The following is a 55181-nucleotide window of genomic DNA, read 5'->3' on the forward strand; positions in this document are numbered from 1 at the left end:
GAGGAGTGCGGCTCTCGTGCATGCGGTCGGAGGCTCAGCCGAAGCGGCCCGAGACGTAGTCCTCGGTCGCCTGGACGGACGGCCGCGAGAAGATCGTGGCGGTGTCGTCGTACTCGATGAGCTTGCCGGGCTTGCCGGTGCCCGCGATGTTGAAGAACGCGGTGCGGTCCGAGACGCGCGAGGCCTGCTGCATGTTGTGGGTCACGATGACGATCGTGTAGTCGTTCTTGAGCTCCTCGATCAGGTCCTCGATCGCGAGGGTCGAGATCGGGTCGAGGGCCGAGCACGGCTCGTCCATCAGCAGCACGTCCGGGGAGACGGCGATGGCGCGGGCGATGCAGAGCCGCTGCTGCTGACCGCCGGAGAGGCCGGAGCCGGGCTTCTCGAGCCGGTCCTTGACCTCGTTCCAGAGGTTCGCGCCCTGCAGCGACTTCTCGACGAGGTCGTCCGCGTCGGACTTCGAGATGCGGCGGTTGTTGAGCTTCACGCCGGCCAGCACGTTGTCGCGGATGGACATCGTCGGGAACGGGTTGGGGCGCTGGAAGACCATGCCCACCTGGCGGCGCACGAGCACCGGGTCGACGCCCGGGCCGTAGAGGTTGTTGCCGTCGATCAGCACCTCGCCGTCGACGTAGGCGCCGGGGATGACCTCGTGCATGCGGTTGAGCGTGCGGAGGAAGGTCGACTTGCCGCAGCCGGAGGGGCCGATGAACGCCGTGACGGTGCGGGGCTCGATGGTGAGACCGACTCCCTCGACCGCGAGGAACTTGCTGTAGTAGACGTTGAGGTCGTTGACTTCGATGCGCTTGGACAACGGAGATCCTTAGGGTTAGCGGCCGAGCTTGGGGGCGAAGATGCGCGCGACCAGGCGAGCGAGCAGGTTGAGCAGCATGACGATCAGGATGAGGACCAGCGCGCCGGTCCAGGCCCGATCGATGTAGGCGGCGGCGTCGGCCCCCTGGTCGGCGTACTGGCGGAACACGTAGACCGGGAGGGTCATCATCCGGTCGTCGAACGGGTTGTAGTTCATCGACTGGGTGAACCCGGCGACGATGAGCAGCGGGGCGGTCTCGCCGATGACGCGGGCGATCGAGAGCATGACGCCCGTGACGATGCCGGCGATCGAGGTCGGCAGGACGATCTTGACGACGGTCAGCCACTTCGGCACGCCGAGGGCGAAGGACGCCTCGCGCAGCTCGTTCGGGACCAGGCGCAGCATCTCCTCGGTGGAGCGCACGACGACCGGGATCATCAGCACCGACAGTGCGATCGCGCCGCCGAAGCCCATCCGGATGCCGTCGCCGAAGAGGAGCACCAGGAGGGCGTAGGCGAAGAGGCCGGCGACGATCGAGGGGATGCCGGTCATCACGTCGACGAAGAAGGTGATTCCGCGGGCGAGCGCGCCCCGGCCGTACTCGACGAGGTAGATGGCCGTCATCAGGCCGATCGGGATCGAGATGACCGCGGCCAGCGCCGTGATGATCAGCGTGCCCATGATCGCGTGCAGCGCTCCGCCGCCCTCGCCGACGACGTTGCGCATCGAGGAGGTGAAGAAGAGGAGGTCGAAGCGCGCGGCGCCCGCGGTGACCGCCGTGTACATCAGCGAGATCAGCGGGATCAGCGCGACGACGAACGCGGCGGTGACGAGGGTGGTGACGACCCGGTCGGTGGCGCGGCGGGGGCCCTCCACCAGGCGGGCGAGGACGAAGACGGCGACCGTGTAGAGCACGGCGCCGAAGAAGACGGTGCCGACGACGTCGAAGCCCTGGGTGGTGCCGGTGACGGCGAGGAGGGCGTAGACGAGCGCCATCACGGCGATGCTGCCGACCAGGAGGGCGACGGGCGCCCACTTGGGCAGCTGGCCGCTGGTGAGCGTGTTGACCGGCGCAGGGACCGCGTCCTCGACGCGGCGCTGGCGGGGCGGAGTCATCGTGACCATCAGTTCGCTCCCGAGAAGGCCTTGCGGCGGTTGATGATGTAGCGGGCGAGCATGTTGACGAGCAGCGTGATGACGAAGAGCATCAGGCCGGAGGCGACGAGCTCGTTGACCTTCAGGCCGTAGGCCTCGGGGAAGCTCAGCGCGATGTTCGCGGCGACGGTGTTCGAGTTCGTCGACTGCAGCAGCGCGAAGTTCACGACGAAGGACGGCGAGAGCACGATGGCGACCGCCATCGTCTCGCCGAGTGCGCGTCCGAGGCCGAGCATCGACGCGGAGATGATGCCGGGGCGGCCGAAGGGCAGGACCGCCGTGCGGACCATCTCCCAGCGGGTCGCGCCCAGGGCGAGCGCGGCCTCCTCGTGCAGCGTCGGCGTCTGGAGGAACACCTCGCGCGAGATCGCCGTGACGATCGGCAGGATCATGACCGCGAGCACGAGGGCCACGGTGAGGATCGTGCGGCCGGTGCCGGAGACCGGGCCGTTGAAGAGCGGGAACCAGCCGAAGACGTCCGTGAGGAACGCGTAGAACGGCTGGACGAAGGGGGCGAGCACCGTGATGCCCCAGAGGCCGAAGACGACCGACGGCACGGCGGCCAGCAGGTCGATCACGTAGCCGAGGCCCTGCGCGAGCTTGCGCGGGGCGTAGTGCGAGATGAAGAGCGCGATCCCGATCGCGATGGGGACCGCGATCACCATCGCGAGCCCGGCGGCGTAGACGGTGCCGAACACGAGCGGGCCGACGTAGGACCAGAAGCCCGCTCCGCCGGAGATCGTGTCAGGGGACGCCGTGAGAGCCGGGATCGACTGGACGACCAGGAAGAGGGCGACGGCGGCGAGGATGACGAGGATCAGCGCGCCGGAGGCGACTGCCGTTCCGGAGAAGATCCGGTCTGCGGGCCGCTGCTTCGCCTTGATGGCGCCGACGGGCCGCTCTGCGGTGGTCATGTGGGTGTCCCTGCGTTCGGTGTGGGGGAGGGGGCCGAGCCGTGACGCGGCCCCGGACCGGCTGGGGTCCGGGGCCGCGTCATGAGGGGGAGGTTACTTGATCGACTCGATGGCCGTCGCGACCTGGGTCGACAGCTCGGACGAGAGCGGCGCGGCGCCGGCGGAGGTGGCGGCCTCCTGCTGGCCCTCCTCGCTGGTCACGTAGCCGAGGTACGCCTTGACGAGCTCGCCCGTCGCGGCGTCCTGGTACTCCTGGCAGGCGATGAGGTAGCTCACCAGGACGACCGGGTAGACGCCGGCCTCCTCGGAGGCGTAGTCGATCTCGTAGACGATGTCGTTCTCGGGACGGTCGGTCGCCTCGGGGGACGCGTCGACGATCGCGGCAGCGGCCTCGGGCGAGTAGGCGACGAAGTCGTCGCCGACCTTCACCTTGGCGGTGCCCAGGCTGCCGGCGCGCGAGGCGTCGGCGTAGCCGATGGTGTTCTGGCCGTTGGTGACGGTGTCGATGACGCCCGAGGTGCCCTGGGCCGCCTCGCCGCCCTCGTAGGGCCAGACTCCGTCGGGCTCGGCGTCCCACACGGTGGGCGCGGTCGCGTTGAGGTACGCGGCGAAGTTCTCGGTGGTGCCCGAGTCGTCCGAGCGGTGCACGGCGGTGATGTTCGAGGACGGGAGCGTCGCGTCGGGGTTCAGCGCGGCGATCTCGGGGGCGTTCCAGGTGGTGATGGTGCCCTTGAAGATGCCCGCGATGGTGGCGGCGTCGAGGTTGAGCTCGTCGACACCCTCCACGTTGAAGACGATCGCGATCGGCGAGATGTAGGCCGGGACGTCGATGGCGGAGGTACCCTCGACGCACTTGCCGAAGGAGCCGTCGAGCTCCTCGAGCTTCAGCGCGCGGTCGGAGCCGGCGAAGTCGGCGCCGCCGGCGATGAAGGCCTCACGGCCCGCGCCGGAGCCGTCGGGGGAGTAGTTGACGGTGACGCCGGTGTTCGCCTGCTGGAAGGCGGAGACCCAGGCCTCCTGGGCGGAGCCCTGCGAGGAGGCGCCGATGCCGTTGAGGGTGCCCTCGAGGGTGCTGGCGGAGCCGGAGGAGGACGAGTCGCCGGTGGCGGCGGGCCCCTCGTTGGCAGCACAGGAGGTCAGCGTGATGGCTGCGACGGCGGCGATGACGGCCGCCTGGCCGAGACGCGAGAAACGCACAAGTATCCCTTTCGGGTAGGAAAGCAGGGGGGATGGACGGGCTTGGTGCGGCCCGCCAGCGAGAGTACGGAGGGGTCGTGTCCTGGCTCCGTCCGCTCGGTGAACGCGCGGTGAACGACGGGCCGCCCTCAGGCGCCGCTGAGCGCGGAGGAGCAGTATTCGCGCGGCACTCCCGCCGCCCTTTCGGGAGCTACTCGAGCGGTGCGTGCGTCTCGATCGCGACGATCCCGGACCCCGGGTGCTGGACGGAGAGGTGCACGACCGCGAAGCCGCCGGTCGGCAGATCGGAGGCCTCCTCGAGGTACGGGCCGATCGGGGTCGCCGTGGCCAGCGCCAGCTCGCGCAGGATCTCGGGGATCACCGGACCGTGGCTGCAGAGCACGGCGCTCTTGCGTGCGCGGACCCGCTTGCCGACGACGGAGCGGACGTCGGCGGTCCCGTGCTCGTGCGAGTCCTGGCTGAGGTCCTCCGAGAGGCGGACGGGCCGCTTCAGCAGCGTGGAGAGCGGAGCGATCGTGGCCCGGCAGCGCTTCGCCGTGCTCGTGACGAGCCGACGGGGACGCCAGGCGGCGACGGCGCGGCTCGCGGCGGCCGCCTCCTCCTCGCCGCGGCGGTTGAGGCGCCGGGTGGAGTCGCGACCGTCCCAGGAGGACGCGGGGACCGCCTTCGCGTGCCGGAGCACCACGACAGCGAACGTGTCGTGGGTGCCGCGCGAGACGATCCGCGCGAACTCGTCCACGATCTCGATGTCGTGCGGGTAGGTCAGGTAGCTGCGGGCGCGCTTGATCGTGACCCACTCGAGCGCCTCGACCTCGCGATTCGGCACGAAGTCCGAGGCGAGCACCGCCTTCTCGGTCACCCGTGCCGCCCAGTAGTGCACCGTCTTCGGTCGCCCGTTCGGGAGCGCGTACTGCACGGTGCCGAGCGGCACTCCGAGCGCGACGGCGAACCCGGTCTCCTCGCGGATCTCGCGCACCGCGGTCTCCGGCAGCGACTCGCCCGGATCGACCTTGCCCTTAGGCAGGCTGACGTCCTTGCGGTGCGGCCGGTGGATCACCAGGACGTGCAGTCGCCCCTCGATGATCCGCCAGCACACGGCGCCGGCCGCGTAGACGGTCCCCGTCACGGCGTCAGCGGGTGGAGGCTCGGGAGCCGGTCCGCGTCGCCGTGCGCTTGCGATGCGTGATGTGCGCCATCAGCCGGTTCTGCAGATCGGAGAGGGGGGCGCCGTCCTCGTCGAGGTGGTGCCGCGTCCAGATCCCGTCCGGGCCGAGCCACCAGGAGGCCGTCTTCTCGTCCATCGCGCGGTCGAACATGTCGGCGATCTCGCTGAGGTGCGCCGGCTCGACGATCCGCACCAGCGCCTCGACGCGGCGGTCGAGGTTGCGGTGCATCATGTCGGCGCTGCCGATGAAGACCTCGGGGTCGCCGCCGTTGACGAAGCTGAAGATGCGCGAGTGCTCGAGGTAGCGCCCGAGGATCGAGCGGACGCGGATGGTCTCGGAGAGGCCCTCCTGCCCGGGCTTCAGACCGCAGATGCCGCGGACCCAGACGTCGACGGGCACGCCGGCCTGGCTCGCGCGGTAGAGCGCGTCGATCACCGACTCGTCGACGATCGAGTTCATCTTGATCCGGATGCCCGAGGGGCGGCCGGCGCGAGCGTTCTCGGTCTCGGCCGCGATCCGCTTCAGCAGTCCCTTGCGCAGATGACGCGGCGCGACCAGCAGGCGCTTGAACTTCTTCTCGATCGCGTAGCCGGAGAGCTCGTTGAAGAGGCGGGTGAGGTCCTTGCCGACCTCGGGGTCGGCGGTCAGCAGGCCGAGGTCCTCGTAGATCCGCGAGGTCTTCGGGTTGTAGTTGCCGGTGCCGATGTGGGAGTAGTGCCGCAGCACCCCGCCCTTCTCCTGGCGGATGACCAGCGCGAGCTTGCAGTGGGTCTTCAGCCCGACGAGGCCGTAGACCACGTGGACGCCGGCCTTCTCGAGCTTGCGGGCCCAGGAGATGTTGGCCTTCTCGTCGAAGCGCGCCTTGATCTCGACGAGCGCGAGCACCTGCTTGCCGGACTCCGCGGCGTCGATCAGCGCCTCGACGATGGGGGAGTCGCCCGAGGTCCGGTACAGCGTCTGCTTGATCGCCAGCACGTCGGGGTCGGCCGCGGCCTGCTCGAGGAACGCCTGGACGCTCGTCGCGAAGGACTCGTAGGGGTGGTGCAGCAGCACGTCGCCGCGCGAGACCGCCTTGAAGATGTCCTGGCGCTGGTTCGGCTCGCTCGGCGAGAGCTGCACGGCCGTCGTCGGGACGTGGTTGGGGTACTTCAGGTCCGGCCGGTCGATCTTCTGCAGGCTGAAGAGGCCGCCGAGGTCGAGCGGCGCGGGGAGCTTGTAGACCTCCTGCGTGGTGATGTCGAGCTCGCGGACGAGGAGCCCGAGGGTCTCGTCGTCCATGTCGTCGGTCACCTCGAGGCGGATGGGCGGGCCGAACCGGCGGCGGAGGAGCTCCTTCTCGAGCGCCTTGATCAGGTTCTCGGTCTCGTCCTCGTCGACCTCGACGTCCTCGTTGCGGGTGACCCGGAAGACGTGGTGGTCGAGGATCTCCATGCCAGGGAAGAGGTCGTCGAGCTGGTTCGCGATCAGGTCCTCGAGCGAGATGAAGCGCATCGGCTCACCGGGAGCGGCGACGCCGGCGATCCGCACGAAGCGCGGCAGCATCTGCGGCACCTTGAGGCGGGCGAACTCGGTCTTCTGGGTCTTCGGGTTGCGCACGCGCACCGAGAGGTTGAGCGAGAGCCCCGAGATGTAGGGGAACGGGTGCGCCGGGTCGACGGCCAGCGGCATCAGCACGGGGAAGACCTGCGCCGAGAAGTAGTCGTCGAGCACCTCGCGCTCGGCGTCGCTGAGCTCGCTCCAGCGGACGATGTCGATCCCCGCGTCGCGGAGGGCCGGCTCGACGAGCTCCTTGAAGGCGCGCGAGTGCCGCTGCTGCAGCAGGTGCGCCTTCTCGGAGATGTCGGTCAGCACGTCGACCGGCACCCGCCCGATGTTGGTGGGCAGCGCGAGACCGGTGAGGATGCGGCGCTTCAGCCCCGCGACGCGGACCATGAAGAACTCGTCGAGGTTGGACGAGAAGATCGCGAGGAAGTTGGCCCGCTCGAGCGCGGGGACCAGCGGGTCCTCGGCCAGCTCGAGCACGCGCTGGTTGAACGCCAGCCAGCTCAGCTCGCGGTCGAGGTAGCGGTCGTCCGGGAGCAGGGGGTCGGAGTGACCCTCCTCCTCCTCGTCGAAGTCGTCGTCGAGCTCGTCGCTCAGGCCGTCTTCGAGAATCAGGTTGTCGCCGTCCATGCGACCATCCTGGCACCGCCTCGGACGCGCCCGCGCCGCCCGTGGTGAATGCCGGGTGAACCCGCCCTGGGGAGGAGCCTCGGAGCCGCTGCGCCGCTCAGCGCACCGCGGGGCGGCGGTGCAGGTACTGCACGTCGACGGCGGCGTCGGTGAAGCCGAGCGAGCGGTACAGCGCCACGGCGGAGCGGTTCTCCGCCTCGACGTAGAGGTCCGCGACGGCGCAGCCGCGCTCGAGCATCCGGGCGAGTCCCGCCCCGAGGAGCGTCCGGCCGAGTCCGCGACCCGCGGTCTCGGGGGCCACGCCGAGGACGTAGATCTCGCCCGTCGTCGACTCCGGCTCGATCTTCAGCCAGTCGTAGCCGACGAGCACGCCGTCGGCGTCGCGGAGCAGGAGGAAGTCCCCGTCGTCGTACCAGGATTCGGCCCGGCGCGCGGCCAGGTCGCCCTCGGTGATCCGGCCCTGCTCCGGGTGCGCGGCGAAGACCCGGGCGTTGAGGGCGACCCACTCAGCCGGGTCGAGGTCGCGGCCGTCGGAGAGCGCGAAGCCCTCGGGGACGCTCACCTCCGGGGCGACGAGCGGATCGAGCGCGAGGTGCAGCAGCGTCCGCACCGGCGCGAAGTCGTGCGAGGCGGCGAGGGCCCTGGCCGCCGGGTGATCGCCGTGCGCCCAGGCCAGGAGCCCGGTGCGCCCGCTCGCGAGCACCTGGTCGAGGACGGCGCGGCCGAAGCCGACGCCGCGCCACTCCGGGTCCACCACGAACTCCAGCTCGCCCTGGCCGAGCACGGCGGCCGCCACCACGACGTCGGCGCGCAGGCCGACGAGGAGTGTGCGCGATCCGGCCCGCGCGTCGATCAGGGTCTGATCGCTGAACGGGGGCCGGCCGTCGAACCAGGCGGCCCGGCCGATCAGGTGCTCGAGCCCCGCGGCGACGGCGGGATCGGCCAGGTTCTCAACCGAGAGATTGAGCGACTCGTTCATTGTCCTCTTCGTACACGTTGAAGCGGTATCCGACGTTGCGGACCGTCCCGATGAGCGATTCCAGATCGCCGAGCTTGGCGCGCAGGCGCCGCACGTGCACGTCGACCGTGCGGGTGCCGCCGAAGTAGTCGTAGCCCCAGACCTCGCTGAGCAGCTGCTCGCGGGTGAAGACGCGCGACGGGTGCGTCGCGAAGAACCGCAGGAGCTCGAACTCCTTGAAGGTGAGGTCGAGGGGGCGCCCGTGCACCTTCGCGGAGTAGCTGGCCTCGTCGATCACGACGCCGGACGCCTGGATCCGCGAGGTCGACTGCTCCTGAGCGAGCCGGCCGATGACCAGCCGGATGCGGGCGTCGACCTCGGCGGGGCCGGCCGAGTCGAGGATGACGTCGTTGACGCCCCAGTCCGCGGAGACCGCGGTGAGACCGCCCTCGGTGAGGATGAGGATGAGCGGGACGTTGATCCCGGTGGTGGTCAGGATCTTGCAGAGCGACTTCGCGCTGGCCAGGTCCTGCCGGGCGTCGACGAAGATGAGGTCGCAGCTCGGGGCGTTCACGAGGTGCGCCGGCTCCGCCGGGATCTGCCGGGTCTTGTGGCTGAGCAGGCCCAGTGCGGGGAGGACCTCCGAGCCACCGGCTGAGGTCAGTATCAACAACTGCGCCACGGATCCTCCAGGATTGGTCTCCGGCAATACTAGCGGCGGGTCGGAGAGGCCGATTCCCTGGGGCACAATTGAGGGATGGGCAGGGATCGCGCGGGAGTGGCAGCGGTCTGGGTGCTCGCGCTCCTCGGCTCCGTCGTCACCCTGGTGATCGCCCCGGCCGGCTCGCAGCAGCTCTGGCTGGCGCTGACCTTCGGCGGCTGCGTCCTCGCGACCTTCGCCGTCCAGCTCGCCGTGGCGAAGGCGGACGGCTATCTGGTGCGCACGATGACGAGCGTCGTCGGCGCGATGGTCGTAGTCGCGGTCGCCAGCGGCATCGCCGCCCTCACCTCGCTCTGATCGGGCCTCCTCCACCCCGTCGCGTCGGTGCCGCCGGATAGGATGGAGTCATGCTTCTCGCCCTCGAACTCTTCTATCTCGGACTGCTCGGGCTCGCCTCCCTCGCGATCGCGTGGGTCTCCGGCGTGGTCGTCTACAAGCTCTACCGCGGCCAGCGCTAGCCGCCGCCGGAGCAGGTTTGATCTCCCTCCCCTCGGGCCTCCCTCCCGAACTCGTCCCGCTCTCCTGGCTGCTCGGCGTCTGGGAGGGATCGGGAGTCATCGACTACGCCGTCGGCGACGACTCCGTGCAGGCCGAGTTCGGCCACCGCGTGAGCTTCAGCTACGACGGCCTGCCCTACCTCAACTACAGCTCGTACACCTGGCTGCTCGAGGACGACAGCGAGGTCGGCCACCGGCCGCTCGTGAGCGAGATGGGCTACTGGCGGCTCAGCCGCCCGCTCACCGACGCCGACGCGGGCCCCGCCATGCTGCCGGCCCGCGGTGCGCCCGCGTTCCCCGACGCCGAGTCGGTCGAGACGCTGCGCAACGGGGCCGGCGGCTTCGACATCGAGGTGTCGCTGGTGCACCCCGACGGCGTCAGCGAGCTGTACCTCGGCCAGGTCAAGGGCCCGCGGATCGACCTCGCGACCGACGCCGTCATGCGCACCGCCGCCGCGAAGGACTACGCGGCCGCCACCCGTCTCTACGGCCTCGTCGACGACCACCTGCTCTGGGCGTGGGACATCGCCGCGCTCGGCCAGGGGCTCCGCACCCACTCCTCCGGAAGGCTCGCCCGTGTCGAATGAGACCGCGTCCTCCGAGCGGCTGCCGATCTCCCCGCTCCTGTCCGTCTCGGGCGCCGTCGTCGGCACCAGTGCGGCCGAGCCCGGCGTCGCCGCGCACTACGGCGAGCCGTTCCGCGAGCAGCGGGCGCTCGCCGCGGGCACCGCGATCGTCGACCTCTCGGGTCGCGGCGTCGTCACCGTCACCGGCCCCGACCGCCTCACCTGGCTCGACTCGCTGACCAGCCAGGCGCTCGCCCGCCTCGCCCCCGGCGACTCGGCCGAGACCCTGCTGCTGGACCCGTCCGGGCGGATCGAGCACCTCATCCGCGTCGTCGACGACGGCGAGACCGCCTGGCTCCTCCTCGACCGAGACGAGACGCCGGGGCTCGCGGCCTGGCTCGACCGGATGCGCTTCATGCTCCGCGTCGAGATCGCCGACCGCACCGCCGAGTTCGCGACGCTCGCGACCCTCGGCGACGGCCCGGCGACCGCGCTCGCCCTCGAGCTCGCGGGGGAGTCCGGCATCAGCTGGCTCGACCCGTGGGCGCAGGTCCAGCCCGGCGGCTGGCAGTACGCCACCGCTTCCGTGCATCCCGCGGCCGGCTGGACCGCCCGCGAGACCCTCGTGCCGCGCGCGGCGCTCGACGGGCTCGAGGCCCGGGCCCGTGCGGCGGGCGTGGCGCTCGCCGGCTCCGACGCCCTCGAGGCGCTCCGCATCGCCGCCTGGCGCCCGCGGCACGCGACCGAGGTCGACGACCGCTCGATCCCGCACGAGCTCGACCTGCTCCGCTCGTCGGTGCACCTGGCGAAGGGCTGCTACCGCGGGCAGGAGACGGTCGCCAAGGTGCACAACCTCGGCCACCCGCCCCGCCGCCTCGTGCTGCTGCAGCTCGACGGCTCCGACTCCGCGCTGCCCGGCCACGGCGACGTCGTCACGGCGCTCAAGGGCGGCGAGCCGGTCGAGGTCGGCACCGTCACCGTGAGCGCCTGGCACTACGAGGAGGGCCCCATCGCCCTCGCCGTGGTGAAGCGCTCGGTCCCCGTCGACCTCGAGCTCACCGTGCTGGCCGGCGAGATCCGCGTCTCCGCCGCCCAGGAGGTCGTCGTGCCGCCGGGCGCCGGCGCCGAGGCGGGAGTGCCCCGCCTGCCCCGCCTCGGGGCAGCGACCAGGTAGGCCACGCCGTGGTGGCCGCAGGACCCGCTCGGCGGGATCGGGCGGCCGCGCGGATCCGGGCGCTCGTCCGCCTCGACGACGTCCGGCCCGGCCGGGGCGTCGCGCGCGCCGTGGCGTCGCTGCCCGCGGTGCTGCAGATCGTCCTCGCGGCGATCCTCGCCTACTCCGTCTCGCGCTTCGTCTTCGGGCACCCCGCCCCGGTGCTGTCGCTGACGGCGACCATCTCGAGCCTGGGCATCGCGCGCGACACCCGGCCGAAGCAGGTCGCCGAGACCGCGATCGGCATGCTGATCGGGATCACCGCGAGCGAGGTGCTGCTGCTGCTCTGGGGCACCGGCGTCTGGCAGCTGGCCGTGGTGCTCGCGATCGTCTTCACCGTGGGGCGGGCGCTCTCGCCGTCGCCCGGCTTCGCCGTCGCGGCCGGCACGCAGGCGATGCTGGTGATGATCCTGCCCGCGCCCGACGGGGGAGTGTTCACCCGGAGCCTCGACGGGCTGGTCGGCGGACTCGCCGCGCTGCTGTGCACCGCGATCGTGCCGCGCAACCCGCTCCGGGCGGCGCGCGCCGAGGCGCGGCGGCTGGTGTCGGCGCTCGCCGAGACGATCGACGCGCTCGCCGACGCGCTCCGCCGGGGCGATCAGGCGGCCTCCGCGGCGGCGCTCGAGCGCGTCCGCGGCACGCAGCCGGTGATCGACGGCTGGACGGCCGCCCTCGACTCGGCGATCGGGGTCGCACGGATCTCGCCGTTCGTCCGGCGGCACCGCGCGGAGCTGGAGCGGCAGCGCACGATGCTCGCCGCGCTCGACCTCGCGACGCGCAACCTCCGCATCGTCGCGCGGCGCACCGACTTCCTGGTCGGCGACGCCGTGCCGCGGCCGGCGCTCGCCGACGTGGTCGCGGACGTCGGCCCGGGGATCGCGCTGATCGGCCGGGCCGTCACCGAGCCCGCCGTGCTCGCGCTCGCGCGTCAGGACCTCGTGCTGCTCGCGACGACCCTCGACCCGCAGGCGCTGATCCCCGAGGCGCGGCTGGCGGAGAAGACGCTGCTGGTCATCCTCCGCCCGCTCGTCGTCGACCTGCTGACGGCGACCGGGGCGAGCTCGGCCGAGGCGAGAGCCGCGCTGCCCGAGCTCGCCTGACCGGCCGGGCTCCTCCGGGGCTCACGCGTTGGTGGCGTCCTGCACCTCGCCCACGAGCTCCTCGATGATGTCCTCGAGGAAGAGGACACCGGTGGTGCGGCCCTCGGCGTCGACCACCCGGGCGAGGTGCGCGCCGGTGCGCCGGAGCGCGGCGAGCGCGTCCTCCAGCTCGTCGCCGGCCGAGACCGCGGCGAGCCGGCGGATCCGCTTGCGCGGCACCGGCACCTCGGTCGCGTCGAGGTCGGAGACGTCCTTGAGGTGCAGGTAGCCGCCGGGCAGGCCGTCGCCGTCCGCGAGCAGATAGCGGGAGTAGCCGTGCTCGGCCACTGCGCGGCGCACGTCCGCGGGCGTGGCCTCGGCGGGCAGCAGCACCATCCGCTCGAGCGGGACCGCGACGTCCGCGACCCGCTTGGTCGTGAACTCGAACGCCGCCGTGACGGTGCCGGAGGCGTCGACCAGCACGCCCTCGCGGGTCGACTGGCGGACGATCGCGGCGACCTCGTCCAGCGTGAAGGCGCTGGTCGCCTCGTCCTTCGGCTCCACCCGCACCAGGCGGAGGATGCCGTTGGCGACCGCGTTCAGCGACCAGATCACCGGCTTCACGAGGCGCGAGACGAGCACGAGCGGCGGAGCGAGGAGCAGCGCGGCCCGGGTCGGCACCGAGAACGCCAGGTTCTTCGGGACCATCTCGCCGAACACGACGTGCAGGAAGGTGACGAGCAGGAGCGCGGCGACGAACGCGATCACGCCGATCGCCTCCGCGGACAGCGCCGTGAAGCCCAGCGGGACCTCGAGCAGGTGGTGGATCGCCGGCTCGGAGACGTTGAGGATCACCAGCGAGCAGACGGTGATGCCCAGTTGGCTCGTCGCGAGCATCAGGGTGGCGTGCTCCATCGCCCACAGGGTGGTCTTCGCTGCGCGGCTGCCCGCATCGGCCCGCGGCTCGATCTGCGAGCGGCGAGCCGAGATCACGGCGAACTCGGCGCCGACGAAGAAGGCGTTGACGATCAGCAGGACCACGAGCCAGGCGATCCCGGGCAGGTACTCACTCATGGACGGCCCCCTCGGCTCGGAGCGCGGCGACGCCGACGGCATCGCCGCCGTCGGTCTCGTCTCCGGCAGCGGCCGGGGTGAAGCGGACGCGGTCGACGCGGTGGGCGGCGACGCGGTCGACCCGCAGCACGCCGCCGGCCACGGCGACCTCGTCGCCGAGCTCGGGCACGCGGCCGAGGGTCGAGGCGAGGAAGCCGGCGACCGTGTCGTAGTCCTCGCCCTCGGGCACCACGGCGCCGAGCCGCTCCGCGACCTCGTCGGGGCGCAGCTCGCCGCCGAAGGTCGCCGAGCGGCCGGAGCGGACGACGCCGGCGCGGCTGCGGTCGTGCTCGTCCTCCAGCTCGCCGACGATCTCCTCGACGAGGTCCTCGAGCGTCACGACGCCCGCGGTCCCGCCGTACTCGTCGACGACGACCGCGATCGCGAGGCCGCTGCCGCGCAGGGGAGCGAGCAGGGCGTCGGCACGCGCGGTCTCGGGGACGCGCATCGGCGCGATCATCAGCGACTCGGCGGTCGCCTGCGCCCGGTCCTCCGGGGCCAGTGCGAAGGCGTGCTTGACGTGCAGGACACCGCGGACGTCGTCGGAGTCGCGCCCGAGCACGGGGAAGCGCGAGAAGCCGGTGCGGTTCGCCAGCCGGACGACGTCCTCCGCGGTGCTCTGCAGTGTGACGGAGGCCATCCGGACCCGCGGCGTCATCACGTCGGCGACGCTGCGGCTCGAGAAGCGGAGCGTGCGGTGCAGCAGGTCCGCGTGGTCGCTGTCGAGCGTGCCCTCGAGCACGGAGCGGCGCACCAGCGAGCCGAGCTCGTCGGCGCTGCGGGCGCCCGAGAGCTCCTCCTTGGGCTCGATGCCCATCGCGCGGATCAGGGCGTTGGCCGTGTTGTTGAAGAGCAGGATCACGGGCTTGAAGACCGTGGTGAAGAGGATCTGGAACGGCACGACGACCTGCGCGGTCCTCAGCGGCAGCGCCAGCGCGAAGTTCTTGGGGACCAGCTCGCCGATCACCATCGAGAAGACCGTCGCCAGCAGGACGCCGACGACCGTGCCGATGCCCGGCACGATCTCGGCCGGGATCCCGAGCGAGCGCAGCGGGTCGCCGAGCAGCGAGCTGATCGCGGGCTCGAAGGTGTAGCCGGTGAGCAGCGTGGTGAGTGTGATGCCCAGCTGTGCGCCGGAGAGATGGGTGGAGGTGATCCGCAGGGCGGAGATCGTCGGATCGAGGCGCTTCTCACCGCGAGCGCGGCGCTCCTCCAGCTCGTTGCGGTCGAGGTTGACCAGCGCGAACTCGGAGGCGACGAAGAGACCGGTGCCGACGGTGAGGAGGAGGCCGATGACGATGCCGAGCCATTCAGGCACCCGGAGCACCGCCGATCAGGGTCGAGGTCGGTGCGGCGGGCGAAGGTTCAGGGGGAGGGTCGTCCATGGGGCATGAGGGTAACGACTTTAAATATGAGAATGCTCACAGGAGTGACGGTGTCGCGTCGAGCGGGGCCACCGCGTCCCAGGCGACGGTCACCTCTCCCAGTCGCCACCGCCGCCGGCCGCCGAGGATCGGCCACTCGCCGCGGAGCGTCTCGACGGCGGCGATCCAGCGCTGCGTCGGCCCGTAGACGGCGAGCGGGGCGGCGTGCAGCCACGCCCGCTCGAGCGCGAGCAGGAAGGCGTGCACCGGCTCGCCCGCGACGTTGCGGTGGATCAGCGCCTTCGGCAGCCGCTCCGCCGCGATCATCGGCGAGGGCACGGCGCCGAGCCGGAGCGACAGGGTGAGCGAGCGCGGCCCCTCGCGGCCGATCTCGATCCAGGTGCAGATCCGGCCGATCTCGTCGCAGGTCCCCTCCACCAGCACGCCGTCGGGGGTCAGCCGGTCGGTCATCGTCCGCCACGCCTCCGCGACCGCCGACTCGTCGTACTGCCGGAGCACGTTGAAGGCGCGGATCACGCTCGCCCGCTGCCGTCCGGGCAAAGGCACCTCGAAGCCGCCGCGCTCGAAGCGCACCCGGGCGTCGGCCGGGAAGGCGGTGCCCCCTTCACGGACCCGCTCCAGCTGCCGTCGCGCGGTCTGGACGCGGGCCGGCTCGATCTCGAAGCCGACCACGTCGACGCCGGGCGCCGCGCGGACGAGACGGCGGTGCAGCTCGAGCGTGGTGACCGCGCTCGCGCCGAAGCCGAGGTCGACGACGACGGGCTCCGGAGTCGTGCGCAGCGCCGGCAGCTCGGCCAGCCGGCGGTCCACCCGGCGGAGGCGGTTCGTGCCCGTCGTGCCGCGGGTGACGGCTCCGATCGGCATGGTCTCCAGCGTATCCGGGGGCGCAGGGGCCGCCTCTAAGCTGGACGCATGTCCGAGACCTACACCCTCATCCTCGTGCGCCACGGCAACAGCGAGTGGAACCAGAAGAACCTGTTCACCGGCTGGGTCGACGTGCGGCTGACCGAGCAGGGCGTCGCGGAGGCGACTCGCGCCGGCGAGCTGCTGGTCGAGGCGGAGCTGCACCCCGACGTCGTGTACACCTCCCGCCAGACGCGCGCGATCCAGACCGCGAACATCGCGCTCGAGAAGGCCGACCGCCTGTGGATCGACGTGAAGCGCTCCTGGCGCCTCAACGAGCGCCACTACGGCGCGCTGCAGGGCAAGGACAAGGCGCAGACCCTCGCCGAGTACGGCCCCGAGCAGTTCATGACCTGGCGCCGCTCGTTCGACGTGCCGCCGCCCCCCATCGACGACGAGGACCAGTACTCGCAGGCGCACGACGAGCGCTACGCCGACCTCGGCGACGACCTGCCCCGCACCGAGTCGCTCAAGCTCGTGATCGAGCGGATGCTGCCCTACTGGGAGTCGGACATCAAGCCGGATCTCGCATCGGGCAAGACCGTCATGATCACCGCGCACGGCAACTCGCTGCGCGCGCTGGTGAAGACCCTCGACGGCATCTCCGACTCGGACATCGCCGAGCTGAACATCCCGACCGGCATCCCCCTCGTCTACACCCTCGACGAGAACTTCGAGCCGATCGGCGAGGCCCGCTACCTCGACCCCGAGGCCGCCGCCGCCGGCGCCGCCGCCGTCGCCGCCCAGGGCGCCAAGAAGTAGCCCGCCTTCTCGCACCCCCGCACGGCCCGCCGGAGTCCCCCTCCCGCGGGCCGTCCGCGTCCGTCCCCTCGCACGCTGGTCGAGGAGCCGCGGCACGCGGCGTACCGAGACCCCGCCTCCGTCCGACGGCGGATCTCGATACGCGCGCTGCGCGCGCTACTCGATCAGCATGAATGAGCCAGGTCGCGGAACGCGCCTCTTGCATGGCGGCGCGACTCGATCAGCGTGGACGCGAGAGCGAGGTCGCGGAACGCGCCCCCATGCTGTGCAAAAGAAGGCCGCGGAACGCGCCCCTTCCCTGCTGGTCGAGTAGCCGCGGCACGCGGCGTATCGAGACCCCGCGTCCGTACGACGGTGGATCTCGATACGCGCGCCGCGCGCGCTACTCGATCAGCATGAAGACGGGCGATCGACCAGCGAGGCACGGTAGCTGTCACTCGACGCCCGGGCGTTGAGCGTGCAGACCAGCCGCCCCCCACAAGGCGAACGGGCGAATCGCGTGCCAGCGATTCGTCATAGCCGTTCGCGCCCCGCTCTGCGGAACGCAAGCACGCGGTCTGCCGACCGCGGTCGATATCGCGCTCCGCGCGACATCGACAAATAAGCTCAGCCCCAGTCGCCCGAGATCAGGTACTGGACCTTCTTCGCGATGGACACCGCGTGGTCGGCGAAGCGCTCGTGGTAGCGGCTGGCGAGGGTGGCGTCGACGGTGTCGGCGGCCTGGCCCTTCCAGGCCTCGCTGAGCACCTTGTCGAAGACGCTGACGTGCAGCTCGTCGATCTTGTCGTCCTCGTCGCGGATCTCCTCGGCGATGCGGGGGTCCTGGGTGCGCAGCAGCTCGGTGAGCTTGTGCGCGACGACCACGTCGAGGCGGCCCATCTCGACGAACGTCGGGCGGAGCGACTTCGGCACGACCTTGTCGGGGAAGCGGTAGCGGGAGAGCTGGGCGATGTGCTCGGCGATGTCGCCCATCCGCTCGAGCGAGGCGCTGATCCGCAGCGCGGACACGACGGTCCGCAGGTCGCGGGCGACGGGGCCCTGGCGGGCGAGGATGTCGATCGCGAGCTCGTCGAGGCTGATGGCCAGCTCGTCGATGCGGGCGTCGCTGGCGATGACCTCCTCGGCGAGGGACACATCGGAGTGGTTGAACGCCTGGGTCGCCTTCTCGATCGCGATCTCGACGAGTCCGGAGATCTCGACGAGCCGATCCTGGACCTCGGCCAGCTCCTGCTGGAAAACTTCGCGCATCTTCTTCTCGACCCTCTCTGCGGCACGCACGGAGACCGGTGCCGATCCGCGCCGCGCACGGCGCTGCGACTGCACCAGTCCGGCGCAGGCGCAGCCATGATGACCACGGCAGGTTAACGAACGGTGCCGAGCGTTTGAACAGTACTCGACCCGCGACCCGTCGCCGGGCATCCGGTAGGGAGACGCGCGGTGGATGGATAGCCTGGGAGCGTGGATCCGGGCCTGATCGTCGTGCTGTCGCTCGTTCTCGGCATCGTCCTCGGGATCGTCCTCACCAGTGTCGTCACCCTCGCCGCGCGCCAGGGCCGGATCGCTGCGGAGGTCGTCACCGTCGGCCTGCCCGAGGGGATCGGCGCCATCATCGACGCCGTCGGCGCTCCCGCGTTCGTGACCGACCCCTCCCACAACGTGCTGAAGGCGTCCGCCCGCGCGATCTCGCTCGGCCTCGTCTCCCAGGACACGCTCCTCCATCCGGACCTCGTCGCGATCGTCGACCGGGTGCGTCGCTTCGGCGACGACATCGAGCAGGACCTGGAGCTGGCGACGAGCCCGCTCTCGGACGCCGCGGTCACCCTCGTCGTGCACGCCACGCGGCTCGGCTCCCGCTTCGTCCTCGTCCTCGCCGAGGACCACACCGAGGCACGCCGGCTGGAGGCGGTCCGCCGCGACTTCGTCGCCAACATCTCCCACGAGCTGAAGACGCCGATCGGCGCCGTCGGCCTGCTCGCCGAGGCCCTCGACTCCGCTGCCGACGACCCGAAGCAGGTCCGCCGGTTCGCGCACCGCCTCACCCAGGAGTCGCACCGCCTCGCGAAGATCACCCGCGAGATCATCGAGCTCTCCCGCCTGCAGTCGGCGGACGTCGCCGGCTCCGCCGAGGTCGTCCGCGTCGACGACATCGTGGTCGCCGCGCTCGAGACGACGCACGTGATGGCGGAGTCGCACGACGTCACCCTCGTCAAGGGCGGGATGAAGAAGGCGTACGTCGCCGGCCAGGAGAAGATGCTCGTCTCGGCGCTGCACAACCTGCTCGCCAACGCCATCCAGTACTCCCCGCCCGGCTCCCGCGTCGGGATCGGCGTCCGCTCCACCGGCGGCGTCGTCGAGATCGCCGTCACCGACCAGGGCATCGGCATCCCCGAGGAGGACCTGGACCGCGTCTTCGAGCGCTTCTACCGCGTCGACCAGGCCCGCTCCCGCCACACCGGCGGCACCGGGCTCGGCCTCAGCATCGTCAAGCACGCCGTGCAGAACCACGGCGGCGACGTCCGCGTCTGGTCCAAGCCGGGCCGCGGCAGCACCTTCACCATCCGACTCCCCGAAGTAGACCCGGCCAGGACGCCCTTCGCGTCCGCCGCCCCGATAGGAGACACCGCGTGACCAGCATCCTGCTCGTCGAGGACGAGAGCGCCCTCAGCGAGCCGCTCAGCTACCTGCTCGAACGCGAGGGCTACGACGTCACCGTCGCCGAGGACGGCCTCCGCGCCGTCTCCGCCTTCGACGAGGGCGAGTACGACCTGATCCTGCTCGACCTCATGCTCCCCGGCATGCCCGGCACCGAGGTGTGCCGCGAGATCCGCACCCGCTCCGCGATCCCGATCATCATGGTCACCGCGAAGGACTCCGAGGTGGACATCGTCGTGGGACTCGAGCTCGGCGCCGACGACTACGTCACCAAGCCGTACTCGACCCGGGAGCTGCTCGCCCGCATCCGCGCCGTCCTCCGCCGCCGCACCGAGGACCCGGGCGAGGAGCGCATCGTCGTCGCCGGCCCCGTCCGCATGGACATCGAGCGCCACACCGTCGAGGTCGACGGCGTCGAGACCCCGATGCCGCTCAAGGAGTTCGAGCTCCTCGAGATGCTGCTCCGCAACGCCGGCCGCGTCCTCACCCGCGGCCAGCTGATCGACCGCGTCTGGGGTAGCGACTACTTCGGCGACACCAAGACCCTCGACGTCCACGTCAAGCGCATCCGGTCCAAGATCGAGAAGACGCCCAAGGAGCCGGTGCTCCTGGTGACGGTCCGCGGCCTCGGCTACCGCTTCGACGCCTGAGATCGCGGGGCCTGGCGGTGGCGTCTGCGGCGTTGTCGTCGGTTGCGATACCGCCGGTATCGCGCCCTCCTCCGCCTTGCAGCCACCCCCGCCAGGCCCCGCGATCCACTTCTGACGGCGGGGCAGCGAGCCGCCGTCTGCAGACGTGCAGGCGCTGGTCGGGCCGTCGCTGCGCGACGAGCAGTCATGGGGCCGTCGCTGCGCGACGAGCGGTCTGCGACAGGGCCGTCGCTGTGCGACGAGCAGGGGCGGAGGAACATGCTGGTCGAGTAGCCGCCGGAGGCGGCGTATCGAGACCCTGCGCTCCGGAACGGCGAAGGGCCGCCCACCGAGGTGGACGGCCCTTCGCGGGAGCGACTGCTACTCGGCCGGGGCGTCGACGCCGGGCTGCACGGTCGGGGTGGGCAGCGCCGTCTGCGCCGGGTCCGGCGTGGGAGTGAGGGTCGGGCTGGCCGACGGGGCCGGGGTCAGCGTCGCGTAGGCCTCGAGGGCGTTCGTCAGGATCGGGACGAGCAGCTCCTCGCCCTCCTCCGAGCCGTACTGGAAGTAGACGGGGAACAGACTGCCGGGGATCGTGTCGAGGCCCTCCATGGTGACCGACTCGGTGCTGCCCGGGCGGACCTCCGTGCGACCGGGGACCGCGTCCACCGTGTCGCTGGTGCGGCCCGTGCTCGCCTCGTACTGCACCTCGACGCTCACCGTCTCGTCGGTGTCGTTGACCAGGGAGACGACCAGCGTGCCGGTCTCGCCGTCCTCGGAGATGATCATCGCGTTGCGGATGGCGAGATCACCGATCGTCGCACCCACTCCGTCGCTCGGGTCGTAGATGGCCCGCGTCGCCTGCGGGGCGACCAGGTTGCAGCCGGCGGTGGCGAACGCGACGCCGACCGCGAGAACGACGGATGCAGCGATGCGCGCCTTCACGGGTTCCTCCAGATCATCGGCTCCGCCCGCCCCGGACAGGGCGGAATCGAGGTGCAGGAGCCGGAAAAAGACTAGCGCAGCCTCGTCGGCGTCCCGGCCGGGCTGCCCCCTCCTCCCGGCCGCTGCTACTGTGACCGGCGGCGAAAGGACGTCCCGTTGAACACCGTCTCCGGATCGGCGCCGACCGCGGCCGTCGTGATCGTCGCCGCCGGCAGCGGCACCCGTCTCGGGCGCGAGCTCCCCAAGGCCTACGTCGAGTGCGCCGGCGTCACGATCCTCGAGCGCAGCCTCCGCACGGTCCTCACCCTCGCCGAGCCGGTCCAGGTCGTCGTCGTCGCACCGGAGTCCCTCGTCGAGGAGACCGCCGCGCTCTGCCGCCGCGCCTCCGGGTCCGCCGTCGAGGTCCTCGTCACCGCCGGCGGATCGACCCGCCAGGACTCCGTCGCCCGCGGACTCGCCCTCCTGGACCCGGGAGTCGCCACCGTCCTCGTGCACGACGCCGCCCGGGCCCTCACGCCCGTCGCGCAGTTCGAGCGCGTCCTCGCCGCCGTCCGCTCGACCGGCGGCGGCGCGATCCCCGGCCTGCCCGTCACCGACACCATCAAGCTCGTCGGTGCCCACGCGGCGATCCTCGACACGGTCGACCGCTCGCAGCTCGCCGCCGTGCAGACGCCGCAGGGCTTCCCCCGCCGCCTGCTCGACGAGGCCTACGCGGCCGCCGGCCGGGAGTTCACCGACGACGCCGCCCTCCTCGCCGCTCACGGCCGCGGCTCCGTCGTCGTCCCCGGCGATCCGCTCGCCTTCAAGATCACCACGCCCTGGGACCTCGCCCGCGCGGAGCAGCTGCTCGCGCCGCCGCCGTCGTCCGCGGTGCCGCGGGTCGGCATCGGCACCGACGTGCACGCCTTCGACGACGCGTCGCCGCTCTGGCTCGCCGGACTGCACTGGCCGGGGGAGCGCGGACTCTCCGGGCACAGCGACGGCGACCCCGTCGCGCACGCGATCTGCGACGCGCTGCTCGCCGCCGCGAACCTCGGCGACATCGGCTCCCGCTTCGGCACGGACGACCCGCGGTTCCAGGACGCGCACGGCGAGGTCTTCCTCCGTGCGACCCGCGAGCTCGTCGAGGCGGCCGGCTTCACGATCGGCAACGTCTCGGTCCAGCTGATCGGCAACCGCCCGAAGTTCTCCCCGCGGCGGGACGAGGCCCAGCAGCTGCTGTCCGCGCTCCTCGGCGCCCCGGTCAGCGTCGCCGCGACGACCTCGGACGCGCTCGGCTTCACCGGGCGCGGCGAGGGGGTCGCCGCGACGGCCACGGCGCTCGTCCTCCCCACTCCCGGATCCGCGCACTGATCCACCGCGCCAGCCCGCCGCCCGGCCGCGCCCGCCCCGCCCGGTAAACTCGCGGCGTGACTCTGCGACTGCACGACTCGAAGGCCCAGGCCCTCGTCGACTTCGTCCCCCTCCGCGAGAACGAGGTCGGGATGTACGTCTGCGGACCCACGGTGCAGTCGTCGCCGCACATCGGGCACCTGCGCTCCGCCCTGGTCTACGACCAGCTGCGCCGCTGGCTCGCCTACCGCGGCTATCGGGTCACCCTCGTCCGCAACGTCACCGACATCGATGACAAGATCCTCGCGATCGCCGAGCAGGCCCGCCGCGCGGCCGGCGAGGGCGAGCCCTCGGAGCAGTGGTGGGCGCTCGCCTACCGGGTCGAGCTGGAGTTCACCGCCGCCTACTCCGCGCTCGGCATCCTGCCGCCCACCTACGAGCCGCGCGCGACGGCGAGCATCGCCGAGATGGTCGCGCTCGTGCAGCGCCTGATCGAGCTGGGCCACGCCTACCCCGCGCCGGACGACTCCGGCGACGTCTACTTCGACACCCGCTCCTGGCCGGACTACGGCGCGCTCACGCACCAGCGCCTGGAGAGCATGGAGGCGGCGACCGACGCCGACCCGCGCGGCAAGCGCGACCCGCACGACTTCGCGCTGTGGAAGGGCATGAAGCCCGACGAGCCCGAGTCCGCCTCCTGGGCCTCGCCCTGGGGGAGGGGCCGCCCCGGCTGGCACATCGAGTGCTCCGCCATGTCGACCAAGTACCTCGGCACCCAGTTCGACATCCACGGCGGCGGGCTCGACCTGCGCTTCCCGCACCATGAGAACGAGCTCGCCCAGTCGAGCGCCGCGGGCCACGCCTTCGCCAGCTACTGGCTGCACAACGGCCTCGTCTCGGTCACCGGGCAGAAGATGAGCAAGTCGCTCGGCAACTCCGTCTTCGCCTCCGAGCTGCTCGACTCCGCCCGTCCGCTGGTCGTCCGCTACTACCTCGGCTCGGCGCACTACCGCTCGACGCTCGAGTTCCACGACGGTGCGCTCGAGGAGGCCGAGGCGGCGCTCGAGAGGATCGAGGGCTTCCTCGACCGCTCCCGTCGACGCCTCGAGGGCACCCGCTTCGCCGCCGTCGGCGAGCCGGTCGTGCCCGACGAGTTCGCCGAGGCGATGGACGACGACCTCTCGGTCCCGCAGGCCATCGGCGTCCTGCACGAGACCGTGCGGGCCGGCAACGCCGCTCTCGACGCGGAGGACCTCGGCACGGTGTCCGCGCTGCGCACCCAGGTCCTCGCCATGGCGTCGGTCCTCGGCATCGACCCGGAGGCCCCCGAGTGGGCGCGCTCCGACGACGAGCCCACCTACCGGGCCCTCACCGTGCTCGTCGACCGCCTGGTCGCCGAGCGGCAGACCGCGCGCGAGCAGCGCGACTGGGCGGCCGCCGACCGCATCCGAACCGATCTCGCTGCTGCGGGAATCACGATCGAAGACACCCAGACGGGTGCGCATTGGAGTCTCGATGGCGAATAAGCCCGGCCGCCCAGGAGCGGTCCGCAAGAAGAGCAAGGGCAAGGCCGTCGGTTCCGGCGGTCAGGGCCGTCAGGCCCTCGAGGGCAAGAAGCCCACACCCAAAGCCGAGGACCGGCCGTACCACCCCGCAGGCAAGGCGAAGCTGGCGCGCGAGCGCTTCGTCGCCGCCGGCGGCAAGGGCCGACCCGGAGCGGCGCTGAACGGCGCGGCCCGCGGCCAGGGCCGTCCGGCCCCGTCGCGGAAGCCCAAGAGCGGCGACGAGTTCGAGATGGTCACCGGCCGCAACTCGGTCCTCGAGGTGCTGCGCGCCAAGATCCCCGCGACGACCCTCTACCTCGCGACGCGCATCGAGATGGACGACCGGGTCAAGGAGGCGCTCAAGCTCGCCACCGCCCGCGGCATCCCCGTCCTCGAGGTCATGCGCCCGGAGCTCGACCGCCTCGCCGGCCCGGACTCCGTGCACCAGGGCCTCGTCCTCAAGGTCCCGCCGTACGAGTACGCGCACCCGAGCGACCTGCTCGAGCGCAGCGTGTCCCGCGGCGTCGTCCCGCTGTTCGTCGCGCTCGACGGGATCACCGACCCGCGCAACCTCGGCGCGATCATCCGCTCCGTCGCCGCCTTCGGCGGACAGGGCGTCATCGTCCCGCAGCGCCGCTCGGTCGGCCTGAACTCCGCCGCCTGGAAGACCTCCGCCGGAGCCGCCGCGCGCGTGCCCGTCGCGATGGCGTCCAACCTCACCGCGATGATCAAGGACTACAAGCGCGACGGCGTCTTCGTCATCGGCCTCGACGGCGACGGCGACACCATGCTCCCCGGCCTCGAGCTCGCCGACCGCCCACTGCTCGTCGTCGTCGGCAGCGAGGGCAAGGGCCTCTCGCGCCTCGTCACCGAGCAGTGCGACGCCGTCGTCTCCATCCCGATCAGCGCCGCGACCGAATCGCTCAACGCCGGCATCGCGGCGTCGGTCGCGCTCTACGAGATCTCCAAACTCCGCGCCGCCTCCGAGTAGCACAGGCAGCGTGGGCGCCGGCACGGCGATCTGCGGCGTTGTCGTCGGGCGCGATACCGCCGGTATCGCTTCCTCCTCCGCCTTGCAGCTCACCGCGCCGGCACCCGCGCTGACGCCGGGGGAGGGGCGAGGGGTGCCGCCTTCGGCGAGCGGTAGGAGAGAGGCGCCGCTTTCGGCGAGCGGTGGCTGAGGGGCGCCGCCTTCGGCGAGCGGTAGGAGAGAGGCGCCGCTTTCGGCGAGCGGTGGCAGCGGGGCGGCGCCTTCGGTGAGCGGCAGCTGAGGGGCGCCGCCTGCGGCGAGCGGCAACTGAGGGGCGCCGCCTGCGGCGAGCGGATGAGCATGCTGATAGGCCACCGCGGAGCAGGGGGCGCTTCATGCTGATCGAGTAGCCCGCGCAGCGGGCGTATCGAGATCCACCACCGTCAGAACGCGAGTCTGCAGACCCGGGCTGCTGGTGACGGTGGGTCTCGATACGCCGCTGCGCGGCTACTTGACCACCATGAAGGGGTGCCGCCCGCGGCGAACGACGGCCGAAGGGGCGCCGCCTTCGGCGAGCGGGGGCGCATGCTGATCGGTCATCGCCAGCAGGGGGCGCTTCATGCTGATCGAGTAGGCCGCGGAGCGGGCGTACCGAGATCCGCGTCAGCACGCGCCGCAGACGACGAAGGGCTCGCGCCGGATCCGGGATCCGCACGAGCCCTTCGGCGTGCCGGGTCAGACGTTCTTCATCCAGTCGACGTCGGCGTCCTCGTCGGTCAGCTCGGCGTCGCCGGCGCCGTCGATGACGAGGTTCGGCAGGGTGATCGCCTCGGTCGGCGGCGCGATGATGGTCGCCTCGTCGCGGCGGTGGCGCAGGATGTCGTTCACGTAGGCGGTGACCGCCTCCGCCAGCGGCACGTCGCGTGCCTGCTGCTGCGACATGAACCAGCGGTGCTCGAGCAGCTGGTGGAACATCTCCGCCGGCTCCAGCCGCCCCTTGAGGTCGCGCGGGATCGAGCGGATGACCGGCTCGAACACCTGCGCGAGCCACTCGTGGGCGACCATCTCCTCGTCCAGCCCCTGCTTGTCGTAGGTGGCGGTGTAGGAGTCGAGGTCGTTCAGCAGGCGGCGCGCCTGGTTCTCCTGGGCATCCAGCCCGGTCAGCCGCAGCAGGCGGCGCTGGTGGTGACCCGCGTCGACGACCTTCGGCTGGATCCGCACGGTCGAGCCCGCCTCGTCGGTCTTGATCGCGAGCTCCTCGATGTCGAAGCCCAGCTCGTTGAGCCGGTTCACCCGGTCGTTGATGCGCCAGCGCTCGGAGGTCGAGAACGACTCCGCCCCGGTCAGCTCCTTCCAGAGACTGCGGTACGCCGCGACGATGCCGTCGGACACCGTGATCGGGTCGAGGTCGTCGTCGACGCGCCCGCCCGCCTCGAGGTCCAGCAGCTCGCCGGCGATGTTGACTCGGGCGATCTCGAGGTCGTTCTCGCGCTGGCCGTTGGAGAGTCCGCCCGAGTAGAGCTGCCCGGTCTCCGCGTCCACGAGGTACGCCGCGAAGGCGCCCGCGTCGCGCCGGAACAGCGTGTTCGAGAGCGAGACGTCGCCCCAGAAGAAGCCGATGACGTGCAGGCGCACCAGCAGCAGCGCCAGTGCGTCGACGAGGCGCGTGGCCGTGTCGGGACGCAACGTCTGCGAGAACAGCGCGCGGTAGGGGAGCGAGAACTTGAGGTGCCGGGTGACCAGCACGGCGGGCAGCTCGTCGCCCTCGTCGTCGGTGCGGTTCGTGATCACGGCGCCCGGCACGACGCACGGGACGTCGAGCCGCTGCAGGGTCTTGAGCATCTCGTACTCGCGCCGCGACATCTCCGCCGTCGTCTCCTTCACGGCGACGACGTGGCCGGAGAGGTGCGCGAAGCGGACCGTGTGCCGCGAGATGCCCTTGGGCAGCGCGGCGATGTACTCGTCGGGCCAGTCGTTCAGCCGCAGGTTCCACGGCAGGTCGAGGAGGGCGGGGTCGACCGTGGCCGAGGTGATGTTGAGGGAGCCGGACATGGCGCGCCGTTCGTGTCGGGAGTCGGACGGTGGAGGGGCCCGGACGAACGCTGCCGCCGCCTCGGAGGAGACGGCGGCAGCGTGTGCGCGGGGGCGGAGCCTAGGAGAGGCGCAGTCCCGACTCGCCGTCGAAGATGTGCACGCGGTGGTTCGCGGTCACGTAGACGCGGTCGCCCGCGGTCGGGTGCACGCGGCCGTCGACGCGCGCGACGATGTCGGTGCGGCGACCCTCGACCTCGGTGTGGCCGTAGAGGTAGCCGTCCGAGCCGAGCTCCTCGATCAGGTCGACCTCGATCGGCAGGCCGCCGGGCTGGGTCGAGACGGTGACGTCCTCGGGGCGCACGCCGAGCGTGACGACCTTCTGGGTGGTCTTCGCGAGCGCCTCGCGGGCGATCGGGAGGACCGTGTCGCCGAACTTGACGCCGCCGTCGGTGACGTCCGCGTGGAACAGGTTCATCGCGGGCGAGCCGATGAAGCCGGCCACGAAGACGTTGTTCGGGTTCTCGTAGAGGTCGCGGGGCGTGCCGACCTGCTGGAGCAGTCCGTCCTTGAGGACCGCGATGCGGTCGCCCATGGTGAGCGCCTCGGTCTGGTCGTGGGTGACGTAGACGGTGGTGATGCCCAGGCGGCGCTGGAGCGTGCCGATCTGCGTGCGGGTCTGGACGCGGAGCTTGGCGTCGAGGTTCGACAGCGGCTCGTCCATGAGGAACACCTGCGGCTTGCGGACGATGGCGCGACCCATCGCGACGCGCTGACGCTGGCCACCGGAGAGGGCCTTCGGCTTGCGGTTGAGGTAGGGCTCGAGGTCGAGCATCTTCGCGGCCTCGAGGACCCGCGCGGCGCGCTCGTCCTTGTTGATGCCGGCGATCTTGAGCGCGAAGCCCATGTTCTCGGCGACCGACATGTGCGGGTAGAGCGCGTAGTTCTGGAAGACCATCGCGATGTCGCGGTCCTTCGGCGGAACGTCCGTGACGTTACGGTCGCCGATCAGGATGCGGCCCTCGTTGACCTCTTCGAGGCCGGCGAGCATGCGCAGGGAGGTGGACTTGCCGCAGCCCGAGGGGCCGACGAGGACGAGGAACTCGCCGTCTCCGACCTCGAGGTTCAGCTTGTCGACCGAGGCACGCGTGGCCCCGGGGTAGACGCGGGACGCGTTGTCATAGGTTACGGACGCCATTGTTCTTGCTCCTTCACCGGCAGGTACGTGCCGGACGATCCGAGTGAATGGAAGTGACGGTCGTCGTCGCGTGGGCGACTCCGACCAACCGTCACAGTATGCCACGGAGCGCCGGAGCGGGGAGCCGGGGCTCGATGCCGGGCACCGGGACCCGGCGGTATCCGTCGTTTGGAGGTTTCCCAGGGCTCGCGCGTAGGATTCCGGCGAGTCGCAGCCCGGCGGCACTTCCCCTCTCATTCGGAGCGTTCTTGTCATGACCATCGGCGGAGCCAACGACCGTCTCTCGAAGAACCAGCGTCGAGAGGCCGCGCGCGAGAAGGCCCGTCGACTCCGCGAGCAGCAGAAGCGCCGCGACCGCGTCAGCCGCTTCGCCCTGCAGGGCGGTCTCGCGATCGTGGTGATCGCCATCGTCGCAGTCGTCGTCTTCGCCGTCACCTCGAGCATCCGCCCGGCCGGCCCGGGCCCCGCCAACATGGCGAGCGACGGCGTCCTCATCACCGAGGGCCTCGTCGCCTCGACCACCCCGGCGATCCCGGCCGACGGCACCCCGACCCCGAGCGTGCTCGACACCTCCACGGGCACCGTCGACATCCGGGTGTACCTCGACTACCTCTGCCCCTACTGCGGCCAGTTCGAGCAGACCAACGGCGACCAGATCAAGGAGTGGGTCACCAGCGGTGCCGCCACGGTCGAGATCCACCCGATCGCCATCCTGACCACCCGCTCGAACGGCACCAAGTACTCGGAGCGCGCGGCCAACGCCGCGGCCTGCGTCGCCGACCGGTCGCCCGACTCCTTCTTCGACTTCAATGCGGCGCTGTTCGCCGAGCAGCCCGCGGAGGGCACCGACGGCCTCTCCGACGACCAGCTCAAGCAGGCCGCCGCCGACGCGGGTGTCGAGGACGCCGCCGCGGTGAACTCCTGCATCGACGACCAGTCCTTCGTCAGCTGGGTGCGCGCGGCCACGGAGCGCGCCACCTCCGGCCCGCTGCCGGGCACCGAGGTCGCCTCCGTCTCGGGCACGCCGACGGTCCTCGTCAACGGCGAGGCGTACACCGGCTCGCTGACCGACGCGGACGCCTTCAGCTCGTTCGTGCTCTCGGCCGCCGCCGACACCTACTCCTCGGCCACGCCGACCCCCACGCCCGCCGCGGGCTAGGTCGCGAACCCGCCGAGACGGGTCGGAGCACACGAAGGGCCCCGGGAGACCGGGGCCCTTCGTCGTGCACCTCGGGAGGCCTGAGCCCGGTCGCCGCAGGGGGAGGCGCTGCGGGGAGGAGGACGGCCCGCGATCGCGCGACAGCCGATTCCGCGCCTCCGCGTCGGCCGCTCGCTCTCGTGGATAGGCTCACCCGATCTCACCGGGGGGCCGCCATGACCACGCCGCCGATCGTCGCGCCGGCGACCGCCAGGACGCCGATCTTCGAGGGCGTCCAGGCCCTGCGCTTCGTCGCGGCTCTGCTCGTCGTCATCACGCACGCCACGTTCTACGCGCACGAGCGCCTCGACGACTCGATCACCGTCTGGAACGGCGCCGCCGCGGGTGTCGACGTCTTCTTCGTCGTCTCCGGCTTCGTGATGGCGGTCACCGCGGGTCCCTTCGAGGTGCGGGGCGGCTGGCGGTTCTTCGCCGTCCGCCGCGTGATCCGGATCGTCCCGCTGTACTGGGTCGCCACGACCCTCAAGATCGCGTCGATCCTCGTCCTGCCCGGGGCCGTGCTGCACGCCGCCCTCACTCCGTGGACGGGAGTCGCGTCCTACCTCTTCCTGCCCGCCCGCAATCCCGACGGCGCGGTGGAGCCGCTCCTCGGCGTCGGCTGGACCCTCACGTTCGAGACGGCCTTCTACGCGGTCTTCGCCCTCGGGCTGCTCCTGCGGCGGAACGTCCTCGTGTTCGCGTCGACGGTCGTGCTCGTCGTCGCGTCCGGTCATCTCCTCCGCCCCGTCGAGGACTGGCCGGCGTGGGCGGTCTACTTCGATCCGCTCGTCCTGTACTTCGCGATCGGGATGGCGATCGGGAGGATCGCCGGGCTTCCGCGCGCGCGTCGCGGCCTGCTCCTCGCGCTGGGCGCCGCCGCCGCGTTCACCGTCGTCGCGGCACTCGCACCGGAGGGGATCTCCTGGCAGCGCGACGCTCTCTTCCGGAAGGGGATCGTCACCGCGGCGTTCGTCGCGGTGGTCCTGGCCGAACCGCTCGTCCGGCGGCTCGCATCGCGTCGTGGCGCGGATCGCGTCCTCCGGCGACCGCTGCTCGCCCTGGGCGAGGCGTCCTACAGCCTGTACCTCTTCCATCCCCTGATCGGGCCGGTCGTGCCCGCCGCCCTGGCACTGATCGGCCTGCGAGCGGGAGTCCTCTCCGTGGTCGGCACGATCGCCGTCTCGCTGGTCGCCGGGATCGTGGTCCACCGCTGGGTCGAGAGGCCCCTCACGCGGAGGCTGCGAGGGCTGCCGTACGCCGGACTGCCGCCGGACGGCCTGAAGCAGCAGGGTGTCGTGGAGGAGCGGGCGGCCGATCGGCCGCTCACGAGACCGCCTCGGAGCCGACGACGGGACTTGAACCCGTAACCGCCCGATTACAAGTCGGGTGCGCTACCAATTGCGCCACGTCGGCAGGTGCGTCTCCGCACCGGGCCACCCTATCGCGGGGCCGGAAGCCGTCTCGGCTCAGGCCCGCGGGGGCGGATCACGGCTCGAGGATGCTCAGGTGCCGCTCGGCCGGCGTCGGCCGCTTCGGCCCGCCGATCTTGCCGTCGGGGCGGCCGACGTACAGCCAGCCGAGGAGCTCCTCGCCCTTCTCCAGGCGGTGCGCCTTCCGCACGGCCTTGGCGCGGGTGTAGGAGCCGGTGCGCCAGAAGACGCCCCAGCCCGCCTCGTCGAGCAGCAGGCTCAGCAGGTGCGCGACGCCCGAGGCGACGGCCTCCTGCTCCCAGGCGGGCACCTTCGACTTCTTCACGCTCACGACGACCGCGAGGAGGAGGGAGGCGCGGTGCGTCTTCTCGATGTGCTTGCGCGCGTCCTTCTTGTCGCCGGACGCGGCGGCGAAGCTGCGCCCGATGCGGTCGCGCGCCGCCCCGCGGATCTCGATGACCCGCCACGGCCGGAGCGAGCTGTGGTCCGCGAGCCGCGAGGCGGCCGAGACGTAGGCCGCGATCTCCTCGTGCCCCGGCGCCTCCGCGGTCACCTTCGAGCGGGAGCGCCGGGCCAGGACGGCCTCGAGCACGGGAGTCGCGGACACGGTCACTCGCCCTCGGTCGTGAAGTTCATCGCGATCGAGTTCATGCAGTAGCGGTCTCCCGTGGGCGTGCCGAAGCCGTCCGGGAAGACGTGGCCCAGGTGCGAGCCGCAGTTGGCGCAGCGGACCTCGGTGCGGACCATGCCGAGGGTGCTGTCCTCGATGAGCTGCACCGCGTCGGGGCGGATGGACTCGTAGAAGCTCGGCCATCCGCAGCCGGAGTCGAACTTGGTGCCGCTCTTGAACAGCTCGGCGTGGCACGCCGCGCAGGTGTAGAGCCCCTCGCGGTGCTCGTCGAGCAGCTCGCCGGTCCACGGGCGCTCGGTGGCGGCCTGGCGCAGCACCGAGTACTGCTCGCGGTCGAGCTCCTCGCGCCACTCGGCGTCGGTCTTGTTCACGGAATACGACGACATGGGTCTCCCTAGGAATCCTGGTCAGTGTACGGGGGAGGGCGCTCCCCTCTCCTCTCGTAAACTCTCCGCCGTGCAGCTGAATTCCGTGATCTCGAAGGCGTGGAGCGAACTCACGACCGAGGAGGTCTACGCGTTCGCGCGGCTGCGGACCGACGTGTTCCTGCGCGAGCAGCGGGTCGACGACGAGGAGCTCGACGGCCGCGATCTGGAGCCGACGACGCGTCACTGGTGGATCGCCGACGAACGCGGCACGGCCGCCTACCTCCGCACCCTCCGGGACGAGCGGCCCGAGCACCGCGACGCCCACCGGGTGATCGGGCGGGTGGTGACCCGCGCCGACCGCCGCGGGGAGGGCCTCGCCCACCGGCTGGTGAGCGCGGTCCTGGAGCGCCACGGGGACGAGCCGCTCCTGCTCCACGCGCAGTCGTACATCGCGGGCCTCTACGCGCGGTCGGGCTTCGAGCCGTTCGGCGACGAGTTCGACGAGGCGGGCATCCCGCACATCGGCATGTACCGGAGCGCCTCAGCCGCCGCCGAGCCGTCCCTCCCTACTGTGGAGGGATGAGCAGGGCCACGGACGTCGAGCGCAGCACGGGCGCCGTCCTGTCCGAGCGGGATCGCCGCGTCCTCGAGTTCGAGGGCGAGTGGACGGCCCGCGCCGGGGACAAGGACGACGCGATCCGCGAGAGGTTCGGCCTCTCGGTCGCCCGCTACTATCAGGTGCTCAGCGCGGTTCTGGCCTCACCGGCCGCCCTCGCGCACGACCCGATGCTCGTCAAGCGGCTGCAGCGCATCCGCGACGGGCGCGCTGGCGCCCGCGCCGCGCGCCGCCTCGGGCGCCCCGAGTAGACGAGCTGCTCGGGCCCACGAACGGAAGGCCGGCCGTACCGACGATGACCACCACCGCTCCGAAGGACCGCTTCGACGAGATCCCGGCCACCGAGGGTCGCGTCGGCGCCCACCGCCGCCCGCCCGCCCCGCACGCCCGCGCGGTCGCGCTGGCCTGGGCGGCCCTGGCCACCGGAGTGATCGTGCTGCTCGGCTTCATCGGCCTGCTCGTGATCGACAACCGGGTGCAGTTCAACGACGTCTTCACGCCGCCCACCGGCATCGCCGAGACGGAGGCGACCCCCGCGGTCACCCCCACGGTCGACCCGGCCCTCGCGCTCGCGGTCCTGAACGGGACGGCGACGGCGGGCCTCGCCGCGAACGCCGGGGACGCACTGGCCGCGGCGGGCTGGAGCGTGCCCACGGTCGCGAACGCGAACACCGAGGAGGAGACGGCCACGACGATCTACTACACCGACCCCGCGCTCGAGGGCGCGGCGCTCGGTGTCGCTCAGGCGCTCGGCGTCGGCACGCCGGCTCTGACGCAGGACTTCGTCGAGACCGGATCCGTCGTCGTCGTGCTCGGCTCGGACTATCCGCCGCAGTAGCGCGGCGGCGCGGACGCCCCCGGAGCACCCCCTCGGGGCGTGTCCCGGGGGCGTTCTGTTTCCGGCACGTTTAATTCATGTTGAATCCCGGACAACTCTTTCCCACGGGCGCTTTCCGCCCCATTCCGGGCCGAATCGCTGGCTTATGCTCCCTAATCAGGCACCTGCGCATCGCTCGTGTCGCAGGCAGCACAGCACTTTGGGAGTGAGAGATGGCGAACGGAACCGTCAAGTGGTTCAACTCTGAGAAGGGCTACGGCTTCATCACGGTCGACGGCGGCGGGCAGGACGTGTTCGTCCACTACTCCGCCATCGACATGTCGGGATACAAGGTCCTCGAAGAGGGCCAGCACGTCGCGTTCGAGGTCGGCACCGGGTCCAAGGGCCCGCAGGCCGAATCGGTGCGCGTGGTCTGAGGCCCCCGCCCTGCCTGGAGCCGTCGTCCGCCTCGTGCGGGCGGCGGCTCCTCGCGTTGCGCCAGGCGCCGGCGTCACTTGCACTCCTCCCGGGTGAGTGCCAGAATCGCTGTTGGCACTCGCTCCAGTCGAGTGCCAACGACGGAATTCCCCTGACGTCCGGGAGGGACGAAGAACACACATGGCCAAGATCATTGCTTTTGACGAAGAAGCCCGCCGCGGCCTCGAGCGTGGACTCAACACCCTGGCCGATGCGGTCAAGGTGACCCTCGGCCCGCGCGGCCGCAACGTCGTGCTCGAGAAGAAGTGGGGAGCCCCCACCATCACGAACGACGGCGTGTCGATCGCCAAGGAGATCGAGCTCGACGAGCCGTACGAGAAGATCGGCGCCGAGCTCGTCAAGGAGGTCGCCAAGAAGACCGACGACGTCGCCGGCGACGGCACCACCACCGCGACCGTCCTCGCCCAGGCGCTCGTCCGCGAGGGCCTGCGCAACGTCGCGGCCGGCGCCGACCCGATCAGCCTGAAGAAGGGCATCGAGAAGGCCGTCAAGGCCGTCACCGCCGAGCTCGTCGCCGGCGCCAAGGCGATCGAGACCAAGGAGGAGATCGCGGCCACGGCCTCCATCTCCGCCGCGGATCCCGAGATCGGCGCGATCATCGCCGAGGCGATCGACAAGGTCGGCAAGGAGGGCGTCGTCACCGTCGAGGAGTCGAACACCTTCGGCACCGAGCTCGAGCTGACCGAGGGCATGCGCTTCGACAAGGGCTACCTGTCGCAGTACTTCGTCACGGACCCCGACCGCCAGGAGGCCGTGTTCGAGGACCCGTACATCCTGATCGTCAACTCCAAGGTCTCGAACATCAAGGACCTCCTCCCCGTCGTCGACAAGGTGATCCAGGCGGGCAAGCAGCTGCTGATCATCGCCGAGGACGTCGACGGCGAGGCGCTGGCGACCCTGGTCGTCAACAAGATCCGCGGCATCTTCAAGTCGGTCGCCGTCAAGGCCCCGGGCTTCGGCGACCGTCGCAAGGCGCAGCTCCAGGACATCGCGATCCTCACCGGTGGCCAGGTCATCTCCGAGGAGGTCGGCCTCAAGCTCGAGAACGTCACCCTCGACCTGCTCGGCTCGGCCCGCAAGGTCGTCATCACCAAGGACGAGACCACGATCGTCGAGGGTGCCGGCGACGCCGAGGCCATCGCCGGTCGCGTCGCGCAGATCCGCGGCGAGATCGAGAACACCGACAGCGACTACGACCGCGAGAAGCTCCAGGAGCGTCTCGCGAAGCTCGCCGGTGGCGTCGCGGTCATCAAGGCCGGAGCTGCGACCGAGGTCGAGCTCAAGGAGCGCAAGCACCGCATCGAGGACGCCGTCCGCAACGCGAAGGCCGCCGTCGAGGAGGGCATCGTCGCCGGTGGTGGCGTCGCCCTCATCCAGGCCGGCAAGCTCGCCTTCGAGAAGCTCGAGCTGGTCGGAGACGAGGCGACCGGCGCGAACATCGTCAAGGTCGCCATCGACGCGCCGCTCAAGCAGATCGCGCTGAACGCCGGTCTCGAGCCGGGCGTCGTCGCCGCCAAGGTCCGCGAGCTGCCCACCGGACACGGCCTCAACGCCGCGACCGGCGAGTACGTCGACCTGATCGCCGCCGGCATCATCGACCCGGTCAAGGTCACGCGCTCCGCTCTGCAGAACGCGGCCTCGATCGCCGGTCTGTTCCTCACCACGGAGGCCGTCGTCGCCGACAAGCCCGAGCGGAACCCCGTCGCCGCAGGCGGAGACCCCACGGGTGGCATGGACTTCTAGTCCGACCCGCACCACGCAGAAGGCGGTTCCCCTCCGGGGGAGCCGCCTTCGGCATTTCCGGGCGGCGTCCTCGGTCCGCAGACGGTCGAGGACGCCGCCGGCGGGTCAGAACGCGAACAGGCGCGCGTTGGCCTCCTCGGTCTCCGCGTACTGCTGCCCCGCCGTCCCCAGGGCGAGCGCGATCGATTCGAGCCCGTCGTCGACCTGCCCCTGCGTGGTCCGCCAGAGGCCGACCACTCCCTGGAACGCGGCCGAGGCCTGCCCCGTCCACGAGCTCTCGAGGCCGGTGAGCAGAGCGAGCATGCCGGCCACCTCGGCGCGGATGCGGTCCGCGGAGCCGTGGATCGAGCCGCTCGCGGTGCTGATCGCGTCGATGTCGGTCTGGAAGTGGGTCATGTCAGGTCCTCTCACTCGTCCGCGCCGTTCGGCGCGTGGAAGAGAACCTAGGGCGGACAGCGTCGGCCGCGCGGGCCGTCAGGCCGCAGCTGGGGACGGATCGCCGTCCGGGTCGACGGTGAGGAGAGGCAGGGCGACCCGGAAGGTGGCGCCGCCGCCCGGAGTCTCGACGACGTCGACACGGCCCTTGTGCGCCGCGACGATGGAGGAGACGATCGCCAGCCCCAGTCCGCTGCCACCGGTCTCGCGGGTGCGCGAGGTGTCGGCGCGCCAGAAGCGCTGGAAGATCTTCTCCCGGATCTGCGGCGGGATGCCCTCGCCGTGGTCGATGACCTCGAGGAAGGCCAGCCGCCGCGCGCGGTCGACGGCGACGCCGACCTCGATCGGGGTGTCCTCAGGCGTGTAGCGGACGGCGTTGCCGATCAGGTTGGTCAGCACCTGGCGGATCTTGTTCTCCTCCGCCATCACCAGCGCCGGGACGCCGACCTGCTCGGGCTCGGGGGCGGTGCCCGCCGCGAGGTCCTCCGCCGGGACACGGCGCGGGCGGCGGCGGAAGCGCGCCAGGCGTGCGCCGGCCGCCGCGATCGGTCCGGTGAGCCCGGCGGCGGCCGGAACCTCCATGGTCTGGGTCGCGGTGCCGGACGGCTCGTCCATCTCGAGCGCGGGCGTCTCGACGGGGGTGTCGTCGCGGGTCTCGACTCCGAAGTCGCGGTCCGGCCAGGAGGCCATGGCGTCCATCGCGGCGTCGCGGGCGAGCGGCATCAGGTCGACGGGGGAGAGGGCCAGCGGCTTGGTCTCGTCGAGGCGGGCGAGCTCGAGGAGGTCCTCGACGAGGCCGCCCATCCGGATCGCCTCCTTCTCGATGCGCTCCATCGCCTGGCCGACCGCCTCGGGCGTCTGCAGCGCGCCCATCCGGTAGAGCTCGGCGTAGCCGCGGACGGAGACGAGGGGGGTGCGCAGCTCGTGGCTCGCGTCGCCGACGAAGCGGCGCATCTGGTCGATGGTGCGGGCGCGGTCGCGGAAGGCGCTGTCGATGCGCACCAGCATCGCGTTCAGCGAGCGGTTGAGGCGGCCGACCTCGGTGTTGGGCGTGGTGCCGTCCAGGCGCTGGCTGAAGTCGCCGTCGGCGATCGCGGCGGCGGTCTGCTCCACCTGGCGCAGGGGAGCGAACGTCGTAGTGACGAGCAGCCGCGTCAGCATCGCGCCGATGACGACGATCGCGACGCCGAACCCGAGGAAGATCGTCAGGTAGATCGTCATGATGTTGTCGATGTCGCGCGTCGACGTGGCGAGCAGCAGCGTCTGGTAGTCGTTCCCGCGGGAGTACACCGTCGAGACGGCGTGGTACTCGATCCGGTCGTTGACGCTCATCAGCGCCTTCGGCTCGCTGGAGGCGCTCAGGGCGTCCTCGATCGAGTAGCGCGAGGGGAAGGCGGGGTCGGTGCCCTGCCCGGCGTTCGAGTAGACGAGCTTCCCCGAGGAGTCGTACACGGCGCCGTAGTAGTCGTCCGACTCGGAGAACTGCGAGACGCCCTGCGCGGAGAGGTCGGTCGCCACCTTCTGCACCTTGTCGGCCAGCTGCGCGTCGAGCTGAGCGACGAGCTGCGGCTTCAGCATCGTCATCGTGCCGATGCCGGAGACCAGCAGGCCGAGCGTCAGCAGGAGGACGGTGACGGCCGTGATCTTCGTGCGCAGCGAGATGGAGTTCCACCGCTCGGCCAGACCCTGGTGCATGGCGGTGGAACTCCCTCGAAGTCGTGCGGGCGCCCGCCCCCTCACGGGGCCGGCGCCGGGGCGGCGGAGGTCAGACCTTCGCGACCTTCAGCATGTATCCGAATCCTCGCTTGGTCTGGATGAGCGATTCCTCCGAATGCGTGTCGAGCTTACGTCGCAGGTACGAGATGTAGGACTCGACGATGCCCGCATCGCCGTTGAAGTCGTACTCCCAGACGTGATCGAGGATCTGCGCCTTGCTGAGCACCCGGTTGGGGTTGAGCATCAGGTAGCGCAGCAGCTTGAACTCGGTCGGGCTGAGCTCGACCGGCTCGTCGCCGACGAGGACCTCGTGCGTGTCCTGGTCCATCGTGAGCTCGCCGGCGCGGATGACCGCGTCCTCCTCGGCGTGCATCGTGCGGCGGAGGATCGCCTTGATGCGCGCCACGATCTCGTCGAGGCTGAACGGCTTGGTGACGTAGTCGTCGCCGCCGACGGTGAGACCGGTGATCTTGTCCTCGGTGTCGTCCTTCGCCGTGAGGAAGAGGATCGGCGAGGTGTAGCCGGCCGAGCGCAGGCGCTTGGTGACGCCGAAGCCGTTCATGTCCGGGAGCATCACGTCGAGGATGATGAGGTCCGGCTCCTCCTCGAGGACTGCGGAGATCGCCTGAGCGCCGTTGCCCACCGCGCGCACGGCGAAGCCGGCGAAGCGGAGGCTCGTGGTGAGCAGGTCGCGGATGTTGGGCTCGTCGTCGACGATGAGAATGCGGGGTCCGTCCATGCGGACAGTATCTGCGCGTGGCCTGGATGAAGTCTGGGAGTCGCGTGACCGGCTGCTCGTCGAGGGCTCGGCGCAGCCGGAGAGGTCCCCGCTAGGAGGAGCGGCGGCGGCGGACGCCGACCACGAGCATCGCGATCATCATCAGGAAGGCGATCGGCAGGCCGACGAGCGGCAGCGCGAGGACGAACTGCCAGAGGCTCCCGCTGTAGTCTCTGACGCCCATCATCGGCGCCACCAGGACGGCGATGAATGCGATCACCGTCACGACGATGATCGCGACGAACATGTAGGCGAGCACGCGCTCCGCGCGTCCGATGCCCGCGGGCTGCTGTGGCTTCACGGGTCAAGGATAGGGCGGGTGCCGTCCTCTAAACTGATGGCTGCTTCATTTCCAGGAGGGGTTCTGCATGCCTACCGGCAAGGTCAAGTTCTACGACGAGGAGAAGGGCTTCGGCTTCATCAGCACCGATGACGGCCAGGAGGTCTTCCTGCACGCTTCCGCGATGCCCTCCGGGACCGCGGTCAAAGCCGGCACCCGCCTCGAGTTCGGCATCGCCGACGGCAAGCGCGGTGCGCAGGCCCTCTCGGCCCGGATCATCGACACCCCGCCCAGCATGGTCAAGCTCAGCCGCAAGTCGGCCGACGACATGTCCGTGATCGTCGAGGACACGATCAAGCTGCTCGACGGGATCGGCACGGGCCTCAAGCGGGGCCGCTACCCCGACAAGGCGCACGGGCACACGATCGCGACGCTCCTGCGCCGGGTTGCGGACGAGCTGGATGCCTGACGCCGACGAGACGACCGGCGATTCGTCGCCCGAGAACGACGCTCCGGCCACCGCGACCGAGGCTCCTGGTGAGTGGTCCGCGAGCGCGTCGGCCTCGCCGGCTGCCGCGCCCGTGGTCTGGAGCGACGAGGTCGACGAGGAGGAGGAGCCGGACTTCGACGACGAGGCCGGAGACGAGCCGGACGCCGAGCCCGCAGCGGCCGCCGCAGAGCCGGAGCCCGAGGCCGTCTACGAGCTCGACACCGTGCTCGCCGCATCGGAGGACCGTGCTCGCGAGGCGCTGCTGGACATCACGACCGCCGACACCATCGGCGACCTCGTCGCGACACTCGCCCAGGGCGAGCACGTGGTCTCGCTGCAGTTCACCAACCTGATGCGCGGATACCCGGGCTGGCTCTGGACGGCGACGCTGTCGAGGATCGACGAGTCCGAGGACGTCAACGTCCTCGAGGTCGAGCTGCTGCCGGGCGAGGGCAGCGTGCTCGCGCCCGACTGGGTGCCGTGGTCGGTCCGGCTCGCGGACTACCGCGCGGCGCAGGACGCCAGCGGTGAGCGCGACGAGACCGAGGACGACGAGTACGACGACGACACCGTCGTCGACTCGGCGGAGACGGACGAGGACGAGGTCCTCGACGATGACGAGGCGGACGACGACGACGTCTCGGATGACGACGACGACGACGACTCCGACGACTCGGACGATGACGACTCGGACGACTCCGACGACGACGATCCGGACGACGACGACGACGAGTCGCAGGGCGAGGACGTCGACGCCGACGGCACGTCCGGCGCCTCCACCGAAGGACGACGCGGCAGCGGCAGTCGCGGACGTCGGCGTCGCCGACGCTGACCGGATCCGGCCGAGCGGGGACGCCCTCGCTCGGCCCCGCTGCCGACGCGACGGCGCTCCGACAGGCGGCGAGCCCGGCGCCTCAGCGGCGGTTGCGGCTGTAGAACAGGCCGATCGTCCCCAGGACGACACCGATCACGACGGTCGACAGGACGAGCGGCGACACGGTCGCGCCGGCCGCCGCGGCGATCAGCACGCCGACGAGGGCGAGCACCCAGACGATGCAGCCCACGAGGAGCGCCGTCGCGTCGTCGGAGGCGTAGGGCGGGGGAGCGGGGCGGCGCTCGTCCGGACGGAGCCAGAGCCTCATCCCGCGCCTCCCCGTTCCCCGGTCGCTCAGTCGGCCAGGCGCTCGATGACGTGGTCGATGCAGCCGAGCAGCGAGCGGACGTCGTCCGGCTCGATGGCGACGAAGGTCGCCACGCGCAGCTGGTTGCGGCCGAGCTTGCGGTACGGCTCCGTGTCGACGATGCCGTTCGCGCGCAGGATCTTCGCGATCAGCGCGGCGTCGACGGAGGCGTCGAAGTCGACGGTGGCGACGACCTGCGAGCGGTGCTCGGGCACCTCGACGAACGGGGTCGCGACCGGCGAGGCCTCGGCCCAGTCGTAGATCGCCGACGAGGACTCGAGGGTGCGCGCCGACGCCCAGGCCAGTCCGCCACTCTCGTTCATCCACTGGAGCTGCGACTCCATCAGCAGCAGCGTGGAGAGGGCGGGGGTGTTCAGCGTCTGGTTCAGGCGCGAGTTGTCGACGGCGTTCTGCAGGCTCAGGAACTCGGGAATGTAGCGGCCGCTCGCCGCGATCCGCTCGATCCGCTCGATCGCGGCCGGCGAGAAGAGGCCGAACCAGAGGCCGCCGTCCGAGGCGAAGTTCTTCTGCGGGGCGAAGTAGTAGACGTCGGCCTCGGCCGCGTCGAAGTCGATGCCGCCGGCGGCGCTGGTCGCGTCGATCACCGTGAGCGCGCCCTCGTCGCCGTGCACGCGCCGGACCGGCGCCATGACTCCGGTGGAGGTCTCGTTGTGCGGCCAGGCATAGACGTCGACGCCCTCGAGGATCTCGACCTCGCTGCGCGAGCCTGCCGGGGCCGAGACGACGTGCGCGGGCTCGAGGAACGGCGCGGACGCCGCCTTCGCGAACTTCTGGCCGAACTCGCCGAAGGTGAGGTTCTCGGCACGGCGGTCGATCAGCGAGAAGGCGGCCGCGTCCCAGAAGGCGGTCGAGCCGCCGTTGCCGAGCAGGACCTCGTAGCCCTCGGGGATGCGGAAGAGCGTCGCGAGGTGCTCGCGCACGGACCCGACCAGGTTCTTGACCGGAGCCTGCCGGTGCGAGGTGCCGAGGAGGTGCGCGCCCTGCGTCGCGAGGTGCGCGAGCTGGTCGTGCCGCACCTTGGACGGGCCGCAGCCGAACCGTCCGTCGTGGGGGAGGAGCTCGCGAGGAATGGTGACGTCCGGCATGCGTTAATACTAGGGTTCCCGGCCCGCCCCGCCTTCGACCATCGGAGGCCCTGCGCCCTGCCCCGTCGCCGATGACGGGACACGGTGCCCAGTAAGGTTGTGCGCGCTGAGACCGGAAGGCTGAGATGACGGATCTGATCGACACGACCGAGATGTACCTGCGCACCATCCTGGAGCTGGAGGAGGAGAACATCATCCCCCTCCGGGCCCGCATCTCCGAGCGGCTCAGCCACTCGGGCCCCACCGTCTCGCAGACCGTCGGCCGGATGGAGCGCGACGGCCTCGTCGTCGTCTCCGGCGACCGCCACCTCGAGCTGACCGGCGACGGACGCCGCAAGGCGATCCACGTCATGCGCAAGCACCGCCTCGCCGAGCGCCTCCTCCACGACGTCATCAAGCTCGACTGGGAGTTCGTGCACGAGGAGGCCTGCCGCTGGGAGCACGTGATGAGCGAGCAGGTGGAGCGCCGCCTCCTCGAGATGCTCGACCACCCCACCGAGTCGCCCTACGGCAACCCGATCCCGGGGCTCGACGAGCTGGGGGACACCCCGGCGTCGCGCTTCGCGGACGGCGTCATCAGCATCCCCCGCTTCGTCGCCGGCTCGGCCGAGCCGCAGCGCGGTACCGTGCGCCGGCTCGGCGAGCCCGCGCAGGTCGACCCGGAGCTGCTGCTGCAGCTCAAGCAGGCGGGCGTCGTCCCCGGGGCCGAGGGCGAGTTCTCCGCGCTCAACGGCTACGTGCTCGTGCGCATCGACGGCGTGGAGGCGGGCATCGAACTGCCCAACGAGGTCGCTGCGCACATCTTCCTCGTCAGCTGAACGTCCGCTCCACGCGCACTACAGCATCGGAGGGTCGGAGCGGGACACGATCTCGTCTCCGGTTGGTGACAAATCGGTAACGGTCGCTTACGCTCTGTGGAGCCCTGCGCCCGAACCCCGGTCGTGAGGCGCGGTGTCCGACGTCCCTTCCCGTCTCGGACTCCGTGAACGCCGATGCTTCGCGCACTCGAGACGGGACAGCTGCCTGGGCTGGCGGGACGTCGGAGGTCCTCCCCCTTGCCCCAGAACCCCACCACCCCCGCCGGTTCCCCCGACCGGTTCCGCTCCACCCACCCGGACAGCCCCCGCAACGCGTCCTCCTTCGAGAACCGACCGCCGGTGATCCGCGCCCGCTACACGGACGAGGCCCCCGTCGCCCGCCGGGCCGTGCCGACGGCGCCGTCGCGCCAGGCCGACGTCACGGACTTCGTGCCGACGCCCGCCGGCTCGCCCCGCAAGCGCAGCCGCGGCCGCACGATCGGCAAGGTCGCCATCGTCGGATTCGCCGGAGCGCTCGTCGCGACCATGGCGCTCCCCGCCTACGCCTTCTCGCCCGGCACCGAGAGCGACGGGCTGTTCGCCGCCTCGCAGGCCGACCTTCTGCGCCAGGGCGACGCGCAGACCGTCGCCGTCGCCGGGGGAGTGGTCCAGGCGGCGATCGCCCGGGACGGCTTCACCGCCGAGGCCGCGCCGCCGCCGCCCGAGCCGGAGCCGGTGGTCGAGCCCGTCGTCGACACCACCGACGTCGCCGAGGCCCGCGCCGAGACCGCCGAGAGCTTCAACTCCTACGAGGGCGCCTCGGCCAGCGAGCTCGCGGCGAGCGCGCCGAGCACGAGCTACAGCCTCTCCGCCGTCTTCAACACGGCGCTGCAGTACCAGGGTGTGCCCTACGTCTTCGGCGGCGCGGACCCGAGCGGCTTCGACTGCTCCGGCCTCGTCATGTACGTCTTCGCGCAGTACGGCATCTCGATGCCGCACTCCGCGGCGGGCCAGGCGGCGATGGGCACGCAGATCCCGCTGTCGGAGGCGCAGCCCGGCGACCTGGTGATCATGCCCGGCCACGACGGCTTCTACGCGGGCAACGGCAACATCCTGCACGCGCCGTACGAGGGCGCGAGCGTCCGCGTGCAGCCGATCTGGACGAGCAACTACACGATCGTCCGCATCTCCGGCTGACGACGACCGCGAGCACCGGCCGAGAGCCCGTCCCCTCACCGGGGCGGGCTCTTCCGCGTTCCCGGCAGTGCCGGCCCGCCGCCCACCGTGTGAACTGCGCATGACGAAATCCCCGGTTCCTCTGGTGTTCCGGGCGCGAAGGGTTAATCTGAACCTCAGTCCGCTCGCGTGGCGAGCGGAGCGATTCGTCGAGGGACGGAGTGCCGGGATGGCCGAGCGGAACGGGCACCACTGCGTGGGGCTGCGTTCGCGCGTGCGGCGGACCGACGCGATCCGGGCGGGGATCCTCCTCGCCGCACTCCACTCCGCCGACACTCGGATACGGCACCACGTCACCGTGCGGCTCTGCGCCGCGGCCTCGAAGGGCGCCGTCATCACGACGGCGCCCTTTCGCGTGGTCGCGGCGCCTCCGTGCGGCGGCGTGCGACAGCACGGAGGTCACTGATGCGCACACTCGTCCTCAACGCCGGCTACGAGCCGCTGGCGGTGGTGTCGTTCAAGCGGGCGCTGGTGCTGCTGATGACCGAGAAGGCGATGATCATCGTCGCCGACGAGGAGCACCCGGTGCACGGAGCGACCGGCGACTACGTCCGGCCCTCGGTGATCGTGCTGACGCGCTACGTCCGCATCCCGAGCTCGCGGAGCGTGCCGGTCTCGCGCCGCGGGGTGCTGCGGCGCGACAACCACCGCTGCGGCTACTGCGGCCAGCACGCCAACACGATCGACCACATCCAGCCGAAGTCGCGGGGCGGGCGGGACACCTGGGAGAACCTCGTCGCCTGCTGCCACCGCTGCAACAACGTCAAGAGCGACCGGACGCCGCTCGAGATGGGCTGGCAGCTGCGCTCCGTGCCGCGGATGCCGCGCGCCGGCTCCTGGCTCGTGCGCGGTTCCGAGCGCACCCAGCCCGAGTGGGACGACTACCTCACGGCTGCGGCGGCCTGACCCCCCGCCGCGAGATGCCACTTGTGCACGCCCGACACGGCGTGTCGCGTGCACAAGTGGCATCTCGCGGAGTGCGGGGCTACTCGTTGTCGCCGCCGGTGGCTTCCGAGGCGTTGCCGGAGCGGGAGCCGGACCAGGTCCAGTTCGCGACCTCGGGGATGTCCTCGCCGTGCTCGCGGGTGTACGCGCGGGCGCGGATCCGGGCGTCCTGCATCTCCTGGCGGAGGCCCGCCGCCTTCGCGCCGAGGCCCGGGGTTCGGTCGATGACGTCCATCACCAGCGAGTAGCGGTCGAGGTCGTTGAGCATCACCATGTCGAACGGCGTGGTGGTCGTGCCGTTCTCCTTGTAGCCGCGGACGTGCAGGTTGCCGTGGCCGGTGCGCTTGTAGGTCAGCCTGTGGATGAGCCACGGGTAGCCGTGGTAGGCGAAGATCACCGGGCGGTCGGGGGTGAAGACCGCGTCGAACTCGCGGTCGGAGAGGCCGTGCGGGTGCTCGGACTCGGACATCAGCCGCATCAGGTCGACGACGTTGACGGTGCGGATGGCGAGGTCGGGCAGCGCCTCGCGGAGGATGCTGACGGCCGCGAGGGTCTCCAGCGTCGGGACGTCGCCCGCGCAGGCCAGCACCACGTCCGGGGACTCGCCGCGGCGCTCGCTGCTCGCCCACCCCAGGATGCCGAGACCTCGGGTGCAGTGCGCCACCGCCTCCGCCATGGTGAGCCAGGCGGGCGCGGGCTGCTTGCCGGCGACGACGACGTTGACGTAGTCGACGCTGCGGAGGCAGTGGTCGTAGACCGACAGCAGGGTGTTCGCGTCGAACGGCAGGTAGACGCGCACCACCTCCGGCTTCTTGTTGACGACGTGGTCGATGAAGCCCGGGTCCTGGTGGCTGAAGCCGTTGTGGTCCTGGCGCCAGACGTGACTGGAGAGCAGGTAGTTGAGGCTCGCGATCGGGCGGCGCCACTCGATGTCGCGGGTGCCGTCCAGCCACTTCGCGTGCTGGTTGAACATCGAGTCGATGATGTGGATGAAGGCCTCGTAGCAGGTGAAGAGCCCGTGGCGGCCGGTGAGCAGGTAGCCCTCGAGCCAGCCCTGGCACTGGTGCTCGGAGAGCACCTCCATCACCCGGCCGGCGCGGGCGAGGTGGTCGTCGAGCGGGTCGAGCTCGGCGTTCCACTGCTTGTCGGTGGCGGCGTAGACGCTCTGCAGGCGGTTGCTGGCGACCTCGTCGGGGCCGAAGATCCGGAAGTTCGTCCGATTCTCGCGGACGACGTCGGCGAGCCACTCGCCGAGCACCTTCGTCGCCTCCGCGACGGTGCCGCCCGGCTCGTGCACGACGACCTCGTAGCGGCGGAAGTCCGGCAGCCGGAGGGTCTGGCGGAGCAGGCCGCCGTTGGCATGCGGCGTCGCGCTCATCCGGAGGTCGCCCTCGGGGGCGAGTGAGCGGACACGGTCGGCGATCCCGCCCTCCTCGGTGAACAGCTCCTCGGGTCGGTAGGAGCGCATCCACGTCTCGAGCAGGCGGGTGTGCGCCTCGGTGTCGCGGGCGTTCGCGAGCGGGACCTGGTGGGCGCGGTAGGTGCCCTCGACCTGCACGCCGTCGATCTCGGCCGGGCAGGTCCAGCCCTTCGGGGTCTTCAGGATGATCATCGGCCAGGCTGGGCGGGTGAGGTCGCCGTCCGCGGCGCGCGCCTTGATCGCGGCGATGCGGTCGAGCACCTCGTCGAGGACCGCGGCGAAGCGCTCGTGGACCCGCATCGGGTCCTCGCCGTCGAAGCCGCCCTCGACGGTGAACGGCTCGTGGCCGTAGCCGCGCATCAGGCTCTCGAGCTCCTCGTGCGGGATGCGGGCGAGAACCGTCGGGTTGGCGATCTTGAAGCCGTTGAGGTGCAGGATCGGCAGGACGACGCCGTCGGTCGCGGGGTTCACGAACTTGTTGGAGTGCCAGCTGGTGGCGAGCGGGCCGGTCTCGGCCTCGCCGTCGCCGACCACCGCGGCGACCAGCAGGTCGGGGTTGTCGAAGGCGGCACCGTAGGCGTGGCTGAGGGAGTAGCCGAGCTCGCCGCCCTCGTGGATGCTGCCGGGGGTCTCGGGGGCGGCGTGGCTCGGGATGCCGCCGGGGAAGCTGAACTGGCGGAAGAGGCGGCGCAGGCCGTCCTCGGTCTCGTCGATGTGCGAGTAGATCTCGCTGTAGGTGCCGTCGAGGTAGGCGTTGGCGACCATGCCCGGTCCGCCGTGGCCGGGGCCGGTGATGTAGAGCGTCGGCTGCTGCCGCTCCGTGATCGCACGGTTGAGGTGCGCGTAGATCAGGTTGAGGCCGGGGGCCGTGCCCCAGTGTCCGAGCAGGCGCGGCTTGATGTGCTCCCTCGCGAGGGGCTCGCGCAGCAGCGGATTGGCGAGGAGGTAGATCTGGCCGACCGCGAGGTAGTTCGCGGCGCGCCACCAGGCATCGATCGTGTCGAGGGTGGCGGGGTCGAGCGGACTGTCGTCGCGGGCGGCCCAGACGTGCTGAGCAGCGGCGGTGGTGTGGGATGCGGCCATGCTGCAACGCTTCCAGGCGAGCGCGCGGGGCGGAAGGGCCTTGCGGGCGGCGGGGCGCCGTCCGGACGGGGCTGCTCGCCGCAGAACATCAGCTGAGAAGGGAGGGCATCGCTCCTCAGCGGACGCCCCCCTCTCTCAGCTGATGTTCTGCGGCCGGATCAGCCGCGCGGGGTGGCTCGGCGGAGGATCAGGGCGCCGAGGACCGCGGACAGGACCGTCGGGACGAGCAGCAGGGCGAAGGCGCCCGTGAAGCCGATCGCCTCGAAGGCGAGCCAGACCGAGTCCCAGCTGTCGGTGAGGGTGAACAGGGCGACCAGGCCGACGATCAGCGCGCCGAGGGCGAGGAAGAAGACGGTCATCCCCGTGGCCCGCCAGCGGACGAAGACGGCGGCGACCGCCGAGCCGGCGAAGAAGAAGAAGAGGAAGAGGCTGAAGGTCGCGAAGGTCTGGGCGAGCCAGGAGACGTCGCTGTAGGCGGCGGCGCGGAACATGTAGCCGCCGAGCCCCCAGCCGTTCGTCGCCTGCTCGAGCGCGGACATCGTGGAGTAGAGGACGGTCCAGGCGGCGGACAGGCCGACGAAGGTCAGCGCCGTGCCGAGGGAGTAGTCGCGGCGGGTCGAGCCGTAGCCCAGCGCGAGCGCGAAGGTGACGTTGGTGGCCTGGACGGCGACGACCAGCATGTAGATGAAGATGAAGGTCGTGCCGCCGGTGATCTGCACGCCGGAGTCGCCGCCGGCGGCCGGGACGCCGACCATCCGCAGCACGAGCAGCCAGATGATCAGGCTCCCGACGAAGATCGCGCCGAGGATCGCGAGCGGGGTGGCGAGCAGCGTCGCCGGGTTCGCGAGGTGCAGGCGGACGATGCTGAGCAGGCGGTGGCGCGCGACGGAGCGCTGCGGGGCGAGGGCGGTCATGAGGCGGCCTTTCCGGTGGTCAGCTGGACGACGAGCTGCTGGAGCGAGACGGGCTCGAGCTCGAGGCCGCGGTGGCGGGCCTCGTCGCGGTCGGCGGTGCCGAGGTGGGGGAGCGTCGCGGTGGCGAGGCCGCCGACTCCGCTGCGGGAGAGGACCTCGCGGCCCTCGGTGAAGGAGTCGACGGCGGCGCGGCTGCCGGTGACGGTCGCGGCGGCTCCGCGGAGCTCCTCCGTGTCGCTGTCGACGAGCAGGCGGCCGTCGTCGATGACGAGGACGTGCTCGAGGAGGCTGCTGACCTCGTCGATCAGGTGAGTGGAGAGGACGACGGTGCGCGGGTGCTCGCCGAAGTCGGCGAGCAGGCGGTCGTAGAAGAGCTGCCGGGCGACGGCGTCGAGGCCGAGGTAGGGCTCGTCGAAGAAGGTCAGCGGGGCGCGGGAGGCGAGGCCGACGATGACGCCGATCGCGGAGAGCTGACCGCGGCTGAGCTTCTTGACGCGGCGGTCGAGCGGGAGGCGGAAGTCGACGACGAGCTGCTGGGCGAACTCCTCGTCCCAGCCCTCGAAGAACCAGCGGGCGCTGCGGAGGACGTGCTTGACCTTGAAGTCCTCCGGGTACTTCTGGCTCTCCTTGATGAAGCAGGTGCGGGAGAGGACGGCGGCGTTCTCGACGGGTGTCTCGCCGAAGACGCGGATGCTGCCGGTGCTCGCGAACTCCTGGCCGGTGAGCAGCGACATCAGGGTGGTCTTGCCGGCGCCGTTGCGGCCGAGGAGGCCGTGGATCCGGTTCTCCTCGAGGGTGAAGCTGACGTCGGAGACGGCGTGCATGCTGCCGTAGTGCTTGCTGAGGCCGGCGACCTCGATGACCGCGCTCATCGCGATCCTCCTTCGATGTCGGTGATCATGGCGGTGAGCTGCTCGCGGGTGAGGCCGAGCTTGGCGGCCTCCGCGAGGAGCGGTGCGACGAACTGGTCGCGGAACTGCGTGCGGCGCTTCTCGACCAGGCGGTCGCGCGCTCCCTCGGCGACGAACATGCCGATCCCCCTCTTCTTGTACAGGACGCCCTCGTCGACGAGCAGGTTCACGCCCTTGCCGGCCGTGGCCGGGTTGATGCGGTGGAACGCGGCGAACTCGTTCGTCGACGGGACCTGGTCCTCCTCGGGCAGCGCGCCCGCGATGATGTCGTTCTCGATCTGCTCGGCGATCTGCAGGAAGATCGGGCGGGAGTCGTCCATGGGGCTCCTTCCCTCGGTGTCGGTGCTTCGTGGTGTGTTGGTTCGTTGGTGTAGTAACTAACCAACCATGCAGCTCGTTCCGTGTCAAGAGCGACGGCTCCGGGTGATCGGTACACTGGACGGCACCGGCCTCTGTAGCTCAATGGAAGAGCGACTCCGTCCTAAGGAGCAGGTTGGGGGTTCGAGTCCCTCCAGGGGCACCAGAGTGTCGTTACTAGAACCCTTGCCAGAGAAAAACGCCGCAACGGCGCCGATCTCGGCCTCCAGGAAGCTGGTGAGGGTCCGAGCATCACTCTTTCGAGTGGTGCTCTTTTCGTGTGCAACGAGCTGAATGGCGGTCGAGGCGATCGTGGAAAACGGCTCGTTCAACTCGACGGTGATGGTCTCGTCCGCGTGAACGCGAACACGCGCGAGGAAGACTTGATTGACGAGCCTCTTCACGTGGTCGGGTGCCCCGCCGTATGCGCTGGCACACTCCGCGGTCACATCGAGGCCGAGCCGGATCGCGTGCTCGACGTTGGCCACGTCCTAGGTGAGCCTCGCTTCGTCCCGCTCGGCGACCGTCCGCTCAGCGCGGATGCGGTCCTGCTCCTTCTTGAACAGGTCGGGCGAGATCGCGTCTGCGTAGTGAACCTGAAGGAGTCGCAGCTGCTCGCGTTCGAGACGCTCTAAGTTCGTCTTGGTTTGTGCTCATTGGCGCTCGGCGTCGCCTCGGGTGGCCACGAGCTCATCGTGAAACAGGCGCTCGAGGTCGGCTCGAGCGATCTGGTCGAGCCGGAGACTCTTCTTGTACTCCTCGACGATCTTCTCCTCCACCACGTGGATGAGGACGGCCTTCTGCGTGCAGTCGTTCCGCTTCGCCTGACGTGCTGAGCAGTAGAAGTAGGGGTAGATCTCGCCCGACTTCGACCGCGTCATCTGCACGATCAGCCGATTGTGGCAGTTCCCGCAGTACACGGTGCTTTTGAGGTGGTGGTCGTGGCGACGTCGGCGCTCGCCGGAGCGACGCGACTGCAGTGCGTCCTGCACCTTGTCCCACGTCTCTTGATCGATCAGGGGCTCGTGCTTGCTGGCGTAAGTAGCGCCCGAGAACGAGACCAGGCCGAGGTAGTACGAGTTGGTCAGGATCTTGTGGAGGTCCGTGTCGGTGAGCGCTCGTGACGGTACCTGCGGAGTTCGTCGAGTGGTGAGTCCACGTTGAGCGAGTTCGAGCGCGAGCTGCGACAGACTAACGCTCGGCTCGGTGTAGCGGTGGAAGGCCCAGTTGATGAGCGGAGCGCGGTCGGCATCTGGGCGAACGGTTCGGCTCTCGCGGCCGTCGCTGTCGACTTCGCGGACGTTCAGGTACCCGAGCGGAGCCCGGCCTGGGGTCCCGCCCTTTTGCACCTTCTGCGTCATGCCCTTGGTGACCTCTTGCGCGAGGTTGCGCGAGTAGAACTCGGCGATCGAGGACATGATGCCGTGAAGGAGTGCACCTGAGGGGGACTGGTCGATGCTTTCCGTAGCCGAGATCAGCGCGACGTTCGCGGCGGTCAGCTGCTTCATGATCTCGACGTCGTCCTCCCGGTTCCGCGCGAGCCGGCCGACCTTGTGCACGACGACGTAGTCCACGGAGTGCTCGCGGATGTACTCGAGCATCTCCTGAAGCGCTGGACGATTGGCTGTCTTCGCGGACTCTCCCCGGTCGACGAACTCTTTCGCGACCATGGCGCCCATTGACTGGGCCTTTTTTTGGTTCGCCTCGCGCTGCGCGGGGATCGAGAAGCCTTCCTTTTCGTCACCGCGCTGCGCCTGCCGCGCAGTCGAAACGCGCAGGTACAGGACCGCGACCTTCGGCGTCAGCATCTCGCCGATCACAGAGAGTGGGTCGGGGGCGACCGGCTGAGGGCTCAGGGTAGGGCTGGCGAGAAGCGGTGAGAGTGTCATAGCGCTCTGATTAACGCTCTGAACGCGCGCAGAGTCGAGTCTTTTCTGCTCCGCTGCCCGGTGAGGTTCCGAATCGTCAGGTCTCCACCCCCGGTTGGCGGGTGTTGCGGAAATTGCTACGGATGCGTCCGTGGCCTGGCCTGTAGCTGGCTTGAAATCGTCTCTCATTTGTGGAAGACGTAGACCCGGTCAGCGTGGTGGACGATGTCGAAGATCTCGCGGAATTGGATCTCGATTGATACGTAGTTCCAGCGCAGGTCGTGATCGGCGATGCCCTGCTCCTGGCGGAGATGCGTCAGGGCGGCGCGCCAGCCCAGTCCATCGATGTGCTCGTCGAGGGCGGCCCGGAGGCTTGTGTACTCGCCGAAGAAGCTGTCCTCGAACTCTGCGTCAAAGGTGCGCGGGTCGGTGTCAGGGTGGAAGACCTGCAGGAAGGCGGTCATGGCCTTTGCTCGGTCGTAGGTGTCCACACCCTCCCGAGGTCGCAACTCGTGGTCTTCCGGGTCTTGCGGTTGTTCTGGTGTTGTCATGCTTCGTTCTCTTTTCTGTCCACCCTGTGAATGATTGATATGTGGAATGCCGCTTGCTGTGGAAGGTGTAGACCTTGTCGCGGTAGTAGACGATGTCGACGAAGTTACGAAAGCGGTATTCGATGGCCGCACGGTTCCATTGCACTTCGTCGGGGGAGACGCCGTATTCCTTCTGCAGTACTTCCAGGCCGTCGTTCCAGCCGAGCAGGTCGATGTAGTCATCAATTGCTTCGTCGAGGCTGTCGTATTCGGCGTAAAAGATGTCAGCGAACTCGGTGGCCAGCGTCGGAGATTCAACGTCGGTGTGAGGTAGGAGTAGGAAAGCGACGAACGGTCCGGAGTGGTTGCGGGCGGCGCGGGCGATGTAGGGGTCGTCTTCCCAGCCGGGTCGGTTGCGGAAGAGGTGGGCGATCTCTTCTTCTGCTTCTGCGCGGCGGTGTTTCGGTCGTTGTTTCTCGTGGGGTGTTTCGTGTTCTGGTGAGGTCATGGAGATCCTCCTTTCTGCTTCCGGGATTGGTCAGCGCGCGGAAGCGGTTAGTGGTGGTGTCGGTAGATGAGGACGCGGTCTGGGTACTCGCGGACGTCGAAGACGTCGCGGTAGAGCATCTCGAGTACTGGATCAGGTCTGCCCGGGGCGTGGTTGGGGATGAGTTCGGGGTCCCAGTCGAGCGCGTCGACGATCGCGTCGATGGCCTCAGCGAGCGTCGGGAACTGGGCAACGAAGGCCGGGTCCTCGCTCAGTTCTTGCGCGGTTGGCGCGACCCCCTCGGGCGAAGTGGTTTGTGGCGTTCGCGGGTGTTCAGGGTTAGTCATCGAGGTGGTCCTTTCTGGTGTTGTAGTTGGAGGCGCCGGTGCGCAGCAGCGGCTGGAATTCGTCGAGGCTGATTACGGAGAAGAGCTGGTCGTCGAGGCCGGCTTCGCTGGCGATGCGGCGGGCGAGCTGGTCGCGTCGCCTGATGGTGGGGGTAATCCAGACGACGGCGGGGAAGAGGCCGGTTCGTCGCTGTTCGAGGCCGCTACGGCGGTAATGCTGATACTGGCGGCACTTGGCGACGATGCGTGCGGGGTTCTCCGTGGCGAGGTCGACCTCGAGAAGCCAGTGGTCCTCGTACCCGTCTGGGGTGCTGGTGACGACGGCGAGGTCGGGCTTGAGGAAGATCCGCTGGCCGGTCGGACCAAGGTAGGGGCGCCAGCACGCGGGCTCCGGGGTGATGCTCTCGACCTTGAGTTCGTGGGCATCGTCGAGTTCGGCGAGCTGGACGCGGAGCTCTGAGATGGCGAGGGTGTGCTCAAGGAACGTGAGGGACGGGTCCTGATCGCGTCGGTAGCGCTTCTTCCTTTGCTCGGGATTCGCGTCGCCGTTGCCTGCGAGGCGGGCGCCGCGGTTGGTGATGGTCCAGATGCCGACGCTGGAGCCGCGCGCGTGTCCGCCGACGGTGCGGGGGAGGACATGAAGGAGGCCGATGCTTCCGAGTTTCTGCAGGAGTCGGTTGGTTTGGCGGGCGGCGGAGCGGTCGCTGCCGTACCTGGCGCGGGCGGCTCGGGCGAGTTGTCGGCTGGTGGCGTAGCGCTGTTCGAGCAGGAATCGGAGGACTGCCTGTTCCTGCTCGGTCGGCCTCTGCTCCGCCCCGGTCCGTCGTCGTTGGCCGCTCATGTGAGCCGTCCCGGGCGGCGGGCTGGTACCCACCGGAACGGTGGGTGAGTCATAGCCGCAAGGGGAGCGGATGTGGCGGGTTGTCGGGCGAGTACGGGCGTGTTCAGGAGAGCGACGAGTCTGCCGACGAGTCTCTGTCTCTCGGTGTGGGAGACGTGCGTCATGCGCGCTTTCTCCGCCCGACTGGCTCGGTGCTCGCGTCGTGCGCAGCGGCGTCGGCCTGAGGGTCGAGGTGTAGGTCGCGGCGGAGCGCCGCGTCGATCTCGCTCACGGGACGGCCATAGCGCTCGGCGCTCTGTTGGCGGATCTCGATCGCATCCGACACGACAGGCGGTGGCGGCTGGGTTGCGGCGGAGAACCAGCCGGTCTGCTGACCTTGCTGCCGGAGATTCACATAGACGTGGTGGGTCGGTAGGAGCTGGAAGTCCTCAGTGGCAAGCTCGCGGGTGGTCTTGGCGAGCGCTGCAGCGTCTGCCTGCTCCAGGCCGAAGACGATCTTGCTGCGAGCATTCGTGTCGATCGCCGAACGCATCGTGGCCGGAAGCTGGTCTCGGTACTGGTGTGCGAGGTGCCAGGCGGCGCCGAGGGACCGGCTCTGGGCGAGCGCATCGGCGAGGTCGCCGGAGGCGGGGAGGGCGAGGTAGTCCTGGACCTCGTCGATGTAGAGCGACGCGATCGTGCGCTTCTCCTGGGGTAGGGCGCTGCGGCCGAGGATGATCGGCCAGAGCGATCCCACGACCAGGGAGCCGAGGAGCCGCGCGAACTCCGGTCCGAGCAGTCCCTTGTTGAGCGAGATCAGCAAGATCTTCTTCTTCGTGAACAGCTCCGAGAGGTCGAAGCGGGAATCGGACTGCCCGAGGACAGCGCGCATGCCCGGGCGGATGAGAAAGCTGCGTAGCTTGTTCATGGCGGGCCCGATCTCCATGGCCTGCTGCTGCGGGGTGAGCGCGTCGTACCGCGCCCAGAAGGCGCTGACACCGAGCGGGTCATCGATGCGGCTGGTGATCCTGCGCCGGAACGACGAGTCGGTGAGCAGGGTCGGCAGCCAGAGCAGGTTCGCGCCGGGAGTGCGGGCGAGGGTGAGAAGGGCGGAGCCGAGAACGTCTTCGGAACGGACGCCCCAGTTGTCGAAGATCCCCTTCAGCGCCGCCATGAGCGAGTCGGTGACCAGCTCGGGGCTACGGTCAGCTCCGGACAGGACGTTGATCCCGACCGGCCGATCAGAGAGCGGGTCAATCACGACGACGTCGCCGCGTCGGTGCTCGGGAACGCGCTCGAGGACGTCACGGACGAGGTCCGCTTTCGGATCGACGACGAGCACAGGACGGCCGGCGACCATATCGGCCACGATGAGCGAAAGCATCGCCGTGGACTTGCCGGACCCTGTAGGACCAAGCAGGACCGTATGGAATGCCGCGTCCTGGATCGGGCTCCCCACCGATTGAATGACCCCGGGCGCCGTTGTCGCCGCGAAGGCTCGTCCGCCGTCCTTGAGTCCAGGTGGGGCGGGCAGAAGCCGGGGATGCTCGGCTGGCAGCCCGGGCAGCGGCCCGTCGCCGAGTGGCCAGCCTAGAAGGGGCAAGAGTTCTGGGACGGACAGGGCGAGTCGGTAGCTTCCCGGTCGTCGAGCGGCGTTGAGGGAGCCCGGCGACAGGCCGTCGAGGTGCAGGCGGGTTCCGGCTGCTTCGGCGACCCGTAGCGGAACCTAGCCTTCGAGTTCAGTACGCCAAGCGACCGCACTGGCTACGTGAGGGCGCTTCAGCATGTCGACGAGTTCGAGCTAAATCTTGCCGGAAAGTGGCTGTTCAAGATTGACGTCGAATAGCGAATGCCAGTCTGGCCACAATGGGTGCTAGCATCCCAGCTCGCTGATCCTCGTCTTGTTTCAGAACTTCAAACGCAACGAAACTTTATGACGGAAGCTACGATCACGTGGGGTGCATTACCCGCGCAGGCGACCGTTAGAGACGAACCCTTTAATGGGTTCCCGCCTTCGTGGCCGGCGCCTAGCTACTCCGATTGACAAGTGACGCCATCGTCTAGGTGAACGAGCATGCAGATTACCGTCGGTGTGAAGCGGTGGTGAGCCATCCGGCGAGCACGTGTCACCGTCGAGAAGCGAGCTACGGGCAGTGGAAGTCGGGCCGGCGGAGACGCGACGTCTCAACGCTGGTGCTACAGCCAGAAATCAGGCAAGGTGTTGCGATGCAGTGCATCGTTGGAACCCGACAGCCACTCAGCT

The 55181-nt window shown here is 70.4% G+C and carries 56 protein-coding genes and 2 tRNA genes; 24 read left to right on the top strand and 34 right to left on the bottom strand.

Annotated features, from left to right (window positions below; translation table 11 throughout):
* Nucleotides 1-34: 34 nt before the first annotated feature.
* From pstB to EDF36_RS16185, 8 genes are all read right to left on the bottom strand, one after another.
* Nucleotides 35-814: a phosphate ABC transporter ATP-binding protein PstB gene (pstB, locus tag EDF36_RS16150; protein WP_123445141.1), complete on the bottom strand. Its 780-nt coding sequence runs from the start codon at nt 812-814 to the stop codon at nt 35-37.
* Nucleotides 815-829: 15 nt separating this feature from the next.
* Nucleotides 830-1939 carry a phosphate ABC transporter permease PstA gene (gene pstA, locus EDF36_RS16155; protein WP_397459909.1) on the bottom strand — a complete coding sequence of 370 codons (1110 nt, stop codon included), beginning with the start codon at nt 1937-1939 and terminating at the stop codon, nt 830-832.
* Nucleotides 1939-2883, bottom strand: a complete 945-nt coding sequence (gene pstC / locus EDF36_RS16160) for a phosphate ABC transporter permease subunit PstC (RefSeq protein ID WP_123733780.1) — start codon at nt 2881-2883, stop codon at nt 1939-1941. Before pstC ends, pstA begins: the two co-directional genes overlap by 1 nt.
* Before the next feature lie 93 nt (nt 2884-2976).
* Nucleotides 2977-4080, bottom strand: coding sequence for a phosphate ABC transporter substrate-binding protein PstS (locus EDF36_RS16165; RefSeq protein WP_123733781.1), 1104 nt, complete (start codon nt 4078-4080; stop codon nt 2977-2979).
* Between the two features lie 190 nt (nt 4081-4270).
* Nucleotides 4271-5206, bottom strand: coding sequence for an NUDIX domain-containing protein (locus EDF36_RS16170; RefSeq protein WP_123733782.1), 936 nt, complete (start codon nt 5204-5206; stop codon nt 4271-4273).
* A 4-nt stretch (nt 5207-5210) separates the two neighbouring features.
* On the bottom strand, nt 5211-7418 hold the full coding sequence (locus EDF36_RS16175) for an RNA degradosome polyphosphate kinase (protein WP_123733783.1): 2208 nt from the start codon (nt 7416-7418) through the stop codon (nt 5211-5213).
* Between the two features lie 97 nt (nt 7419-7515).
* Entirely contained in the window at nt 7516-8397 is an 882-nt protein-coding gene (mshD, locus tag EDF36_RS16180) for a mycothiol synthase (protein WP_123733784.1), read from the bottom strand.
* A complete protein-coding gene (locus EDF36_RS16185; RefSeq protein ID WP_123445147.1) occupies nt 8369-9058 on the bottom strand; it encodes a winged helix-turn-helix domain-containing protein in 690 nt (229 codons plus the stop codon). The genes mshD and EDF36_RS16185 overlap by 29 nt, the downstream gene beginning before the upstream one ends.
* A gap of 75 nt (nt 9059-9133) precedes the next feature.
* On the opposite strand from EDF36_RS16185, the gene EDF36_RS16190 reads away from it, so the two are divergent.
* The 4 genes from EDF36_RS16190 (at nt 9134) to EDF36_RS16205 (ending at nt 12473) form a co-directional block, all read left to right on the top strand.
* Entirely contained in the window at nt 9134-9394 is a 261-nt protein-coding gene (locus EDF36_RS16190) for a hypothetical protein (protein WP_132435964.1), read from the top strand.
* Between the two features lie 178 nt (nt 9395-9572).
* The gene (locus EDF36_RS16195) at nt 9573-10181 is read left to right on the top strand and encodes an FABP family protein (RefSeq protein ID WP_123733786.1); all 609 of its coding nucleotides are present in this window, start codon (nt 9573-9575) and stop codon (nt 10179-10181) included.
* On the top strand, nt 10171-11334 hold the full coding sequence (locus EDF36_RS16200; protein ID WP_397459910.1) for a folate-binding protein YgfZ: 1164 nt from the start codon (nt 10171-10173) through the stop codon (nt 11332-11334). Before EDF36_RS16195 ends, EDF36_RS16200 begins: the two co-directional genes overlap by 11 nt.
* A gap of 8 nt (nt 11335-11342) precedes the next feature.
* A complete protein-coding gene (locus tag EDF36_RS16205) occupies nt 11343-12473 on the top strand; it encodes an aromatic acid exporter family protein (RefSeq protein ID WP_123702241.1) in 1131 nt (376 codons plus the stop codon).
* Between the two features lie 21 nt (nt 12474-12494).
* On the opposite strand, the gene EDF36_RS16210 is transcribed toward EDF36_RS16205, so the two are convergent.
* The 3 genes from EDF36_RS16210 to EDF36_RS16220 all read right to left on the bottom strand — a co-directional run bounded on the left by EDF36_RS16210 (nt 12495) and on the right by EDF36_RS16220 (nt 15814).
* The gene (locus EDF36_RS16210; protein ID WP_123704651.1) at nt 12495-13526 is read right to left on the bottom strand and encodes a hemolysin family protein; all 1032 of its coding nucleotides are present in this window, start codon (nt 13524-13526) and stop codon (nt 12495-12497) included.
* Nucleotides 13519-14883 carry a hemolysin family protein gene (locus EDF36_RS16215; protein WP_123733914.1) on the bottom strand — a complete coding sequence of 455 codons (1365 nt, stop codon included), beginning with the start codon at nt 14881-14883 and terminating at the stop codon, nt 13519-13521. The genes EDF36_RS16210 and EDF36_RS16215 overlap by 8 nt, the downstream gene beginning before the upstream one ends.
* A gap of 103 nt (nt 14884-14986) precedes the next feature.
* Complete coding sequence (locus tag EDF36_RS16220; protein ID WP_123733787.1) at nt 14987-15814, bottom strand: class I SAM-dependent methyltransferase; 828 nt, start codon at nt 15812-15814, stop codon at nt 14987-14989.
* A 48-nt stretch (nt 15815-15862) separates the two neighbouring features.
* Here EDF36_RS16220 and EDF36_RS16225 point away from each other — a divergent pair, with 48 nt between their 5' ends.
* Nucleotides 15863-16615, top strand: coding sequence for a phosphoglyceromutase (locus EDF36_RS16225; protein ID WP_123445151.1), 753 nt, complete (start codon nt 15863-15865; stop codon nt 16613-16615).
* Nucleotides 16616-17221: 606 nt separating this feature from the next.
* Here EDF36_RS16225 and phoU read toward each other — a convergent pair.
* Nucleotides 17222-17863, bottom strand: coding sequence for a phosphate signaling complex protein PhoU (gene phoU / locus EDF36_RS16230; RefSeq protein ID WP_123702247.1), 642 nt, complete (start codon nt 17861-17863; stop codon nt 17222-17224).
* A gap of 210 nt (nt 17864-18073) precedes the next feature.
* Here phoU and EDF36_RS16235 point away from each other — a divergent pair, with 210 nt between their 5' ends.
* Both EDF36_RS16235 and EDF36_RS16240 read left to right on the top strand, forming a co-directional pair.
* The gene (locus EDF36_RS16235; RefSeq protein ID WP_123702249.1) at nt 18074-19243 is read left to right on the top strand and encodes a cell wall metabolism sensor histidine kinase WalK; all 1170 of its coding nucleotides are present in this window, start codon (nt 18074-18076) and stop codon (nt 19241-19243) included.
* Nucleotides 19240-19917 (top strand): response regulator transcription factor, encoded by a 678-nt coding sequence (locus EDF36_RS16240; protein ID WP_123733788.1) that lies wholly within the window; start codon nt 19240-19242, stop codon nt 19915-19917. Before EDF36_RS16235 ends, EDF36_RS16240 begins: the two co-directional genes overlap by 4 nt.
* A gap of 360 nt (nt 19918-20277) precedes the next feature.
* On the opposite strand, the gene EDF36_RS16250 is transcribed toward EDF36_RS16240, so the two are convergent.
* Nucleotides 20278-20841: a hypothetical protein gene (locus tag EDF36_RS16250; RefSeq protein WP_123733789.1), complete on the bottom strand. Its 564-nt coding sequence runs from the start codon at nt 20839-20841 to the stop codon at nt 20278-20280.
* A gap of 156 nt (nt 20842-20997) precedes the next feature.
* On the opposite strand from EDF36_RS16250, the gene ispD reads away from it, so the two are divergent.
* From ispD to rlmB, 3 genes are read left to right on the top strand one after another with little or no spacing between them, the layout of a single operon-like run.
* Nucleotides 20998-22194 (top strand): 2-C-methyl-D-erythritol 4-phosphate cytidylyltransferase, encoded by a 1197-nt coding sequence (ispD, locus tag EDF36_RS16255; RefSeq protein ID WP_123733790.1) that lies wholly within the window; start codon nt 20998-21000, stop codon nt 22192-22194.
* A 56-nt stretch (nt 22195-22250) separates the two neighbouring features.
* Nucleotides 22251-23699: a cysteine--tRNA ligase gene (gene cysS / locus EDF36_RS16260; RefSeq protein ID WP_123445157.1), complete on the top strand. Its 1449-nt coding sequence runs from the start codon at nt 22251-22253 to the stop codon at nt 23697-23699.
* Nucleotides 23689-24708: a 23S rRNA (guanosine(2251)-2'-O)-methyltransferase RlmB gene (gene rlmB, locus EDF36_RS16265; protein ID WP_123733791.1), complete on the top strand. Its 1020-nt coding sequence runs from the start codon at nt 23689-23691 to the stop codon at nt 24706-24708. The genes cysS and rlmB overlap by 11 nt, the downstream gene beginning before the upstream one ends.
* Nucleotides 24709-25422: 714 nt before the next feature.
* On the opposite strand, the gene EDF36_RS16270 is transcribed toward rlmB, so the two are convergent.
* Both EDF36_RS16270 and EDF36_RS16275 read right to left on the bottom strand, forming a co-directional pair.
* Nucleotides 25423-26739 (bottom strand): DUF4032 domain-containing protein, encoded by a 1317-nt coding sequence (locus EDF36_RS16270; protein ID WP_123445159.1) that lies wholly within the window; start codon nt 26737-26739, stop codon nt 25423-25425.
* A 100-nt stretch (nt 26740-26839) separates the two neighbouring features.
* On the bottom strand, nt 26840-27916 hold the full coding sequence (locus EDF36_RS16275) for an ABC transporter ATP-binding protein (RefSeq protein ID WP_123702257.1): 1077 nt from the start codon (nt 27914-27916) through the stop codon (nt 26840-26842).
* A gap of 253 nt (nt 27917-28169) precedes the next feature.
* Between EDF36_RS16275 and EDF36_RS16280 the strand changes: the two genes are divergently transcribed.
* Both EDF36_RS16280 and EDF36_RS16285 read left to right on the top strand, forming a co-directional pair.
* Nucleotides 28170-29075 carry a thioredoxin domain-containing protein gene (locus tag EDF36_RS16280; RefSeq protein ID WP_123733792.1) on the top strand — a complete coding sequence of 302 codons (906 nt, stop codon included), beginning with the start codon at nt 28170-28172 and terminating at the stop codon, nt 29073-29075.
* Between the two features lie 215 nt (nt 29076-29290).
* On the top strand, nt 29291-30481 hold the full coding sequence (locus EDF36_RS16285) for an acyltransferase (protein ID WP_123733793.1): 1191 nt from the start codon (nt 29291-29293) through the stop codon (nt 30479-30481).
* On the opposite strand, the gene EDF36_RS16290 is transcribed toward EDF36_RS16285, so the two are convergent.
* The 3 genes from EDF36_RS16290 to msrB form a co-directional block, all read right to left on the bottom strand.
* Nucleotides 30455-30527: transfer RNA gene (locus EDF36_RS16290), tRNA-Thr, on the bottom strand. The two genes, EDF36_RS16285 and EDF36_RS16290, sit on opposite strands and share 27 nt — an antisense overlap.
* Nucleotides 30528-30599: 72 nt before the next feature.
* Entirely contained in the window at nt 30600-31157 is a 558-nt protein-coding gene (locus EDF36_RS16295) for a nitroreductase family protein (protein WP_123733794.1), read from the bottom strand.
* Complete coding sequence (msrB, locus tag EDF36_RS16300) at nt 31154-31561, bottom strand: peptide-methionine (R)-S-oxide reductase MsrB (RefSeq protein ID WP_123445164.1); 408 nt, start codon at nt 31559-31561, stop codon at nt 31154-31156. The genes EDF36_RS16295 and msrB overlap by 4 nt, the downstream gene beginning before the upstream one ends.
* A 70-nt stretch (nt 31562-31631) precedes the next feature.
* Here msrB and EDF36_RS16305 point away from each other — a divergent pair, with 70 nt between their 5' ends.
* The 5 genes from EDF36_RS16305 (at nt 31632) to groL (ending at nt 35217) form a co-directional block, all read left to right on the top strand.
* The gene (locus tag EDF36_RS16305) at nt 31632-32126 is read left to right on the top strand and encodes a GNAT family N-acetyltransferase (RefSeq protein WP_243582848.1); all 495 of its coding nucleotides are present in this window, start codon (nt 31632-31634) and stop codon (nt 32124-32126) included.
* Nucleotides 32123-32410 (top strand): DUF3263 domain-containing protein, encoded by a 288-nt coding sequence (locus EDF36_RS16310; RefSeq protein ID WP_123445166.1) that lies wholly within the window; start codon nt 32123-32125, stop codon nt 32408-32410. Before EDF36_RS16305 ends, EDF36_RS16310 begins: the two co-directional genes overlap by 4 nt.
* A 44-nt stretch (nt 32411-32454) precedes the next feature.
* A complete protein-coding gene (locus EDF36_RS16315; protein WP_123445167.1) occupies nt 32455-32997 on the top strand; it encodes a LytR C-terminal domain-containing protein in 543 nt (180 codons plus the stop codon).
* Between the two features lie 212 nt (nt 32998-33209).
* Nucleotides 33210-33413 carry a cold-shock protein gene (locus tag EDF36_RS16320; protein ID WP_123445168.1) on the top strand — a complete coding sequence of 68 codons (204 nt, stop codon included), beginning with the start codon at nt 33210-33212 and terminating at the stop codon, nt 33411-33413.
* 181 nt (nt 33414-33594) lie between these two features.
* Nucleotides 33595-35217 (top strand): chaperonin GroEL, encoded by a 1623-nt coding sequence (groL, locus tag EDF36_RS16325; RefSeq protein ID WP_123445169.1) that lies wholly within the window; start codon nt 33595-33597, stop codon nt 35215-35217.
* Nucleotides 35218-35322: 105 nt separating this feature from the next.
* On the opposite strand, the gene EDF36_RS16330 is transcribed toward groL, so the two are convergent.
* From EDF36_RS16330 to EDF36_RS16345, 4 genes are all read right to left on the bottom strand, one after another.
* The gene (locus EDF36_RS16330; protein WP_123702374.1) at nt 35323-35613 is read right to left on the bottom strand and encodes a WXG100 family type VII secretion target; all 291 of its coding nucleotides are present in this window, start codon (nt 35611-35613) and stop codon (nt 35323-35325) included.
* Between the two features lie 78 nt (nt 35614-35691).
* Entirely contained in the window at nt 35692-37347 is a 1656-nt protein-coding gene (locus EDF36_RS16335) for a cell wall metabolism sensor histidine kinase WalK (RefSeq protein ID WP_123445171.1), read from the bottom strand.
* A 70-nt stretch (nt 37348-37417) separates the two neighbouring features.
* Entirely contained in the window at nt 37418-38107 is a 690-nt protein-coding gene (locus tag EDF36_RS16340; RefSeq protein ID WP_085475163.1) for a response regulator transcription factor, read from the bottom strand.
* Nucleotides 38108-38198: 91 nt separating this feature from the next.
* The gene (locus tag EDF36_RS16345; protein WP_243582849.1) at nt 38199-38447 is read right to left on the bottom strand and encodes a hypothetical protein; all 249 of its coding nucleotides are present in this window, start codon (nt 38445-38447) and stop codon (nt 38199-38201) included.
* Between the two features lie 67 nt (nt 38448-38514).
* Between EDF36_RS16345 and EDF36_RS16350 the strand changes: the two genes are divergently transcribed.
* Together EDF36_RS16350 and EDF36_RS16355 are read left to right on the top strand one after the other, a co-directional pair.
* Nucleotides 38515-38895: a cold-shock protein gene (locus EDF36_RS16350; RefSeq protein ID WP_123733795.1), complete on the top strand. Its 381-nt coding sequence runs from the start codon at nt 38515-38517 to the stop codon at nt 38893-38895.
* Entirely contained in the window at nt 38888-39748 is an 861-nt protein-coding gene (locus EDF36_RS16355) for a DUF3027 domain-containing protein (RefSeq protein ID WP_123733796.1), read from the top strand. The genes EDF36_RS16350 and EDF36_RS16355 overlap by 8 nt, the downstream gene beginning before the upstream one ends.
* An 82-nt stretch (nt 39749-39830) precedes the next feature.
* On the opposite strand, the gene EDF36_RS16360 is transcribed toward EDF36_RS16355, so the two are convergent.
* Both EDF36_RS16360 and serC read right to left on the bottom strand, forming a co-directional pair.
* Complete coding sequence (locus tag EDF36_RS16360; RefSeq protein ID WP_123733797.1) at nt 39831-40058, bottom strand: DUF2530 domain-containing protein; 228 nt, start codon at nt 40056-40058, stop codon at nt 39831-39833.
* A 26-nt stretch (nt 40059-40084) separates the two neighbouring features.
* Nucleotides 40085-41203 (bottom strand): phosphoserine transaminase, encoded by a 1119-nt coding sequence (gene serC, locus EDF36_RS16365; RefSeq protein ID WP_123733798.1) that lies wholly within the window; start codon nt 41201-41203, stop codon nt 40085-40087.
* A gap of 125 nt (nt 41204-41328) precedes the next feature.
* On the opposite strand from serC, the gene EDF36_RS16370 reads away from it, so the two are divergent.
* The 3 genes from EDF36_RS16370 to EDF36_RS16385 all read left to right on the top strand — a co-directional run bounded on the left by EDF36_RS16370 (nt 41329) and on the right by EDF36_RS16385 (nt 44142).
* Nucleotides 41329-42021 carry a metal-dependent transcriptional regulator gene (locus EDF36_RS16370; RefSeq protein ID WP_123702382.1) on the top strand — a complete coding sequence of 231 codons (693 nt, stop codon included), beginning with the start codon at nt 41329-41331 and terminating at the stop codon, nt 42019-42021.
* 237 nt (nt 42022-42258) lie between these two features.
* Complete coding sequence (locus tag EDF36_RS16375) at nt 42259-43197, top strand: C40 family peptidase (protein WP_260300752.1); 939 nt, start codon at nt 42259-42261, stop codon at nt 43195-43197.
* 444 nt (nt 43198-43641) lie between these two features.
* Nucleotides 43642-44142 (top strand): HNH endonuclease, encoded by a 501-nt coding sequence (locus EDF36_RS16385; RefSeq protein ID WP_123733799.1) that lies wholly within the window; start codon nt 43642-43644, stop codon nt 44140-44142.
* Between the two features lie 79 nt (nt 44143-44221).
* Here the strand turns inward: EDF36_RS16385 and EDF36_RS16390 are convergent, their stop codons facing one another.
* The 4 genes from EDF36_RS16390 to EDF36_RS16405 all read right to left on the bottom strand — a co-directional run bounded on the left by EDF36_RS16390 (nt 44222) and on the right by EDF36_RS16405 (nt 48829).
* Nucleotides 44222-46684, bottom strand: a complete 2463-nt coding sequence (locus tag EDF36_RS16390) for a phosphoketolase (RefSeq protein WP_123733800.1) — start codon at nt 46682-46684, stop codon at nt 44222-44224.
* A gap of 158 nt (nt 46685-46842) precedes the next feature.
* Complete coding sequence (locus tag EDF36_RS16395; protein ID WP_123445180.1) at nt 46843-47598, bottom strand: ABC transporter permease; 756 nt, start codon at nt 47596-47598, stop codon at nt 46843-46845.
* Nucleotides 47595-48470: an ABC transporter ATP-binding protein gene (locus EDF36_RS16400; RefSeq protein WP_123733801.1), complete on the bottom strand. Its 876-nt coding sequence runs from the start codon at nt 48468-48470 to the stop codon at nt 47595-47597. The genes EDF36_RS16395 and EDF36_RS16400 overlap by 4 nt, the downstream gene beginning before the upstream one ends.
* Nucleotides 48467-48829, bottom strand: coding sequence for a GntR family transcriptional regulator (locus EDF36_RS16405; protein ID WP_123445182.1), 363 nt, complete (start codon nt 48827-48829; stop codon nt 48467-48469). Before EDF36_RS16405 ends, EDF36_RS16400 begins: the two co-directional genes overlap by 4 nt.
* 128 nt (nt 48830-48957) lie before the next feature.
* On the opposite strand from EDF36_RS16405, the gene EDF36_RS16410 reads away from it, so the two are divergent.
* Both EDF36_RS16410 and EDF36_RS16415 read left to right on the top strand, forming a co-directional pair.
* Nucleotides 48958-49032, top strand: a tRNA-Arg gene (locus EDF36_RS16410).
* 190 nt (nt 49033-49222) lie between these two features.
* A complete protein-coding gene (locus EDF36_RS16415) occupies nt 49223-49501 on the top strand; it encodes a hypothetical protein (RefSeq protein WP_123733802.1) in 279 nt (92 codons plus the stop codon).
* Nucleotides 49502-49519: 18 nt separating this feature from the next.
* Here EDF36_RS16415 and EDF36_RS16420 read toward each other — a convergent pair whose 3' ends face one another.
* The 6 genes from EDF36_RS16420 to EDF36_RS16445 all read right to left on the bottom strand — a co-directional run bounded on the left by EDF36_RS16420 (nt 49520) and on the right by EDF36_RS16445 (nt 54302).
* Nucleotides 49520-50686, bottom strand: a complete 1167-nt coding sequence (locus EDF36_RS16420) for a recombinase family protein (RefSeq protein WP_185020519.1) — start codon at nt 50684-50686, stop codon at nt 49520-49522.
* A 233-nt stretch (nt 50687-50919) separates the two neighbouring features.
* Entirely contained in the window at nt 50920-51198 is a 279-nt protein-coding gene (locus EDF36_RS16425) for a hypothetical protein (protein WP_148060069.1), read from the bottom strand.
* The gene (locus EDF36_RS20960) at nt 51167-51772 is read right to left on the bottom strand and encodes a hypothetical protein (RefSeq protein WP_148060070.1); all 606 of its coding nucleotides are present in this window, start codon (nt 51770-51772) and stop codon (nt 51167-51169) included. The genes EDF36_RS16425 and EDF36_RS20960 overlap by 32 nt, the downstream gene beginning before the upstream one ends.
* Before the next feature lie 47 nt (nt 51773-51819).
* Nucleotides 51820-52098, bottom strand: coding sequence for a hypothetical protein (locus tag EDF36_RS16435; protein ID WP_123733806.1), 279 nt, complete (start codon nt 52096-52098; stop codon nt 51820-51822).
* Nucleotides 52091-52939: a replication-relaxation family protein gene (locus tag EDF36_RS16440; protein WP_123733807.1), complete on the bottom strand. Its 849-nt coding sequence runs from the start codon at nt 52937-52939 to the stop codon at nt 52091-52093. The genes EDF36_RS16435 and EDF36_RS16440 overlap by 8 nt, the downstream gene beginning before the upstream one ends.
* Nucleotides 52940-53099: 160 nt before the next feature.
* A complete protein-coding gene (locus EDF36_RS16445) occupies nt 53100-54302 on the bottom strand; it encodes a hypothetical protein (protein ID WP_397459911.1) in 1203 nt (400 codons plus the stop codon).
* Between the last annotated feature and the right edge of the window lie 879 nt (nt 54303-55181).

Source organism: Rathayibacter sp. PhB152 (assembly GCF_003751395.1).
Taxonomy (GTDB): domain Bacteria; phylum Actinomycetota; class Actinomycetes; order Actinomycetales; family Microbacteriaceae; genus Rathayibacter; species Rathayibacter festucae.

Bases quoted from the DNA above. Each gene is read 5' to 3' on its own strand.
- pstA (WP_397459909.1), bottom strand. From the start codon at position 1,939: ATGGTCACGATGACTCCGCCCCGCCAGCGCCGCGTCGAGGACGCGGTC.
- pstC (WP_123733780.1), bottom strand. From the start codon at position 2,883: ATGACCACCGCAGAGCGGCCCGTCGGCGCCATCAAGGCGAAGCAGCGG.
- EDF36_RS16175 (WP_123733783.1), bottom strand. From the start codon at position 7,418: ATGGACGGCGACAACCTGATTCTCGAAGACGGCCTGAGCGACGAGCTC.
- mshD (WP_123733784.1), bottom strand. From the start codon at position 8,397: ATGAACGAGTCGCTCAATCTCTCGGTTGAGAACCTGGCCGATCCCGCC.
- EDF36_RS16190 (WP_132435964.1), top strand. From the start codon at position 9,134: ATGGGCAGGGATCGCGCGGGAGTGGCAGCGGTCTGGGTGCTCGCGCTC.
- EDF36_RS16210 (WP_123704651.1), bottom strand. From the start codon at position 13,526: ATGAGTGAGTACCTGCCCGGGATCGCCTGGCTCGTGGTCCTGCTGATC.
- EDF36_RS16220 (WP_123733787.1), bottom strand. From the start codon at position 15,814: ATGCCGATCGGAGCCGTCACCCGCGGCACGACGGGCACGAACCGCCTC.
- EDF36_RS16225 (WP_123445151.1), top strand. From the start codon at position 15,863: ATGTCCGAGACCTACACCCTCATCCTCGTGCGCCACGGCAACAGCGAG.
- phoU (WP_123702247.1), bottom strand. From the start codon at position 17,863: ATGCGCGAAGTTTTCCAGCAGGAGCTGGCCGAGGTCCAGGATCGGCTC.
- rlmB (WP_123733791.1), top strand. From the start codon at position 23,689: ATGGCGAATAAGCCCGGCCGCCCAGGAGCGGTCCGCAAGAAGAGCAAG.
- EDF36_RS16270 (WP_123445159.1), bottom strand. From the start codon at position 26,739: ATGTCCGGCTCCCTCAACATCACCTCGGCCACGGTCGACCCCGCCCTC.
- EDF36_RS16275 (WP_123702257.1), bottom strand. From the start codon at position 27,916: ATGGCGTCCGTAACCTATGACAACGCGTCCCGCGTCTACCCCGGGGCC.
- EDF36_RS16280 (WP_123733792.1), top strand. From the start codon at position 28,170: ATGACCATCGGCGGAGCCAACGACCGTCTCTCGAAGAACCAGCGTCGA.
- EDF36_RS16285 (WP_123733793.1), top strand. From the start codon at position 29,291: ATGACCACGCCGCCGATCGTCGCGCCGGCGACCGCCAGGACGCCGATC.
- msrB (WP_123445164.1), bottom strand. From the start codon at position 31,561: ATGTCGTCGTATTCCGTGAACAAGACCGACGCCGAGTGGCGCGAGGAG.
- EDF36_RS16310 (WP_123445166.1), top strand. From the start codon at position 32,123: ATGAGCAGGGCCACGGACGTCGAGCGCAGCACGGGCGCCGTCCTGTCC.
- EDF36_RS16315 (WP_123445167.1), top strand. From the start codon at position 32,455: ATGACCACCACCGCTCCGAAGGACCGCTTCGACGAGATCCCGGCCACC.
- EDF36_RS16320 (WP_123445168.1), top strand. From the start codon at position 33,210: ATGGCGAACGGAACCGTCAAGTGGTTCAACTCTGAGAAGGGCTACGGC.
- groL (WP_123445169.1), top strand. From the start codon at position 33,595: ATGGCCAAGATCATTGCTTTTGACGAAGAAGCCCGCCGCGGCCTCGAG.
- EDF36_RS16330 (WP_123702374.1), bottom strand. From the start codon at position 35,613: ATGACCCACTTCCAGACCGACATCGACGCGATCAGCACCGCGAGCGGC.
- EDF36_RS16335 (WP_123445171.1), bottom strand. From the start codon at position 37,347: ATGCACCAGGGTCTGGCCGAGCGGTGGAACTCCATCTCGCTGCGCACG.
- EDF36_RS16340 (WP_085475163.1), bottom strand. From the start codon at position 38,107: ATGGACGGACCCCGCATTCTCATCGTCGACGACGAGCCCAACATCCGC.
- EDF36_RS16350 (WP_123733795.1), top strand. From the start codon at position 38,515: ATGCCTACCGGCAAGGTCAAGTTCTACGACGAGGAGAAGGGCTTCGGC.
- EDF36_RS16355 (WP_123733796.1), top strand. From the start codon at position 38,888: ATGCCTGACGCCGACGAGACGACCGGCGATTCGTCGCCCGAGAACGAC.
- EDF36_RS16360 (WP_123733797.1), bottom strand. From the start codon at position 40,058: ATGAGGCTCTGGCTCCGTCCGGACGAGCGCCGCCCCGCTCCCCCGCCC.
- serC (WP_123733798.1), bottom strand. From the start codon at position 41,203: ATGCCGGACGTCACCATTCCTCGCGAGCTCCTCCCCCACGACGGACGG.
- EDF36_RS16370 (WP_123702382.1), top strand. From the start codon at position 41,329: ATGACGGATCTGATCGACACGACCGAGATGTACCTGCGCACCATCCTG.
- EDF36_RS16385 (WP_123733799.1), top strand. From the start codon at position 43,642: ATGCGCACACTCGTCCTCAACGCCGGCTACGAGCCGCTGGCGGTGGTG.
- EDF36_RS16390 (WP_123733800.1), bottom strand. From the start codon at position 46,684: ATGGCCGCATCCCACACCACCGCCGCTGCTCAGCACGTCTGGGCCGCC.
- EDF36_RS16395 (WP_123445180.1), bottom strand. From the start codon at position 47,598: ATGACCGCCCTCGCCCCGCAGCGCTCCGTCGCGCGCCACCGCCTGCTC.
- EDF36_RS16400 (WP_123733801.1), bottom strand. From the start codon at position 48,470: ATGAGCGCGGTCATCGAGGTCGCCGGCCTCAGCAAGCACTACGGCAGC.
- EDF36_RS16405 (WP_123445182.1), bottom strand. From the start codon at position 48,829: ATGGACGACTCCCGCCCGATCTTCCTGCAGATCGCCGAGCAGATCGAG.
- EDF36_RS16425 (WP_148060069.1), bottom strand. From the start codon at position 51,198: ATGACCGCCTTCCTGCAGGTCTTCCACCCTGACACCGACCCGCGCACC.
- EDF36_RS20960 (WP_148060070.1), bottom strand. From the start codon at position 51,772: ATGACCTCACCAGAACACGAAACACCCCACGAGAAACAACGACCGAAA.
- EDF36_RS16435 (WP_123733806.1), bottom strand. From the start codon at position 52,098: ATGACTAACCCTGAACACCCGCGAACGCCACAAACCACTTCGCCCGAG.
- EDF36_RS16440 (WP_123733807.1), bottom strand. From the start codon at position 52,939: ATGAGCGGCCAACGACGACGGACCGGGGCGGAGCAGAGGCCGACCGAG.
- EDF36_RS16445 (WP_397459911.1), bottom strand. From the start codon at position 54,302: ATGCTTTCGCTCATCGTGGCCGATATGGTCGCCGGCCGTCCTGTGCTC.